Consider the following 48,437-nt stretch of genomic DNA (forward strand, 5'->3'; position numbering starts at 1 on the left):
CCGCGCGCGGCCCCGCCGCGGCGCGCCCCGCCCGCGGCCCGCGGCGGCAAGGGCCCCACGAACCGCGCCAAGCCGCCCCCGCCCCGCGCCCGCCCCGCGCGCTAGCCCCGCCAGACGAAAAAAGGGCGGCCCCCGAAGGAGCCGCCCCGTTTCCTGGCGCGCCCGGTCGCCCGGGCCGCCCGCCGTCAAGCCGCGGTCAGAGCGTCTTGTGCAGCGGGTTCGCGCCGGTCTTGTTGTCGCCGGTCGCCTTGTCCGCAGCCCGCTCGGCCGCCGTGCCCGGGGGGTTCGCCGGCGTGCCGTCGGACTGGGAGGGATAGGCGCCGGAGACGTTGGTGCCCGCCGCCCGGTCGAAGGCGCGGCTCGCCATCGTGCCCGGCGGGTCGGACTCGCCCGTCCCGGTCGTCGCGCCCATGCCCGAGCCCGTGCCCATGCCCGAACCCATGCCCGCGCCCGTGCCGACCCCGAGGCCCGCGCCCAGACCCGCCGCCGCGCCGGCCGTCATGCCGGTGCTCGCGCCCATGTCGGCGCCCGCGGTGGAGCCGAGGCCGGCCCCCGTGCGCGCGTCCGTCCCGGACTTCGGGTAGACCGTCGTGTCGGCGCGGCTCGTCTCGTTCTCCGGGTGCGCGCCGGAGACGTTGGTGCCGGCCACCTGGTCCAGCCCGCGCGACGCCATCGTGCCCGGGGGGTTGTCGCGGGTGCCGTCCGGCGCGTCGCCGATCACGGCGTCGCCCTGGTAGGTCGTCCAGCCGCCGGAGCGGTAGTCGGCCTCGCGGCTCGAGGAGTCGACGGGGTTGTACCGCGCCATGATCGCCTCGGCCTCGTCGGCGCGCGCGTCGTCGGTGCGCACCGTCACCAGGCTGCCGCCGCGGCGCACTCCCTCGGAGTAGACATGCGCGTCGCGCTCCTCGACGCCCGCGCCCGTCAGGCTGCCCAGCAGGCCGCCCGCCGCCGCGCCGGCGCCCGCGCCGGTCAGCGCCGCCACCAGCCAGCCGGCCGCGACCAGCGGGCCGACGCCCGGGATGGCCAGCGCGCCGATGCCCGCCAGCAGCCCCGCGCCGCCGCCGAGCACGGTGCCGATCGTGGCCCCGGTCCCCGCGCCGCTCGCCGCCTCGTCGGTGTCCACCACCGGCTCGACGCTCGTGTCGCGGTCCGCCGCGGTCCCCATGGTCGTGCTGTCCATGGCGCCGGCCGGCGTGCCGGTGGTGGCGCCCATGGTCTGGCCGGTCACGCCGCCGGCGTTGCCCGAGCCGTCGTTGGCGACGATGCTGACGTCGTCGTGGCTGAAGCCCGCCGCCTCGAGGGCGTTCACCGCCGAGGTCGCGTCCGCGTAGCTGTCGTAGAGGCGTGCAATGGTCCGCATGGCCATGGAATTCATCCCTTTGTTGCTGCGCCGGCCGGGGGGACCAGGGGTCCCCGCCGCGGCGCCGGGCCTCGGGCCCGATTGGTTGCCGGGCCTGGGGCCCGCTGGATTGCCGGGCCTGGGGCCCGATGGGTCGCCGGGCCTGGGGCCCGATGGATCGCCGGGCTTCACGCCCAATCAGGAAACCGGGCCTGGGGCCCGCTGCGTGGCCGGGCCCCCGGGGCCCGCTCGTTCACCGCCCGGCCGGGCCTCGCGGCCCGCCGGCCGCTCCGACGGCCGGCCGCCCCGCCCTCCTGGCGAGGCCGCCCACCGCCCCGGCGTCAGCGCGCCGGCGCCGCGCCGGTGACGACGTTGCCCTGGTAGTCGAGGCCCACGTCGGCCGTCTGGCCGCCGCGCATCGCGCGGCCGCGCCACACGCCAGACTCGTCCTTCTTCAGCTCCTGCACGCCCGTGTAGCCCGCCGCCTCGATCCGGCTGCGCGCCTGGCCCTCGGTGAAGGAGTTGGCGCCCTGGGCCGGGGTCGTCGTCGTGGCCGGCGCGCTGCCGGCGTTGTCGCCGCGGGTCGCCGACTGCGTGTTGCTGTCCACGGTTGCCCCGCCCGGCACGCCGCCGGGGTTGCCCTGGGTCGCGGTGCCGGAACGCGTCTGGGACGCCGCCGGGCCGGTGGTGGTGCCCGGCGCGGCCGTGCCGCCGGGGGACTGGGTCGCCGGCGCCATGGTCATGGCGTTCCCGCCGCCGGTCGTGCCCTGCGAGCCCGGGTTGGTGTTGTTGCCCTGCTGGGCCAGCGCCGGCGTCACCAGGGTCGCGGCGAGGGCCAGGGTAGCGAAACTCGTGCGCATCGCGATCTCTCCCAAATTGGTTGGTCCGGGTTCTTCCGACGGACTGAAGGAGCGATCCCGCCGCGACACCCCCGGGAAGCCCGGGCGGCGCGGCCGTCTCGTTCCTTGCCCTGGGTTAACGCCGCGTCCCGTGAAACGACGGCGTCGCTCACGCAGCCGTGAGCGATATCGTTCCGCCCTCCCGCGGCGCCCCTGCCCCGCCCGCGGGCGCGAGGCGGACCTGCGCGCCCGGCGGTGGCCCTGCCCCCCGCCCCCTGTTATAGGGGCCCCTCATTCGCCGCCCCGCGCGGGACGAAAGTCCGGCGCCCGCGCGGCCGCACAGGTTTCGGAACCCCCCATGGCCCGCAGGCGACAGCTCTACGAAGGCAAGGCGAAGGTCCTCTTCGAAGGCCCGGAGCCCGGCACCCTCGTCCAGTACTTCAAGGACGACGCGACCGCCGGGAACGGCGCGAAGAAGGGAATCATCACCGGCAAGGGCGTGCTCAACAACCGCATCAGCGAGCACCTGATGATGAAGCTGGCGGACATCGGCGTCCCCACGCACTTCATCCGCCGCCTGAACATGCGCGAGCAGCTCATCCGCGAGGTCGAGATCATCCCGCTCGAGGTGGTCATCCGCAACATCGCGGCCGGCAGCCTCGCCACCCGCCTCGGCATCCAGGAAGGCACCCGCCTCCCGCGCTCGATCGTCGAGTACTACTACAAGAACGACGCCCTGAACGACCCGATGGTGTCGGAGGAGCACATCACCTGCTTCGGCTGGGCCGCGACGCAGGATCTCGACGACATCGTGGCGCTCGCGCTCCGCGTGAACGACTTCCTCACCGGCCTCTTCCTCGGCGTCGGCATCTCGCTCGTCGACTTCAAGCTCGAGTTCGGCCGCCTCTACGAGAACGACGAGATGCGCATCGTCCTCGCCGACGAGATCAGCCCGGACAACTGCCGCCTCTGGGACGCCAAGACCGGCGAGAAGATGGACAAAGACCGCTTCCGCCGCGACCTCGGCAAGGTGGAAGAAGGCTACCAGGAGGTCGCCCGCCGCCTCGGCATCCTCCCCGAGGCCGGCGTCCGCGACCTCAAGGGCCCGGAGCTCATGCAGTGATCAAGGCGCGAGTCTTCGTCATGCCGAAGAACGGCGTCCTCGACCCACAGGGCAAGGCCATCGGCCACGCGCTGGGCACCCTCGGCTTCGAGGGCGTGGGCGAGGTCCGCACCGGCAAGGTCATCGAGCTCGAGCTCGAGGGCACCGACCCCGCCGCCGCGAAGGAGGCCGCCGAGGCCATGGCGCGCAAGCTCCTCGCCAACACGGTGATCGAGTCCTTCCGCGTCGAGATCGCCTGAAGGGTCCCGCCCGCCGGTGATCAAGGCCAGCCTCCTGATCATGACCGTGCTCACGGTCCTGATCGCCATGCTGCTCTCCTGGCGGGAGCGCCGCCTGGCCGCCGCCCGCCCCGCCCCGCTCCCGCGCAAGAAGGCCCGCCCGCCCGGCCTCCTCGCCCGCGGCAAGGTGAGCCTCGACCGCTGGGTCACCGCCGCCGCCATCGCGGCCATCCTCACGACAGCCGTCCTCGGCGGCCTCCACTGGCTCAGGGTCTTCCAGCGATGAACGCCACGATCCTCCTCTTCCCCGGCACCAACCGCGAGCGCGACATGGCCATCGCCCTCCAGCGCGCGACGGGCCGGAAGCCCTCCCTCACCTTCCACCGCGAGACCGAGTTGCCGGCGGGCACCGACCTCGTCGTCCTCCCCGGCGGCTTCTCCCACGGGGACTACCTCCGCTGCGGGGCCATGGCGGCGCAGTCCCCCATCATGCCGGCGGTCCGCGCCTTCGCGGAGGGCGGCGGCCACGTGCTCGGCGTCTGCAACGGCTTCCAGATCCTCTGCGAGGCCGGCCTCCTCCCCGGCGCCCTGCTGCGCAACGCGAACCTCCGCTTCCTCTCGATGGACTGCGTCCTCCGGGTCGAGCGGGCCGGCACCCCCTTCACCAACCACTGGCAGAAGGGCGCCACCTTCCGCGCCCCCATGGCCCATGGCGACGGCAACTACTTCGCCGACGAGGCGACGCTCGACCGCCTGGAGGGCGAGGGCCTGGTCGCCTTCCGCTACGCCGACGGCAACCGCAACGGCGCCGCCCGCGACATCGCCGGCATCCTTTCCCCCAACCTCCGCGTCCTTGGCCTCATGCCCCACCCCGAGGACCTCGTGGACCCCCTCATGGGCGGCGAGGACGGCCTCCCCCTCTTCACCTCCCTCGCCGAGGCCCTCGTCACGGCCTGACGCCCGCGGCGTCGCGCTCGGCCGCCATCCGCGCGCGCACGCCGCCCTCCACCCCCGTCCCCGCCGCCACCGGCGCGTGCACCGCGCCCGGCCCCACGGGCCCGGGCGGCGCCTCCTCGAGTTGCGCCCGCCGCACCACCGCGCCCGCCAGCCGCTCCGCCCAGCGCGGCGCGATCCGGCTGCCCAGCACCGCCCCCCGCGCCTTCCACCCCACGGCGTATTCCGTCTCCGGGTGGATCGACATCCAGACCACGGCGTCCACCACCGCCTCCGGCCCGTCCATCGTCGTCATGCGCGAGGCCCGCCCCGTGTAGTTCCCGGCATGGTCCCAGAAAGGCGTGTCCACCGCCCAGGGCTCCACCGTCGAGACCCGGATCGCCCCGTCCAGCCCCGCCCCCCGTAGCTCCTCCTCGATCGCCGCCCCCAGCGCGATGAGGCCCGCCTTCGTCGCCGCGTAGCTCGCGTGCAGCGCCACCGGCACCCGCCCCTCCACCGAGGAGACGTTCACCAGCACCCCCGCCCCCTGCGCCCGGAACCGCCGCAACGCCGCGTGGCTCCCGTAGATCGCGCCCTTGAGGTTCACGTCCACCACCCGCGCGTGGTCCGCCAGCGGCACCTCCTCGAAGCGCCCGATCGAGGCCACCGCCGCGTTGTTCACCCAGGCGTCGATGCGCCCGAACCGGCCGACCGCGGCCGCCGCCAGCCGCTCTACCTGGGCGGGGTCGCTCACGTCGGTCGGCACCACCAGCGCCTGCCCGCCGCCCGCCCGCACGGCGGAGGCCACCTCCTCCAGCACCGCCTCCCGGCGCGCCGCCAGCACCACGTTCGCCCCGTAGCCGCCGAGCCGCTCCGCCACCCCGCGCCCGAACCCGCTCGAGGCCCCCGTCACCACGTAGGTCCGCCCCGCGACCAGCGCACGGTCCCCGCCCCCGAGCTCCGACGGCGCCGAGCACCCCGCCACCAGCGCTCCCAGCACGGCCAATGCCGCCCACCGCCAAGCCATGCCCGCGCCCTCCACCCCGCGAAGCCGCCCCGACCGGCGCCTCCACGGGTCAGAACCCGCCACCCCGCCCTTCGTTCCAACTCGCAAAACCTGCCCCGGCGCCCGGGCCGCCCGCATTGCTGGCGCGCCCGCATCCCGCTATCTCCCGCCCGCAACCACGCCCCGCGACGGCGCGCGTCCCGGCCGGCCGCCCCGCCGGCCCAAGGAAGGGTCCGCCTTGCCCGAACCGACCCTCGCCGCGCCCCCCCTCCGGCGGCCCCTTCCCGCGGCAAGCGCCACCCCCGCCCCCCCGCACGACGACGCCTACCGCTGGGACATCGACGGGCTCCGCGCCGTCGCCGTCGCGGCCGTCATCATCAACCACCTCGACCGCCGCCTCCTCCCCGGCGGCTACCTCGGGGTGGACGTCTTCTTCGTCATCTCCGGCTTCGTCATCACCAGATCCCTCCTCCGCCACCGGGCGGGGAGCTTCCGCGGCCTCCTCGCGGCCTTCTACGCCCGCCGCTGCCGCCGCCTCATCCCGGCGCTCGCCACCTGCGCCGCCGCAAGCGGCCTCCTCGCCTGGCTGCTCGACCCCGAGCCGCTGGCCTCCCTCCGCACCGGCCTCGCCGCCCTCCTCGGCCTGTCCAACATCACCCTGCTGGCGGCCTCCCAGGACTACTTCGCGGCCTCGAGCGCGATGAACATGTTCACCCAGACCTGGTCGCTCGGCGTGGAGGAGCAGTTCTACCTTCTCTTCCCCGCCCTCGTCTGGCTCAGCGCCCTCGGCCGCCGCGCGGACGGCGCGACCCGCCTCGCCGCCCTCCTCGTCCCCCTCTCCCTGGCCTCCCTCGCCGCCCTCTTCCTCCTGCCGGGCCAGGCCGGCGGCGCGGCCTACTACCTCGTCCTCGGCCGCTTCTGGGAACTCGGCGCCGGCTGCCTCGCCGCCCTCCTCGCCCTCACCCGCCCGGCCCTCGCCGGCGCCCTCGCCCGCCCCGCCCTCGCCTGGGCCGGCCTCGCCCTGCTGCTGACCGCCTTCGCCGCCCCGGTCCGGCCGACCGCGCTCGCCGGCCTCCTCGCCGTCCCGCCGACGGTGCTGCTCCTCCTCGCCGCCCCCGCGGGCCCCCCGCTCCGCCGCCTCCTCGCCTCCCGCCCCTTCGTCGCGACCGGCGCCGCCTCCTACTCCCTCTACCTCTGGCACTGGCCGGTGGTGAGCGCGAGCGCCCTGGCCCTCAGCCCCGCCCGCTGGCAGCTCCCGCTCAAGCTCGCCCTCATCGCGGCCCTCGCCGCCGCCGCCTACCACCTCGTCGAGCAGCCCGCCCGCCGCGCCCTCGCCGCCCGCCCGCCCGCCTGGTCCTACGCCGCCTCCGCCCTCGCCGTCCTCGCCGCGGGCGGCCTCCTCCTCGCCCTGGCCGCGGTGCCGAACCCGGCCCCCCTCGCCCCGCGCCGCTTCCTCGAGGTGCCCCTCTCCTACATCCGCTTCCCCGTCACCAACGCCGACCAGGTCGCGGACTGCGCGGTCGACCCGCCCGGCCGCCCCCTCCGCCCCACCCTCGTCGAGCGCTGCACCGTCGCCCCCACCCGCCCCGGCGCGCCCACGGTCTGGACCATGGGCGACAGCCACGCCGGCCACCTGCTCGGCCTCCTCGCCGCCCTCCAGCGCGAGGGCCTCGGCATCCACCTCGCGGAAACCCCGGGCAAGGCCTTCCCCCTCCCCCCCGGCACCGCCATGCCCGAGCGCGACGCGCTTTTCGAGGCCGTCCTGCCGCGCATGCGGCCCGGCGACGTCCTCCTCCTCGCCCGCCTCTTCCTCCAGCGGACCGACCCGCCCAGCCCCTGGCCGGGCCTGCCGGAATGGACCGCCGAGGTCGAGGCCCTGGCCGAGCGCCTCCGCCCCCGCGGCGTGCGGGTCGTCGTCATGGGCCCCATGCCCCTCTTCCGCTTCGCCTCCGTCTTCGCCTGCGAGCTCGAGCCGGCCGGCGCCACGAGCTGCGACGTCCCCCGCGCCGACCTCGCCGCCGTCATCACCCCCGTCGAGACCGCCCTCGCCGAGGCCGCCGCCCGCCACCCCAACCTCCGCCTCTTCCGCCCCTTCGCCGCCCTCTGCCCGCCCTCGGCCGAAACCTGCTCGCCCGTCCGGAACCGCATCCCCCAGTTCCGCGACCGCGACCACCTCAACAGCGCCGGCGCCGCCAGCCTCGCCCCCGCCTTCCTCGCCGAGACCCCCACCCCGGACTGACCCCCGCCCCGCGCGCAAAAAAGGCCGGGGGACATGGCCCCCGGCCCCGAACCACTCTCTCCCCCGCGCCGCCCGGCCGGACGGCGCCCGCCCCCTCAGGAACCCGCCGAAACCCCGCCCATGATCCCCGACAGCGCGGCCAGCACGTCCTCGGGCTTGTAGGGCTTGCTGATCACGGGCGCCTTCGCGTGCCGCCCCCGGTCCACCATCGACGCCTCGTAGCCCGTCGCGAAGACGAAGGGCACGCCGAGCGCGGCCAGCCGGTCGGCCACCGGCAGGGCCGACTGCCCGTCGGCGAGGCTGTAGTCGATCACCGCGGCGTCGATCCCGCCCTCGGCCATCGCCACCCCGATCGCCGACAGCGCCTCGGCCACGCGCGCGGCCTGCACGACCGCCCGCGCCCCCGCGATCATCAGCGCGTCCTCCAGCAGGAAGGTGATCAGCGGCTCGTCCTCGACCACGAGGATGCGCCGCCCGGTGAAATCCAGTGTCATCGTGTGCTCCTCGGCTTGGGCGTGGTCTTGGGCGCGGGTCTGGCCGCCGCGGCAGGCCGCCCCGGCGCCGCCGGCGCGGCCGCGGGCGCCAGGTCCTCCTCCAGGATGGTGAGGTGCACCGCGTAGGACACCTCCCCGTCCTCGGCGTCGCGGTGCAGCGTGCCGATCACCTCGTCCCCCACCGCGACCTCGATGCTCATCCCCGCCCGCACGGGCGCCACGACGCGGATGCGCTCGGTCGCCAGCAGCCGGCGCAGATAGGCCTGCACGCGCTCGATCTCGGATTTCGTCAACCTCGGGCCACTCCCCTCGCCACCGGCACCGTCGCGCAGCCCCCGCGCCGGAACCCGGCACCGGAAGGCCTGCCGCGCCTCCCCGTAGCCGCCGCGACGAACCGTGCCGGGCCGGGGCGGCCGCAAGGGCGCATCACCGGGACGACATGGCGCATCCGGGACCCGGCGCGCAAGACCCGCTTCCCTGCCAAGACTTGCTCACCTGTCAGAGGCCATACTTCCCATCATCGCAACCGCGACCAGGTCAGAAGCACTGGTGCGACCAAGCGGAACACCGCCTTCCTGCAAGCCCCCGGCGAAGAGGAACGGCTTGCGGAAACAGCTGGGAGAAGAAATTCTCCCGCATCCTCCTCTCATTGTTGCGAGACGCTGCGGAACGCTCAGCGCCGTTCGGGGAGTTCTCGATGGTTTTGACGAACTCTCCAGCCACGCAAGTCGTGCACGAAGCGGTTTGTGGGCCCCTACACGCCCATAGTTCACGTCGAAGGACACTTCGCTGAGACCTAGGAGCGGACCTTCACGCGACGCAAGGATGTCAGCGATCGATGCACGTCAAAACTCCTTCCAACTCGAGCGAGGGGCTGCCTTAGTCTCTGCTGCATTGGTCGTGTAGTCACGCGCGAGGTGCTGTCATGCAACTCTGGGCCCTCCAGGCAATCGCAAACGGAGCCACTTCGCTCGCTGAGATCGAGCAACGGCATCCGGTGCTTGGCGAAAATCTTAGGGAATTCATTAACACCATAAACCGATGCTGCCGCGAGGCTTACTACCGTTTTTCTACTTCTCTGGACGACGTCTTGACGCTTCCTGATCAACCGAGTGAGCTTGCGAAAGCCGATGTACTTCGTAAATTGCGGAAGGCCTCTGACAGCGAGTGGTTTCGTGATGTTGCCCGAATTTGCGACAACCTCGCGGCCGTAGCGGACACCTACGATACCAGCGTTGCGAAGCATATCAACGACGAAAGCATCCCCTGGTCCGAGCGTCATTCTCTATTAACATTTATGAGAATTCTTCATAAGCATGAGGGCGATCTAAAACAAGATATCCGGAACGCCGTGGATTCTCTTAAGATTAACATCGCAGAATCCCGAATTTCGGAAGCGCGCCAGCAGGCGTGGACTATGAAAGAGGCAATTGACCTAAACCTGACAAAAATCAACGGCTTGAGCTTAAGAATAATAGGGTCGACGGCAAATGGGGCAAACGAAGTCCTGACGAAGGAGCAGATTGCAGAACAAGCTCTCCGTCGGCCCGAGCAGGTCCTATTGCTCAACATGGCGATGATGGTGGCGCTTCTGATCATCGGGGCAACGGTGCTGCAATACGTCTCCTTGCTCGCATTCCCGCTTCTGACCGCCTTCGTTATAACGGCCGTGGTCGTGGTAAACGCCTTTTATCTCCGCAGCATCGACAAGCTCCACGAGGAACCGTTCATTGAGCTAATGAAGCTAGCATTGCTGAAGTTCTTCGCGCCTCTGTCTCGAAGGCCTGCCCACCACAGCGGACGCAAAGCGAACGGCTAAACGTCCGTTCAATGCTCCAGGCCGAAGGTGGGCTGAACGTAGAGATGATAGAAGTCGGAGAGCATCAGCTTTCCAGGGCTCTCGGCGGCTGACAAACCGGCTGCTTACACCCGCGCCCGGCCATCTTTCGTGTGGGAGACGCAATCAACCTTGAGGCTTGGTGATGCGCATCCTGCCCACTGACCCCTGGCAAAGGAATAAATTGACAAAAAGCTCGCGTTCCCTTAGCATGAAGTCATGCCCCTCCCCCACGCCCCCCGCCTCACCACCCCCCTCCCCTGGTCCCCCCTCACCGACTCCCAGTGGCTCGCCCTCCTCCCCTACCTCCTCCCGCGCTCCCCCGCGGGCCGCAAGATCAATGACCTGCGCGCCCGCATGGACGCCATCTTCCACACCACCGCCCACCACGCCCCCTGGCGGGAGGCCCCGCGCGACCACGCCACCCCCGACACCATCGCCCGCCACTACCGCCGCCTCACCCGCGCCGGCCTTTGGGAACGCCTTCTTATCGCCCTGGCCGAGACCGACCCCCGCCACCCGCTCCGCAGCATCGAGCACCTGATCGTCCGCGCCGCCCGCCGCGCCCACCGCCTGCTCGGCCCCGCCTTCCTCCTCCTCGTCCGCCGAATCGGCCTTCGCTCCGCCCTCCCCGCGCCGCCCTGGCTCCTCCCGGACCCCGATTTGTCCGAAACCCTCGCGCGCAGCCTCCCGGCGGCGCCGCCCGCCACCCGCGCCGGCCTCGCCGCCCTCAAGACCCGCCTGCGAAGCCTCCGATACCTCCTCCGCGCCGCCGAGGGCCGCGCCCGCATCCCCCGCAGCGTCCGCCTGGCCTGGCCCTGATCCGCGCCATGCGCCGGGCACCCATCCCCACCCCCGAAAGGACCCTCGACAAGCAGCATCCCCCTGCCCAAAACCCGCCCATGCCGAACGCGCCCGCCGAAACCCCCGCGAACCTGCTCGACGAAGCGAAGGCCCGCGCCCTCGCCAAGGATTTCGGCCTCAAGGGCGACGAGTTCGACCGCGTCCTCGCCATCCTCGGCCGCACCCCCTCCATGACGGAGCTCGGCATCTTCTCCGTCATGTGGTCGGAGCACTGCTCCTACAAATCGAGCCGCGTCTGGCTGAAGGAACTCCCCACCAAGGCCCCCTGGGTCATCCACGGCCCCGGCGAGAACGCGGGCGTCATCGACATCGGCGACGGCCTGGCCGCCATCTTCAAGATGGAGTCCCACAACCACCCGAGCTTCATCGAACCCTACCAGGGCGCCGCCACCGGCGTCGGCGGCATCCTGCGGGACGTCTTCACCATGGGCGCCCGCCCCATCGCCAACCTCAACGCGCTCCGCTTCGGCGCCCTTGACCACCCCCGCACGAAGGCGATCCTCGACGGCGTCGTCCGCGGCATCGGCGGCTACGGCAACTGCGTCGGCGTGCCCACCGTCGGCGGCGAGGTGAACTTCCACCCCGCCTACAACGGCAACCCGCTCGTCAACGCCATGACGGTCGGCATCGCGCGCCAGGACCGCATCTTCCTCTCCGCCGCCGCCGGCATCGGCAACCCCGTCGTCTATGTCGGCTCCAAGACCGGCCGCGACGGCATCCACGGTGCCACCATGGCCAGCGCCGAGTTCTCCGAGGACGCCGAGGAGAAGCGCCCCACCGTCCAGATCGGCGACCCCTTCGCCGAGAAGCTGCTCATCGAGGCCTGCCTCGAACTCATGGAGACCGACGCCATCGTCGCCATCCAGGACATGGGCGCCGCCGGCCTCACGAGCAGCAGCGTCGAGATGGCCGGCAAGGGCGGCGTCGGCATCGAACTTGTCATGGACAACGTCCCTCAGCGCGAAACCGGCATGTCCACCTACGAGATGATGCTCAGCGAGAGCCAGGAGCGCATGCTCATGGTCCTCCGCCCCGGCGAGGAGCACGTCGCCGAGGCCATCTTCCGGAAGTGGGAGCTCGACTTCGCCGTCATCGGCCACATCACCGACACCGGCCGCATCACGCTCCGCCACCACGGCATCCTCGAGGCCGACATCCCCCTCGCCCCCCTCGAGTCCGAGGCCCCCCTCTACCGCCGCCCGACCGCCGAGACCCCGAAGCAGCCCCTGCTGGACCCCGCCTCCGTCCCCGACCCCGTCGGCCTACCGGGGGCGCTCCGCACCCTCCTCGCCTCCCCCGACCTCTGCTCCCGCCGCTGGATCTGGGACCAGTACGACAGCACCGTCGGCGGCCAGACCGTCCGCCGCCCCGGCGCCGCCGACGCCGCCATCGTGCGCCTCGAGAACAGCGCCCGCGCGCTGGCCATGACCACCGACGTCACCCCCCGCTACTGCGCCGCCGACCCCGAGGCGGGCGGCGCGCAGGCCGTCGTCGAGACCTGGCGCAACATCACCGCGACGGGCGCGCGCCCGCTCGCCATCACCGACAACATGAACTTCGGCAACCCCGAGCGCCCGGAGATCATGGGCCAGTTCGCCGCCTGCATCCGCGGCATGAAGGCCGCCTGCGAGGCGCTGGACTACCCCGTCGTCTCCGGCAACGTCTCCCTCTACAACGAGACCCGCGGCGTCGAGCACCCCCAGGCCATCCTCCCCACCCCCGCCATCGGCGGCGTCGGCGTGATCGAGGACGCGCGCCAGGCGGTCGGCCTCGCCCCCGCCTCCGGCCAGGAGATCGTCCTCCTCGGCGAGACCCGAGGCCATCTCGGCCAGTCCCTCTGGCTCCGCGAGATCGCGGGCCGCGAGGAGGGCGCCCCCCCGCCCGTCGACCTCGCCGCCGAGCGCCGCCACGGCGACTTCGTCCGCGAGCGCATCCTGGCCGGCAGCGTCACCGCCTGCCACGACCTCGCCGACGGCGGCCTCCTCGTCGCCCTCGCCGAGATGGCGCTGGCCGCCAACCTCGGCCTCAACCTCGCCAACACGCCCCAGGGCATCCCGGCCCACGCCTTCTGGTTCGGCGAGGACCAGGCCCGCTACCTCTGCGCGACGCCGGACGCCCCCGCCCTCCTCGCCGCGGCCAAGGCGGCGGGCATTCCCGCCATGCCCATTGCCCGCGCCGCCGGCACCACGGGGGCCTTGGCGCTGCCCGGCCATCCCGCCATATCCCTTGACGAGCTGCGCGCCGCCCACGAGGGCACCCTTCCCGCCCTCATGCGCGACGCCTGAGAGGAACCCGCCCATGGCGATGCCCGCCGCCGAGATCGAGGCGCTCATCCGCGCCGCCCTGCCCGACGCCCGCATCACAATCGAGGACCTGGCGGGGGACGGCGACCACTACGCCGCCACCGTCGTCTCCGAGAGCTTCCGCGGCATTCCCCGCGTGCGGCAGCACCAGATCGTCTACGCTGCCCTCCAGGGCCGCATGGGCGGCGCGCTGCACGCCCTCGCCCTCCAGACCTCCGCCCCCGAGCAGTAGGAGCACCTCATGTCCGACAACCCGACCTTCCAGCAGATCAAGTCCGAGATCGACGCGAGCCCGGTCACCCTCTTCATGAAGGGCACCCCGGTCTTCCCGCAGTGCGGCTTCTCCGCCCGCGTGGTGCAGATCCTCTCCCACATGGGCGTGCCCTTCCGGGGCGTGAACGTGCTCGAGAACGCCGAGATCCGCGAGGGCATCAAGGCCTTCTCCAACTGGCCGACCATCCCCCAGCTCTACGTGAAGGGCGAGTTCGTCGGCGGCTGCGACATCGTCACCGAGATGTTCCAGTCGGGCGAGCTGGCCACCCTGATGTCCGAGAACGGCGTCCCCCACTCCCAGGCGGCCTGAGCCGCCCCGGCGTGCCGCCCGACGCCCCGGGCGGCCTCGCCGGCGCCTCCTGGAAGGTCGCCCTCTCCGTCACCCTGCTGATGCAGACGGTGGCGGCCTTCCTCAACCAGGGCGTGCCGGTGCTGGCGCCGCTGCTCACCGGCAGCGCCGGCCTGCCGCCCGAGGCTGCGGGCCACCTCTCCGCCCTCGGCACGCTCGGCGTCCTCATCTTCCTCGTCGCCGGCGGCCCCATCCTGGCGCGCCTCGGGCCCGTGCGGACGCTGCAGCTCGGCGCCGCCCTCGGCGCGGCGGGGATGGCCCTCGCCTCCCTCGGCGGGACGCCGGCCCTGGCCGCGGCGGCGGTGCTCATCGGCCTCGGCTACGGGCCCACGCCGCCCGCCGGCAGCCGCATCCTGGCCGCGACCGCGCCGCCGAGCCACCGCTCCCTGATCTTCTCCGTCAAGCAGGCCGGGGCGCCGCTCGGCGGCATGGTCGCGGGGCTGGTCCTCGCGCCCGTCGCGGTCGCCTGGGGCGGGGGATGGGCGCTCGGCCTCGCGGTCGTCGTCGCGCTCCTCTCGGCCGTCCTCATCCAGCCGAGCCGGGTCTCGCTCGACGTCGAGCGGGAGCCGGAGCGGCGGATCGGGCCGCGCGCCCTGCTCAGCCGCCGCAACCTCGTCGGCCCCTTCGCCGCGCTCCGGCTGCACCCGCTGCTCGCCCCGCTGACGGCCCTCGCCTGCTCGCTGGCGACGGTGCAGGGCTGCTTCTTCGCCTTCGCGGTCACCTGGCTGACGGAGACGCGGGGGATGACGCTCGTGGAGGCCGGGATGGTCTTCGCGGCCATGCAGGCGGGCGGCGTGCTGGCGCGGGTGGTGCTCGGCTGGATGGCGGACCGCACGGGCAACGCCGCCATGAACCTTCTCGGCCAGGGGCTGGGCGGCGCCGCGGTGGTCGCGGTCTTCGTGCTGCTGCCGCCGCTCGGCTTCGGCTGGACCCTGGCGCTCGGCGGCCTCGCGGGGTCGCTGGTCGCGAGCTGGAACGGGATCTACCAGGCGGAGGTCGCGCGCCTCTCGCCGCCCGGGCGGATCGCCGAGGCGACCGCGGGATCGAGCACGCTCTGCTTCCTCGGCTACCTCGTGCCGCCCGCCCTTTTCGCGGGGCTGGTGACGCTGACCGGGAGCTGGCTGCTGCCGCAGCTTCTCGCGGCGGGCCAGCTCCTGGTGGTGGCGCTGCTCGTCCTGCCGCGGCTCCGTCGCGGGGACTAGGCCCCGTCGGCGGGGACCAGGGTCTCGGCGAGGGTGCTCCAGGTCGCCTCGCGGAGGTCGCGGCGCATCGCCTCCTCGTCGGTCCAGCGGGTTCCCTCGGGCAGGCGGATCGTCTCGCAGCGGAGCGTCAGCGTCGCCTCGCGGAAGGGCCAGGGGTCGAGCGACCAGCGCGCGGTCTCCAGCCGGACGAGCTTCATCTTGCGGCTGCCGCCGTTCTCCAGCGGCGCCTCCCCGGCCATGTCCGGCTTGGCGAAGCAGAGGGCGAGGGAGAGGGCGTCGGTGACCGCGACGAGGGCGGAGTTGCGCGCGACCTGGTCCTGCTTCGCGCCCAACTTGGCGATCCAGTCGGCCTGGAGGGCCTCCTCCTTGGTGGCGTTGCGGTCGATCGCGGCCTTGTCCTTCGGCGGCAGGCTCTCGGGGTCCATGTACTGCGTGTAGATCCGCAGGCCGTGGAGCGAGATCAGCAGCGCCGGCCAGAGGCCCCAGGCGGCGCGCGCGCGCTCCACGCCGCGCGCCCACATGGGGGCGTGGACGGCCGCGCCCAGGCCGGTGAAGGGATGGGGAAGGCCGGTCTCGGGGTTGAGGCTCGGCGAGGCCTCCCAGTCCAGCCAGGCGATGTCGTGCTGCCCGGCCGCGAGGATGACCTCGGGCGCCGGGTCCGGCCGGGCGAAGCCGGGGGCGCCCCAGGCGGCCATCATCTGGCCGGAGAGGAGGGCGTGGGAGGGCTGGGGGATGAGGAGGCGGACGCCGTCCTCCGGGTCTCGCAGGATCATGCGGGGTCAACGCGCGAGGCCGGGCTTGGGCACGGCGCCTTTGCCGGCGGCCGCGCCTCAGTTCATCTCCATTGCCGCGCCGGCCCGCCGCAGGGCGGGGTCGAAGGGGTTGAGCCGGGCGGCGATGGCCAGGGCCTCCTTCTTGAGGAGGGCGGCGATGACCTGCCCGCGCTCGGGCGTCAGGTGCTCGGCCGTGCTGCCGACGCTGAGCGCCGCGACCGCCCGCCCCTCGCGGTCGAGGATGGGCACGCCGATGCCGGTCATGCCCGGCAGGACGCCGGAGCTGCGGTCGCAGTGGCCGTCGCGGCGCACGCGCGCGAGCTCGGCGCGGAGCGTCGCCTCGTCCAGGCCGCCGACGTCGCGCAGCCGGGCGGCGTTGTGGCGGATCACGTCGTCCTGCTCGGCCTCGGGCAGGAAGGCGAGGATGGCGAGCCCACCCTGGCCGACCCCGAGCGGCACCCGCCCGCCGATGTCGCCGGTGAGGGAGCGGATCACCAGGGGGCCCGTGCTGCGGTCGAGGCAGACCGCCTCGTAGCCGTCGCGGAGAAGGAGGAAGTGCGTCTCGCCCAGGGTCTCCGTCAGGCGCAGGAGGACGGGCCGGCAGATCTGGCGGAGGCCGAGACGGCCGCCGGCGCGCGCGCCCATCTCGAAGAGGCGGAGGCCAAGGGTGTAGCGCTTCGTGCGCGCGTCGACCTCGACGAGCCGCTCCTGCACGAGGCCGCGGAGGACGCGGTGCGCGCTCGGGCGCGGGAGGGCGGCGGCCTCGGCGAGGTCGGTGAGGCGGAGCCCCTCGGGGCCGCCCTCGGCCAGGGCATTCAGGAGGCGGGCGGCGCGGTGGAGCACGCCCGCGCTGCCGGCGTCGTCGGGGTCCATGGCTAAGGTTCCGGTAAAAGGGGATAGCGGGCGGCGATTGGGGTCATAACTTCCATTATGTGGAAGCTGTTCGGGAAAAAGTCCATCCGGCGAACTTTGCGATTGCCTCGGGGGGCCGGGGCCGCGAAGCATGGGCGCGATCCTGGCGTGGAGGCGTGCCTTGAGGCGTTCGCGGTACCGGGCATGACCGTCCCGGCGGGAGGATTCGCCAGCCCCGGGGAGGGCATCCCCTTTCCCCTGCTGCGGGTGGAGAGCGACGCGGCGCTCCCGGCGGAGGCGGACGTGGTGGTGGTGGGCGGCGGCATCGTCGGCGTCGCGGCCGCCTACTACCTCGCCCGCGAGGGGCAGCGCGTGGCCCTCGTGGAGAAGGGCTGGGTCGGCGCCGAGCAGTCCGGGCGGAACTGGGGCTGGGTGCGCCAGCAGAACCGGGACGAGCGCGAGCTTCCGCTGGCGCGCCACAGCCTCGGCCTCTGGGGCGGGCTGGACCGGGAGATCGGCGCGGATCTCGGCTTCCGCCGCGACGGGCTCCTCTACGTCACCGACGACGCGGCGGAGCTGGCGGGCTGGGAGCGCTGGGTCGGCATGGCCCGCGGGTACCAGGTCCACAGCCGGATGCTGGGCGCCGCCGAGGCCGCGGCCCGGGTTCCGGGCGGCGCGCGGCGTTGGCTCGGCGGCGTGGAATCGCCGAGCGACGGGCGGGCGGAGCCGACGCTCGCGGCGCCGGCGCTGGCCAGGGCGGCGCGGCGGGAGGGCGCCACGCTGCACCAGTCCTGCGCGGTGCGCGGGCTGGAGACGACGGGGGGCGCCGTCTCGGCCGTCGTGACCGAGCGGGGCACCATCCGCGCGGCGCGGGTGCTCGTCGCGGCCGGGGCCTGGTCGTCGCTCTTCCTCCGCTGGCACGGCATCCCCTTCCCGCAGACGGGCGTGCGCGCGACGGCCTTCTGCACGGAGCCGGCGCCCGGGCTGTTCCGGGGCGGGCTGTCCACACCGGGCTTCACGGTCGGGCGGCGGATCGACGGGCGCTACACCGTCTCGATCCGCGGCCGCGGGCGGATCGAGCTGACGCCGCAGGGGCTGCGCTACGCCCGCCAGTTCCTGCCGATGTTCCGGGCGCGCTGGTCGAGCGCGCTCTCCTTCGGGATCGGCCGGTCCTTCTTCGCGGGGCCCGAGGCGCTGGCGCGCTGGACGCTGGACGGCGTCTCGCCCTTCGAGCGGACCCGCGTGCTCGACCCCGCGGCGGACGAGGCGCTGGTCCGCGCGGCCCTGACGGCCATGGCGGCGGAGATGCCGGCGCTCCGCGGCCTGCGGGTCGCGCACCAATGGGGCGGCTGGATCGATTCCACCCCGGACGCCATTCCCGTCATCTCCGCCATCCCCGCCCGGCCGGGCCTGTTCCTTGCCTCGGGCTTCAGCGGGCACGGCTTCGGCATCGGCCCCGGGGCGGGGCGGCTGGCGGCGGACCTGATCACCGGGCGGGCGCCCTCCGTCGACCCGCGCCCCTTCCGGCACGCGCGCTTCGCCGAGGCGGATCTCGGCGCGCCGGCGGCGATGTGACGGCCGGTCCGGTTCACGCAACGAGAGAGGAGTTCTGATGAAGAAGCATGTTCTGGGGTTCGCCGCGGCGCTCGGCCTCGCGGTCACGGCGTTCTGCCCGCCCGCGCTGGCGCAGACCGCGCCGGCGCGGGGCGGGGCGAGCGGGTCGGCGACGCTGGACGCGGTGCGGGCGCGCGGGAGCCTGCGCTGCGGCGTGTCCGGCGAGATCGCGGGCTTCTCGCTCTCGGACAGCCGGGGGGAGATGCAGGGGATGGACGTGGCCTATTGCCGCGCGATCGCGGCCGCCGTCCTCGGCCAGGCGACGAAGGTGGAGCTGATCGCGCTCTCCGCCCAGAACCGCTTCACCGCGCTGCAGTCCGGCGAGGTGGACGTGCTGATCCGCAACACCGGCTGGTCGCTCTCGCGCGAGGCCAATCTCGGGCTTCTCTTCGCGGCCACGAACTTCTGGGACGGGCAGGGCCTCGTGGTCCACACGAGCTCGGGCGTGACCTCCGCGAAGGACCTCGGGGGGGCCGCGGTCTGCATGCGGCCGGGGACGAGCACGGAGCTCGACGTCAGCGACTGGTTCCGCACGAACCGGATCGCCTTCACGCCGGTCATGATCAACGGCGTCTCGGAGATCCAGGAGGCCTTCCTGTCGGGGCGCTGCGACGCCTTCGCGACCGACGCCTCGCAGCTCGCGGGCTTCCGCGCGCGCCAGGGGGCCCGGGCGGCGGAGCTGACGATCCTGCCGGAGCGCATGACGCTCGGCCAGGCGGGCTCGATGGTGCGCAAGGGCGACGACAAGTGGTTCGACATCGTGCGCTGGACGCATTTCGCGATGATCACCGCGGAGAAGCTCGGCGTGACCTCGGCCAACATCGACGGCTTCGCGAGCACCGACAACCCCGACATCCGGCGCCTGATCGGCCTCGACCGCGGGACGGGCGAGGGGCTGGGGCTGGACGACCTGTGGGCGGCGCGGATTGTCCGACAGGTCGGGAACTACGGCGAGAACTACGAGCGCTTCATCATCCCGATCGGGCTCGAGCGCGGGCACAACCGCCTCTGGACCGAGGGCGGGCTGCAGTTCTCGCCCTCGTTCCGGTGACCTCCGTCGGGTGAGGGAGGCGCGCGGCTAGGGCGCCTTGCGCAGGACGAAGGCCTGGCCGTCCCACTGGCGGAAGGGGCGCTCGCCGCAGGAGGTGGCGGCGAGGCCGTGCGCGGCCGCCCAGCGCCGGAGGTCGGCCCGGTCGGCCGCGGGGTCGCCGCGGTAGGAGAGGTTGAGCACGGCGATGGCGCCCGTGGGCGTGAGCATCGCCGCGGCCTTGGCGATCACCCCGTCCGCGACCCCCGCCTGCACCATGTAGGGCATGCTGTCGACCGCGAGGACGAGGTCGACGCTCCCGGGCGCGAGGGAGGGCAGGCCGTCGCCCTCGGTCCTCTCGAGGCGGACGTTCTCCAGCCCGGCGCAGCGGCGCCGCGCCTCGGCGACCATGCCGGCGGAGATGTCGACGCCGAGCACCGAGCGGCAGCGCGGCGCCAGGGCGGTGGCCAGGCGGCCGATGCCGCAGCCGAGGTCCAGCACGTCGCGGCCGGGGCCGATCAGGCCCTCGGCGGCGAGCCAGTCGACGATCTCCGCGGTGGTGACGGCGAGCGTGCGCGCGTCGCCGAGCGAGTGGAGCGCGACGGCGGCCTCGGGGGAGTGCTCCACCGCGCGGTCGAAGAAGGCGGCGATGCCGGCCAGGCCCTCCATCCGCCCGGCCTGGGGGTCGCCCCCGGTGTTCGCGATCTCAGCGGACAGGGTGAGGAGCGCGTCGCGCCGCTCGGCGACGAGGCGCGACAAGGCCTCCCATTCGGGGGTGACCGGCGCGGGGCGGCGCGCCCGGACCTCGGCCTCGATGCGCTCGACCTCCCAGCGCCACAGCAGGAGCCGCGCCGCGGCCACCTCCGCCGAGATCGCGCCCGCGAGGCAGTCGTCGATGGGATCCTTCCCGGCAACCCGGTCCGGTCCGGCCAAGGCGGCATCCTCCATGATCTCTCCCAGCGTCCTGTCTCGATGGTTTCGGGTCAACACGGCCTCCGGGAGGCCGGAGGGTCCGGTCAGGGCGCCGGGGCGCGCGCCCCTCGGCGGGGCCGCGCGGTGAGCACGGCGAGCGGGATGGCGAAGACGAGGCCGGCGAGCGCGGGCAGGGCCGCGAGGGCCGCGAAGCCGCTGGCGAGGCCGAAGCCGGCGAGCAGCGCGAGGCCGGCGGCGGTGTGCCCGCCGAAGCGCCGGGCGGCCGCGGCCCAGGTGACCTCCCGCGCGTTGCGGCGCTGGGCCGTCCAGCCGCCGAAGCGGCCGCGGGCGAGCTGCAGGAGGGTGAGCGACCGCTCCAGCGCCTCCAGCGTGTCGAGCATGAGGCCGAGGGCGAGCTCCTGCGCCATGCCGCGCAGGAGGGCGGCGCGCCGGAAGCGGCCGGGCCGCAGCAGCGCCTCCGCGTAGCCGGCGAGCTTGGGCATGTTGGAGACGGCGAAGGCGAGGAGGAGCAGGAGGAGGAGCGCGCCGCGGGGCGTTCCCTCCCCGCCCCCGCTCGCGGCGTTGAGGGCGGCCAGCGGCAGGAAGGCGAAGCGGAAGGGCGCCAGGGCGTAGTGGAGGATGGCCTCTAGCATCTGGAAGCGGCCGAGCCGCCCGAAGTCGGGGCGGAGCAGCAGGTGACGGTACTGGAGGTTGCCGGCGGCCCAGCGCAGGTCGCGGACGAAGAGCGCGGGCAGGTCGGGGGGGTGGCGCTCCCAGGAGCCGGCGCTGTCGGGCAGCACGCGCACGGCCCATCCGCCCGCGTGCAGGCGCGCGGCCTCGGCGTAGTCGTGGCTGAGGATGCGGACGCCGCCCGGCAGGGTCGGCAGGCGCGCGTCGCGTCGGAAGGCGGCGATGCGGATGAGGGCGTTGTGCCCCCAGTAGAGCTGCGAGGGGCCCTGCCACCAGCCCTGGCCGGTGACCCAGCTGCGCGTGCCGTAGCGGAGGCCGAAGCCGAAGAGCCGCGCGAAGCGCGTGCCCACGCCGCGCCCGTCGATGGAGGCCTGCAGGATGGCGAGGCCCGGGTCGGCCTGCATGGTGCGGACGAGCCGCCCGACGGTCTTGGCCGACATGGCGGAATCCGCGTCCAGCACGAGCGCGTGGTCGAAGCCCGCCGCGTGGTGGTCGAGGAAGTCCATGAGGTTGCCGGCCTTGAAGCCGGTGTTCTCCGCGCGGCGGCGGTAGCGCACCGCGCCGGGCGGGAAGCGGGCGGCGAGGGCCGCGATCGCCTCGGCCTCCGCCTCGGCCGCGGCGCCCGGGGGCGTGTCGGAGAGGACGCCCAGGACGAAGCGGTCGCCGTGGCGCGCCCGGAGCTCGCCCAGCAGGCGGCCCATGGGAGGCAGGACGGTCTCCATGTCCTCCAGACGGACGCAGAGGGCGAGCAGCGTGCGGTCGTGCACCACCGGGTCGGCGCGGCCGAGAGCGGGGACGACGAAGGCGGAGGGGTCGCGGACGAGGAGACGGATGGCGAGGCCGGCGAGGGCCGTGGCGGCGGTGAGGCCGAGCCAGGGGGCGTTCACGGCGAGGCTGCCCATCATCAGGGCCTCCCACAGCGTCCATCCCCCGCCGGCCATCACGTGGCCGCCGAGGGCGACGAGCGCGAGGGCGATGGCGCCGGCCAGGGCGGCGATGGCGGCGCGGCGGCCGCCCAGCCGCTCGGCGGCGCGCGGGGCCGCGACGGTGCGACGCTCGAACCGACTGCTCCCCGCGGCCTGGGCGTCCTTCGCCGTGGTGGCGCCGATGCGTGCGTCCTGGTCTATCAAAACCCCGTCCTGCCACACCCCGCGGTGGCTGCAAGCTTAGGGGCAAGCGCCGGGCCGCAAGTCACGGTTACGTCACGAATGTGTTTGCGGGCCTGAAAGGGAGGACGCCATGGAACCTCCGGCCGCCGGGGCCTTATTGTACCGGGTGAGGCAAGGGAGCAATGGGCATGTCGGCAGAGGCGCACGGGGCGGGCGGGGCGGCGGCGCTCGACCAACCCTATGACGGGGTGAGCCGCACCTTCCACTGGCTGGTCGTCGCGCTGGTGCTGATGCAGATCACGCTGGCCCTCGTGTTGCCCTCCCTCCTGCCGAAGTCGGCGGAGGACAGCATCACCGCCTGGCACCTCGGCACGGGGTCGACCATCCTCCTCGTGATGCTGCTGCGGCTGGGCTGGCGGTTGGCGCACCCGATGCCGCCGGCGCCGTCGGACCTCTCGGCGGGGCTGCGCATCCTCGCGCGGACGACGCACTGGGCCTTCTACCTCGTGCTGATCGTGCTGCCGCTCCTCGGCTGGATGGCGGCGAACGCCTACGGGGCGACGCCCCGGCTGCTCGGGCTGATCCCGCTGCCGCGGCTGGTCGCGCCCGACCAGGCGTTCGGCGAGGCGATCGGCGTCGTGCACAAGACCTTCGCGACGGTGCTGCTGGGTCTGATCGTGATGCACGTCTCGGGCGCGCTCTACCACGCCTTCGTGAAGCGGGACGGCGTGATCCGGCGGATGATCCCGGGTTAGGCCGGGCCCGAGGACTAGCGGGCGGTCCCGAGCGTCGTCGCGCGGCGGCGCTGCCAGGTGACCGCGGCGACCAGGGCCAGCATCGCCGCGGCCGCGAGGGCGGCGGGGATGTTCACCTGGTTCACGCCGAGGTTGGCCACGACGACCGCGACGAAGGCCCAGGCGATGGCGACGGCGAACCAGGTGGCGTCGCGCCGCAGCAGCCAGGACAGGGCGGCGGCGGCGCCCCCGGCGGCTAGGAGGATGACCACGGCGAAGACGGTGGCGCCGATGCCGTGCTCGGGCATCATGCCGGCGGCGCGGGCGGCGCTGGAGAGGTTCACGAAGCTGGCCGCCGTCAGCCAGCCCGCGAGCAGGCCGGTGAGCGGGGTGACGATCCAGCGCTTGCCAATCCCCTCCTCCGGCGTGTTGCGGGCGATGAAGAGGGCGGCGAGGGCGCAGGCGAGGCCGGCCAGGATGATGAGGAAGAGCCCGAAGCCGACGCTCGAGAGAAGCTGGGAGACGACCTGCCACAGCGTGTTCGCGGCGAAGGCGCCGGCGAGCGGCCATCCCGTGCGCTGGGCGAGGAGGCTCGCGCGGTTGGCGGGCAGGAACTGCCAGATGCCGTAGGCGACGGCGAGGATGAAGATCGGCGTCCAGATCGAGAAGGCGTAGCCGGCGGGCACCACCGGGGTGCGGGTGGCCGCCGAGATGGCGGCGATGGAGGTGCCCAGCCCGAGGAAGGGCATGAAGCCCGCGAGGATCTGCGCCCAGGGCAGGAGCAGGCAGAGGAGGCGGCGGAGGTGGTCCTGCTGCACGCGGGCGATTCCCTAAAAACGAGGAGGGCCGGAGGGTATCCCCTCCGGCCCTCCGGGCAACGCGGCGATCCTCGCCGGGTTCAGCGTGACTAGGACGCGGTCTTAGCGCGAGTAGAACTCGACGACGAGGTTCGGTTCCATCTGCACGGGGTAGGGCACGTCCGACAGCTTGGGGGCGCGCACGAAGCTGCCCTTCATCTGGCGGTGGTCCACCTGGATGTACTCGGGCACGTCGCGCTCGCCGGACTGGGCGGCGTCGAGCACGGCGGTGAGGCCCTTGGACTTCTCCTTCACCTCGATCAGGTCGCCGTCCTTGACGAGGTAGGAGGGGATGTTCACGCGCTTGCCGTTCACGGTGATATGGCCGTGGTTGACGAACTGGCGCGAGGCGAAGGGGGTCACCGCGAACTTCATGCGGTAGATGACGCAGTCGAGGCGGCGCTCGAGCAGCTCGATCAGGTTCTCGGAGGTGTCACCCTTACGGCGCACGGCCTCGTCGTAGTACTTGCGGAACTGCTTCTCGCCGATGTTGCCGTAGTAGCCCTTGAGCTTCTGCTTGGCCATCAGCTGGATGCCGAAGTCGGTCGGCTTGTTCTTGCGGCGCTGGCCGTGCTGGCCGGGGCCGTACTCGCGCTTGGCGATCGGGGACTTGGCGCGGCCCCAGAGGTTCACGCCGAGGCGGCGGTTGATCTTGTACTTGCTTTCCGCGCGCTTGGTCATGCGACGGGTCCTTCATCGTCGGTCCGGGCTGCGCCCCCGCGTTCGCGGTGTGGCGGGTGCCCGTGGTGTTGTCCCGGTAGTCCTCCGGCGGAACTGCCGGCGGCGGGCGCGCGCCGACCTCGGGCAAAAGGCCCACTGGGTGCGTCCACGTTCCCGGGAAGAGGGGGGCGCATAGGGCATGGGGGGGCGCTTGTCAAACCCGGACCGCCCGGGCCGCCTTGCCAAAGCGGGCGGCGGTGCCATACCGGGCGGCATGGGAATGCGCGAAGAAATCCTTCTCCTCGGGCTCTCGGCGGGGGTCCTCGGGGCGCTCGTCGGCGGGCTGATGCTGGCGGTGGGGCTGGGGATGGTGACCCAGAACGCCCATGCGGGCTGGGTGCTGGTGCTGCCGGCGGGGCCGATCGCGGGGGCCGTCGGCTACGCGCTGGCGAAGCGGACGGCGAAGCGGCTGGCGGCGGGCGAGTCCCCCCGGGGCCGATAACAGGAGGCGATAGCCGCGGGCGCTAGGCCGCGCGCTCCAGCGCCTGGACGATGTGGTCGCCCAGGCGCCGCGCGGGCGGCGAGACGACGGCGGCGCGCAGCAGCGCCACCTCGGTGTCCGGCAGGGCGGGCGCGCCGTGGGAGGCGTCGAGGGTCGCGAGGCCCGGGGGCACCATGCCGCGCGGCAGCACCGTGACGCCGAGCCCCGCGCGCACCGCCGCCTGGGCGCCCGCGAGCGAGGTCGAGGTGTAGGCGACGCGCCAGGGGCGGCCGGCGGCGTCGAGGGCCGCCATGGCGCGCTTGCGGTAGACGCAGGGATGCGGCGAGACGACGAGCGGCAGCGTCGCGCCCCCCTCGAAGGGCGTGGGGTCGCGCGCGGCCCAGACGAGGGGTTCCCGCCACACGCGCACGCCGCCGCCCGGCCCCTGGGGCTCGCGCTTGACGAGGACGAGGTCGAACTCGCCGCGGCCGAAGCGGTCCAGCAGGTTCAGCGTGAGGTCGGTCGTGACCTCCAGCGCGATGGCGGGGTGGGAGGCGGCGAAGCGGGCGAGGACGCCGGCGAGGTTGGCCGTCGCGAAGTCCTCGGGCGTGCCGAGGCGGACGACGCCGCGGAGCGCGTCCGGCGAGAGGCGCGCCACGGCCTCGTCGGCGAGCGCCAGGATGCGGCGGGCGTAGGAGAGGAGGTCCTCCCCCTCCGCGGTGAGGCGGAGGCTGCGGGGGGTGCGGGCGAGGAGGCGGTGGCCGAGCCCATCCTCCAGCCGGCGGAGCTGCAGGCTGACGGTGGGCTGGGCGAGGCGGAGGCGCTCGGCCGCGCGGCTGATGCCGCCGGCGTCGGCGACGGCGGCGAAGGTGCGGAGGAGGTCGAGGTCCAGCCGGGGGAGCGCGGGGCGGGAGGGCATGGCGGCACCATTGCGTTCGGCAATGATTGCTAGTGCTCATTCGGCGTTTCCGCAATGCTGCGATGCCGCAACAAGGGGACGAAACCCGGAATCGCCGCGATGATCGACCTTGGCGCCAGCCTCCTCTCCCCTGCCGTCCTCTGCTTCGTCCTCGGGGCGGCGGCCCACGGGCTGCGATCGGACCTGCGCCTGCCGGACGCGATGTTCTCGGTGCTGTCGGCCTACCTCATGCTCGCGATCGGGCTGAAGGGGGGCGCGGCGCTGGCGGCGACCCCCTTCGCGGCCTTCGTCGGGCCAGCGGCGGGCGCGCTGGCGCTGGGCTGCGCCATCCCGGTCTGGACCTACGCGCTGCTGCGGCGGCTGGGCGGCTTCTCGGCCGCGGACGCGGCGGCGGTGGCGGCGCATTACGGGTCGGTCTCCGCGGTGACCTTCGCGGCGGTGATCGACGGGCTGGGGCGGGCGGGGGTGGGTTTCGAGGGCTACGCGGCGGCGCTGCTCGCGCTGCTCGAGGCGCCGGCGATCCTGATCGCGCTGGCGCTGGGCGGGCTGGGCGGGGCGCGCGGGGGCGCGGGGCATGGCGGGACGGAGGGGGCGCTCGGGCGCGTGCTGGCGGAGGTCGCGACGGGGAAGAGCGTGGTGCTGCTCGTGGGCGGGCTCGCGATCGGGGCGCTGGTGGGGCCGTCCGGGCTCGGGCCGGTGAAGCCCTTCTTCGTGGACCTCTTCCCCGGCGTGCTCTGCCTCTTCCTGCTCGACCTCGGGCGGGTGGCGGCGGAACGGGCGCGGGACTTCCGGGCGGCGGGGCCTTGGCTCGCCCTCTTCGCGGTGCTGGCGCCGGTGGTGCACGGGGCGCTCGGCGTGCTGGTGGCCTATGGCACGGGCATGTCGCAGGGGGGTGCGGTGGTGCTCGGCACGCTCGCGGCCAGCGCCTCCTACATCGCGGCGCCGGCGGCGGTGCGGCTGGCGCTGCCGGAGGCGAACCCGGGGCTCTACCTGACGGCGTCGCTGGCGATCACCTTTCCCTTCAACATCGTCTTCGGCATCGCCCTCTACGCGGCGATGGCGCGGCTGGTCTACGGCTGATCCGGGGGGGCGGGCTGAGGCGCGAGGCCGCGGACGGCGGCCTCGGCCGCGGCGGAGACGGACTGCCAGCCCGCGCGGTCGTTCCGGGCCTCGGGGAAGCGGAGGGGCGGGCCGATCGAGAGGGCGAGCGGCCGGCCGGGGCGCGGCAGGCGGGCCTCGGCCGGCCAGGCGTCGCGGGCGCCCTCCAGCCAGCAGGGGACGACCGGGATGCCCGTGCCGGCGACGAGCATGCCGAGGCCGGGCTGGAAGGGGGCCATGGCGCCGCTGCGGCTGCGCGTGCCCTCGGGGAAGAGGATGTAGGCCAGCGCGTCCTCGGCGAGGCGGGCGCGCATGGTGTCGAGCTCCCCCCGCCGGCTGCGGCCGCGCCAGACGGGGAGCGCGTTGATGGCGTAGGCTGAGAGGGCCGCGCGCGCGGTGTTGCCGAAGAAGAGCTCGCCCGCGGCCAGCGCGTGGGCGCGGCGGGCGGCAGGGCCGCGCAGCGCCGCGAGAAGCGCGAGGGCGTCGAGGTGGCTCGCGTGGTTCGCGACCATGACGAAGGGGCCCTCGCGAGGGAGGTTCTCCGCGCCCTCGACCCGGAAGCCGTGGGCGGCGCGGAGGTAGCCGCGGACGGCGCGGCGCCAGGCGGCGTTGACGGCAAGGCCCACGAGGCCCGGCTCCCGCCCGAGGCTGCGCAGGCGCTCGGCCGGGGGAAGGCCGAGGTCGCGGGCGGGGCGGAGGTTCCAGTCCATCGGCCGCCTCCTCAGCCGGTGATCGTGCGGATCGGGGCCGTGGTGCCGAAGCCGACGAAGTACTGCACGAGGTGGAAGACCGCGGGGGCGACGAGGAGGAGGGAGTTGAAGCGGTCCAGCACGCCGCCATGGCCGGGGAGGACGGTGCCCATGTCCTTGATGCCGAGGTCGCGCTTGATGGAGGAGAGCAGCAGGTCCCCCGCCTGGCCCGCGACGCTGACCAGCGCGCCCATCGCGACCAGCCACACGGGGTTGGCGAGCGGCGTGCCGCGGAAGATGGCGGCGCCGACAAGGGCGACGAGGGTGGTGGTGACGAGGACCGCGCCGAGGGAGCCCGAGATCGTCTTGTTCGGGCTCGTGGCCGGCAGCAGCTTCGGCCCGCCGATGAGCTTGCCGCAGGTGAAGGCCGCGACGTCGTTCAGCGCGACGGCGGTGAGCAGCAGGAGGACGAGCGGGCGGTAGCCGGGGTCGTTCGCCATGTAGCCGAGATGGGCGAGCCCCGCGCCGAAGAGCATGAAGGCGAGGATGGCGAGGGCCGTGCGCTGGATGTAGCCCGCGGGCCGGTCGAGCGGGATGGTGCAGACGCCGAGCAGGCAGGCGGTGAGCGGCCAGAGGGCGACAAAGAAGCCGTACCAGTGGTCGAGCGCCGCGAAGTTCACCGCGAGGATGCCGAGCACGACGACGGCGCTGAGCAGGCGTTCCCGGAAGAGGCCCGTGGCGCGGGCGTATTCGCGGTAGCAGGCGAGCGAGAGGATCGTGACGGCGGCGATGGTCGCGGCGCGGCCGATCAGCACGGGGCCGAGCATCAGCGGCAGCAGCACGCACCAGGAGGCCCAGCGGAGCCAGAGCTCGCGCCGGAACTCGGGCTTGGCGCGGCCCGAGCGGGACAGCCAGAGGATGGCGAGGCCGGAGACCGCGAGCACCGCGAGGGTGGCGAGGATGATGCCGGTGGTCACGGGATGGGCGAAGGCGCCGCCCTCGGGATGGGGGATCACGCGCGGTCCCCCGCGGCGGAGGCGGAGCGGAGGGCCTGGGCGGTGCCGAGGAGGCGGCGGAGCGCGGTGAGGGTGGCGAGCGCGGTGATGAGGACGAGCGCCCAGGCCGGCAGCGACCAGACGGGCGTGGCGGCCTGCCAGTAGAGGGGCGCGAGGGCGCAAAAGAGGGCGAGGGCGGTGACGAGGGCCATGCGCTGCTGCTTGGCCATGGGGCCGCGAAAGTCGCTCGGCGCGCCGGCCGCGCGGCCGGTGGTGCGGACATAGGCGGTGGCCATGGCGGCGAGCGAGGCCGCGAGGCCCAGTGCCGGGCTGCCGGCGGCGACGCCGAGGCCCAGCAGGACCGCGGTGTCGGAGACGCGGTCCGGCACCTCGTTCCAGAGCTCGCCCACCGGGGAGGCGACGCCGCGGCCGATGGCGACCATGCCGTCCATGAGGTTGGCCAGCAGGCGGAGCTGGATGAGGAGGGCGGCGAGCACCCAGAGCGGGCGGGCGGCGCCGGGCCACCAGGCTGTGCCGGCGAGCGCCAAGCCCGCGAGGAGGCCGGCGGCCATGCCGGCCGCGGAGATGCCGTTGGGCGAGGCCTGGCGGGCGATCAGCCAGGCCGCGAGGGCGTTGGCGGGGCCGGTGTTGCGGGCGGCGATGGGGCGGCGGTCGCCCCCCTCGCCGGCCGCGGGGCGATGGGTCGTTTCCATACCCGCAGCTTGGCACGCGGGCGCGGCGGAAGGCTAACCGTCGATGTTGGGATCGACGGTCCCAGGGTCGGAGACTAGCGGGGCGGCGGGGTCGGGCGCCGCGGGGCCGCCGCGGGCGACGCGGCCGCGGGAGAGCTCGGTGACGACGCCGTGGAGGGTGCGGAGCTCCTGCTCCGTCACCTCGCCGCGCTCGAAGAGGTGGCGGAGGTTGCGGACCATGCCCGGGCGCTTGGGGAGGTTGTCGAGGAAGCCGCAGGCGTCGAGCTCGCGGACGAGGCGGCCGAGGAAGCCCTCCAGCTCGCCCTTGGTGGCGACGCGGGTCTCGTTGGTCATGAAGGCGCGTGGGGGCGTGGGCTCCTCGGCGGTCCACCACTCGTAGGCGAGGATCATCACGGCCTGGGCGAGGTTCAGGCTCATGTGCAGGGGGTTGAGGGGGTAGCGGACGAGGGTGTCGGCGCGGGCGAGGTCCTCGGCGTCGAGGCCGGCGCGCTCGGGGCCGAAGAGGATGGCGGCGCGGAGGTTCCCTCCGTTCACCGCGCGCAGCTCCCCGGCGGCGGCGCGGGCCGTGAGGACGGGGATGATGACGTGGCGCGGGCGCGGGCAGGTGGCGAGCACCCGGTGGCAGTCGGCGACGGCGCTCTCGACCGTGTCGTGGACGGTCGCGGCGTCCAGGATGCGGTCGGCGCCCGAGGAGGCGCGCCAGGCGCTGGTCTGCGGCCAGCCGTCGCGCGGGGCGACGAGGCGGAGGTGGAACAGCCCGCCATTGGCCATGGCGCGGGCGACCGTGCCGATGTTCTGGGCGAGCTGCGGGCGGACGAGGACCACGATGGGGCTCTCGCCCGGCGGGGGTTCCAGGGCGGCGCCGCCCTCTCTGCCGGTCATGCGCTGCGCCATGCCCGGTTGCCGGGGGGCGGGCAAGGGGCGGGTGGCGGGGGCGCGCGAATCCTGTTGCCGCGGCCGGCGCGCGGCAACCATTCTGGGGGCGTGCCGTCCGCGCGCCGAGGGGCCGGCGGCGGCGCTTTCCGGGGCGCCGGATGGCGCGGCGGCCGCGCAGGAAGGGGGGAGTGCCATGCCCGACGCGGAGAGCATCCGCTGGTTCAAGGAGGCCTTCCACGAGGAGGTGGCGGCGGCGGTGGCCGGCACGCCCTTCGACCTCGACATGGTCGCGGCGATCGCCTGCCAGGAGACGGGGCCGGTCTGGTCGGCCCTGCGGCGCAAGGGGATGGGGCGGGCGGAGATCCTCGCGCTCTGCGTCGGCGACACGCTCGACGCGGATCGCGGGCGGCGCGCCTTCCCGCGGACGAAGGCGGAGCTGCTGGCGGCGCCGCGCGGGGCGGAGATGTTCGCGCTCGCGCGGGAGGCGCTGGTGCGGATGGCGGCGCACGTGCCCTCCTACGCGGCAGCGGCGAAGCGGCCCGACAAGTTCTGCCACGGCTTCGGCCTGTTCCAGTGCGACCTGCAGCTCTTCCAGAAGGATCCCGACCACTTCCTCGGGCGCCGCTACGAGGATTTCGGGCACTGCCTCGCGCATTGCGTGGGGGAGCTCCGGCGCGGGCTGGTCAAGGCGGGGCTGGAGGGGCGGGCGCGGATCTCGGACGAGGAGTTCGCCTGCGTCGCGATCGCCTACAACACGGGCGGCTTCCGGCCGGCGAAGGGGCTGAAGCAGGGCTTCTTCAACGGGCAGCGCTTCTACGGCGAGGAGGTCTTCGGCTTCGTCCGGCTGAGCCGGACGGTTGCGCTGCCGGGCGCCCTTCCCGCGATCGCGCCGCCCGCGCCGAACGAGGCGATCCTGCCGCCCCCGACCGCGCCCGCGGGGGAGACGGCGGACTTCGTCGTGCGCACGCTGGAGGCGCCGCTGCGGGTGCGGAGCGAGCCGCGGGTGAGCGACCCGCCCGGGCGGAACGTGGTGGCGCACCTGCCCGACGGGCACCCGGTGCGGCGCACGGGCGGGCGGAAGGCGGACCGGTTCTGGGCGATCGAGACGAGCCTCTTCGGCGCGCATGTGGCGGGCTTCGCCTCGTCCCGCTTCCTCGAGCCCGCGGCGGCGCCGGTGCCGATCCCGGTGCTCGCGCCCGCCGCGGCGCCGGCGCCCGCCGCTCCCGCCGTGGTCGCCCCGGCGGCGGCCGATCCGCCGGCAGCCCCGGTGCCCGCGCGCTCCGTGGCGGGGATCCCCGCGGTGCTCATGCCGCGGCGGGCGGGGATGGTGACGACGCGGCGGGCGCCGGCCGGGGCGCACTCGCTGAACGAGCCGGGGCAGCCCGCGCGGGAGGGGGCCACACCGGCGGAGCTGGTGCGCTCGATGGGCGCGGTGGTGGACTGGCTGGCGGTGGAGAAGGAGGCGCATCTCCGCTACCGGCCGCGCGACGGGCTGACCTTCTGCAACATCTACGCGCACGACGCCTGCCACTTGGCCGGCGCCTACCTGCCGCGGGTGTGGTGGACGCCGCGCGCGCTGCTCGACCTCGCGGCGGGGCGGGCGGTGGAGCCGCGGATCGGGGACACGATCGGCGAGGTGCGGGCGAACAGCCTCTTCCTCTGGCTGCGCGACTTCGGGCTCGACTTCGGCTGGCGGCAGACGGGCACGCTCGACAAGCTGCAGCTCGCGGCGAACGAGGGGGCGCTCGGCGTCATCGTCGCGCGGCGGAAGGAGGACGGGCGGTCCGGGCACATCGCGCTGGTGGTGGCGGAGACGGAGGCGGAGCGGGCGCGGCGGAACGCGGCCGGCGCGGTCGTCGCGCCGCTGCAGAGCCAGGCGGGGGCGACGAACTTCCGGCGCGGCACGGGGCGGGTGGACTGGTGGCGCGGCGAGGAGTTCGCCGAGAGCGCCTTCTGGATCCACGCGTGACGGGGGTCTTCAGGACGGCGCCTGGGCGTCCCACTCGGCGCGCAGGAGGGACATCAGCACCAGCGCGGTGCGCGTGCCGTCCGCGTTGAGCCGCGCCTCGCGCAGCGTGCCCTCCTCGGCGAAGCCCTGCGCGCGGTAGACGTGGCGCGCGCGCTCGTTGGTGGCGACGACGTAGAGCCAGAGGCGGTGGGCCGGGCTGTGGCGGAAGGCCCAGGCGGTGACCGCGCGCAGGAAGGGCGCGCCGAGGCCGCGGCCGGGCGCGGCCATGGCGATGCGCTTGAGGCAGAGGTTGCCGTGGGGGTCGCGGCGGTCGGAGAGGATGGCGAAGCCGGCGGGCTCGCCGCCCGCGTCCTCCGCGATCAGGTAGGCGTGGTCCGGGCCGGCAAGGGCGGCGGCGTGCTGCTCCGCCGTCCAGAGGTTGATGTAGGCGTCGTGGCCGGGGACGCGCTCCACGGCCATGATCGAGGGGATGTCGGCGGGATTCGCTAGGCGCGGCGCCACGTCGTCGTGCCCTTGCCGTCCTCCAGCACGATGCCGCGGGCCGCGAGGTCGGCGCGGATGCGGTCGGCCTCGGCCCAGTCGCGGTTGGCGCGGGCGGCGAGGCGGGCGTTGATGGCGGCCTCGATCCCGGCGTCGTTCCCCTCCCCGGCCCCGCCTTTCCGCCAGGCCTGGGGGTCGGAGGGGAGGAGGCCGAGGGCGGCGGCAGCCTCGCGGAGCGCGGCGCCGGCCTGGCCGGGGCGGGGCTTCCAGTCGCGGCCGGCGCGGGAGAGGACGGCGGTCATGGAGCCGCCGACCTGCATGACGTTCTCCAGCGCGCGGAGGTCGCGGAGGCGGGCGACGGCGAGGGGCGTGTTGAGGTCGTCGGCGAGCGGCTCCAGCGCCCAGGCGACCATGTCGGCGACGGTCGCGTCGTCCGGCTCCGGCGCCGGGAGCTTGCGGACGAGAAGGGCGTAGTGGTCGTCGAGCTCGGCGCGGGCCTCGTCGAGGCGCTCGGCGGTGTAGTCCAGCGCGGCGCGGTAGTGGGTCTTCATGAGAAGGAGGCGGAAGGCCTCGCCGGCCCAGGCCCCGCGCGCGAGGATGTCGCGCACGGTGAGGAAGTTGCCGAGCGACTTCGACATCTTCTCGCCGTCCACCAGCAGCATGCCGTTGTGCATCCACAGATGCGCGAAGCGGGTGCCGGGGAAGGCGCAGCAGGATTGCGCGACCTCGTTCTCGTGGTGCGGGAAGAGGAGGTCGGCGCCGCCGCCGTGGATGTCGAACTCCTCGCCGAGGTTCTTCCAGGCCATGGCGGAGCACTCGATGTGCCAGCCGGGGCGGCCGCGGCCCCAGGGGCTGTCCCAGCCGGGCGTGTCGGCGTCGCTCGGCTTCCAAAGCACGAAGTCGCCGGGGTCGCGCTTGTAGGGGGCGACCTCGACGCGGGCGCCGGCGAGCATCTCGTCGGTGGAGCGGCCGGAGAGGCGGCCGTAGTCGGGGTAGGAGGCGACGGCGAAGAGGACGTGACCCTCGGCGGCGTAGGCGTGGCCGTTCGCGATGAGGCGCTCGATGAGGGCAACCATCTCGGGGATGCTGCCGGTCGCGCGCGGCTCGATGTCGGGGGGCGCGCAGGCCAGCGCGTCCATGTCGGCGTGGAAGTCGGCGGCGGTGCGGGCGGTGATCTCCGCGATGGGCACGCCGCTCTCGCGGGCGCGCGCGTTGATCTTGTCGTCCACGTCCGTGATGTTGCGGACGTAGGTCACGCGCGGAAACTGGCGCCGCAGCAGGCGGGCGAGGACGTCGAAGACGACGACGGGGCGCGCGTTGCCGAGATGGGCGAGGTCGTAGACCGTGGGACCGCAGACGTAGAGGCGGACGTGGTCCGGGTCGATCGGGCGGAACTCGACCTTCTCGCGCCGGGCGCTGTCGTGAAACTGGAGCATCATGGTCAGCCGATCGCGCGTTGCAGCCGGGACGCGGCGCGGGCGCGGCCGATCAGCGGCAGGAAGGTCTTGAGGTCGGGGCCGTGGTCCTCGCCGGTGAGCGCCCGGCGGAGGGGGAGGAAGAGCGCCTTGCCCTTGCGCTGCGCGGCCTGGCCGACCGCCGCAGTCCAGGTGGGCCAGCTCGTCTCGTCCCAGGGCTCGGGGGGCAGCGACTGGAGGGCGGCCTGGAGCAGCGCGGCCTCCTCGGGCTGGGGGGCCACGGTGATCTCGCCGCGGGCGATCTCGTGCCAGTCGCGGACCTCAGCCAGCAGGTCGAGGTTGCCGCGGACGGCGAGCCAGAAGGGCTCGTCGGCGCCGTCGGGCAGGCGCTCGCGCACGGCCTCGAAGGGCAGCGCGTGCAGGTGGCGGCGGTTCAGCGCCAGGAGCTGCTTCGTGTCGAAGCGGGCGGGCGAGTGCGAGACGCGGGTGATGTCCCAGCCCTGCGCGAGGTCGCGCGGGCTGGCGGCCACGGGGTCGTTGGAGGTGCCGAGCGCGGCGAGGTAGCCGGTGAGGGCCGCGGGCTCGATGCCGTCGCGCCGGAACTGGCGGAGCGAGACGCTGCCGAGGCGCTTGGAGAGCGCGCCGCCCTCGCTGTCGGTCAGCAACGGCATGTGGGCGAAGTGGATGCGGTTGGGGCGGCCGGAGAGGCCTTCCAGGATGTCGATCTGGATGCCCGTGTTGGTGACGTGGTCCTCGCCGCGGATGACGTGGGTGATGCCCGTTTCCAGGTCATCGACGACGGAGGTGAAGGTGTAGAGGAAGCTGCCGTCGGCGCGGATCAGCACGGGGTCCGACAGGCTGGGCAGCTTCACGTTGCGCGCGCCGAGCACGCCGTCCTGCCAGGTGACGGTGCGGGTGTTGAGCTTGAAGCGCCAGTGCGGGGACTTACCGTTCTCGATGGCGCGCGCGAGCTGCTCCGCGGTCATCTTGAGGGCGCCGCGGTCGTAGATGGGGGCGCGGCCCTGCTTGCGGCGCATCTCGCGCTTGTAGTTCAGCTCCTCCTCGGTCTCGAGGCAGGGGTAGAGGAGGCCCTTCTTCTTGAGGACCTCGGCGGCGGCGACGTAGCGCTCGATCCGGTCGGACTGGCGGAAGCTCTCGTCCCAGTCGAGGCCGAGCCAGCGCAGGTCCTCCTCGATGCCCTGGGCGAACTCGGGCTTGGAGCGCTCGGTGTCGGTGTCGTCGAGGCGGAGGATGAAGGTGCCGCCGCGCTTCCGCGCCTCCAGCCAGTTGGCGAGCGCGATGCGGGCGTTGCCGACGTGGAGCCAGCCGGTGGGGGATGGGGCGAAGCGGACCTTCACGCGTCGTCCCCCTCGGCGTCGTCGGCCGCTTCGTCGCTCTCCTCGTCCTCCGCCATGCTGCGGCGGGGATCGAGGGCGCGCCAGTCGCGCTCGGACTTCTTGCGGGAGGGCTTCTCGGCGAAGGCGCGGATGTCGGCGGCCGAGGTCCAGTGGTCGCCGCTGGGGTCGAGCGCCTCGGCGTCCTCCCCGAAGGCGAACCAGGCGGCGAGCACGGCGTCGGCGTCCATGCCGGGGGCGCGGCAGCGCTCGATGCTGTCGCGGACGTAGCGGCGGGCGAAGGTGGCGGCGTCGGCGACCGTCGAGAAGCCGCGGATCTCCTCCACGGGGTCGTCGCCGTTGGCGCCGGAGAGGTCCTTGATGCGGACGAAGGGGCCGAGGGCGGCCGGCTGGGGGGACGTGTTCATGGCGCCTCGGCTCCCTGGGGGTTTGGGCGTGGGGGGATCTGGGCGGGGCGGGGCCCGGCGGCGCTTGTAGTCCCCGCGGGTGCGGCTTTGCCAGAGGCGCCGGGGCGGCCCTCCCCGCCGGCGGGCGCGGGGCCGGTGCCGAGCCGTGGCGGAAAGGCGCTGGCGGCCGGGCGCGGGCGGCGGCAGAAAGCGGGGATGAGCGACCGTTCCGTCTTCCTCGCCGGCGACCACCTGCCGCCGATCGTGCTCCCCGACGCGAGGGGGGAGCCCTTCGACCTGATGGGGCAGGCCATCGCGGGCCGGCCCCGGGTGCTGGTGCTGGGGGCGCCGGCGGAGGGGCTGGGCGGGGCGGAGGCGGCCGCGCAGGGGGCCGGGGCGCTGCTGTTCGTCGTGGAGCGGCGGGCGCCCGGCGGCGCGGCGGCGGAGGGACCGGCCCGGCTGTTCGATCCGGCGGGCGGCGTGTTCCGGGCGCTGGGCCTTGCGGAGGGCGGGGTGGCGGTGGTCTCGCCGCGCGGGCGCCTGGCCTTCGCCGGGCGGGGCGAGAGCGCGGAGGCGGGGGTGCGGGCGGCGCTGGCCTCCCTCCCCTTCCCCGCGCCCGCGCCGCCGGTGCGGCGGACAGGGGCGCCGGTGCTGCTCGTGCCGGAGGTGCTGGAGCCGGCGATGGTGGCCGCGCTGCTGGCGCACTGGGAGCGGGGCGAGAAGCAGCGGGACCGGGTGGCGGGCGGCGCCGAGGCGGCCGGCGCGCACCGGATCAAGCGGCGGGCGGACGTGTTCCTCGACGACCGCGGCCTCTACGAGACCTTCCAGCGGCGGCTGGCCCGGCGGGTTCTGCCGGAGATGGCGCGCGCCTTCCGCTTCGTGCCCGTCTCCTACGAGGTGCCGCGGATCGGCTGCTACGACGCGGCGGACGCGGGGGCCTTCGAGGCGCACCGGGACAACCGGACGCCCTTCACCGCGCACCGGCGCTTCGCAATGAGCCTCAACCTGAACACCGGCGACTACGAGGGCGGCGCGCTGCGCTTCCCGGAGTTTGGGCCGGACCTGCACGAGCCGCCGGCGGGGGGCGCCGCGATCTTCGGCTGCGACATGCTGCACGAGGCGCTGCCGGTGACGCGCGGGCGGCGCTTCGCGATCTTCACCTTCTTCACGGACGCGGAGGGGGCGAAGCAGGAGGCGGCGATGATCCGGCAGCGGCAGGCGGCGGGGCAGCAGGGTCTCGCGATGCGCTAGGCGCGCGGGGCTTGCCGCCCCGGGCAGGGTTCGGGAGTTGCTCCCCCGTGACGACCGACGATCGGGGAGGAGCCGGGGCCATGGCGAAGGGAATGCGGCGGCGCGGGCTGCTCGGCGCGGCGGGGGCGCTGGCCGCGGGGCCGGCCGGGGCGCAGGCGCCGGCCGCGGTGCTCGAGGAGCTGCAGGGGGCGCTGTCGTCGGGCAACGCCGGGGATTTCGGTCGCTTCGTGGCGCAGCGCGCGGGGCGCGTGATGTCGCTTCGCCTGACGGCGTTGGCGGTAGAGGAGCGGGAGTTCGGGGTGGGCGCGCGGCGGGGGATGCTGATGGTGCGGCTCGCGCGGCCCGAGGCGATGGAGATCGTGCTGCACGGCGGCTTCCGGGTGGGGGAGGCCGGCGGCCCGCCGGGCGAGGGCAACGCCCCGCCGGGCGAGGGCAGTGCCCCGCTGGAGGGGTCGGGGTTCGTGCTCGACGGGGTCTTCGGCGTGCGGGCGGAGGGGATGCAGGGGGGCATCCTCGTCTTCGGGCTGGAGCCCTTGGCGGAGGCGCCGGCGGGGGAGCTGCGCGCGGGGCCGGTGCGGCGGATCGCCCTCAGCTAGGCGGCCGCGCCGGGTCAGCCCCGGCCGCGGAGGAGGAACTCGCGGCCGACCTTCACGCGGGGCACGCCGTCATAGGCGACGATGTCGGCGGTGGCGTAGGTCTCGCTCCAGGAGTTGGGGATGAAGCTGCCGGTGCCGATGACGTCCAGCGGCGCGCGGGCCTCGGCCATGACGCGGCACTTGGAGACGCCGAAGCCGGAGGAGGCGACGATGCGGACCTTCGGGAAGCCGCCCTCGTCGAGGGCGTCGCGCATGCGCCAGATGGCGGCCGCCGAGACGCCGGTGCCGACGAGGTCGCGCAGCTCGCTCTCGCTGCGGTAGCGGCGGATGGCGCCGGGCGTGTGGCGCTCGATCACGGCGTAGGAGGAGGCGGGGTCGAGGCCTTCGAGGAAGCGGCCGCCATGGGTGTCGAGGCGGACGGCCAGGCGTCCGGCCGCGGCGAGCTCGGGGAAGCGGCGGCAGACGGCGAGGCCGTCCGTCACCTCCTGGCCGAAGTAGTCGGTGAGGACGGTGAGGTTCTCGTCCGGGAAGGTCTCGTGGAACATCTCGGCGGCGCGGAGCGTGCTGCCGGCGTAGCCGATGAGGGCATGGGGCATGGTGCCGCCGCCCTTGTTGGCGCCGTAGTAGTGGGAGGTGGCGTCGTTGGCGTTGCCGGTGAAGCCGCGCGCGCCCTCGCGCTTGGCGGCCTCGCTGCCGACGCTGGCGGCGTAGGCCATCAGCTCCTGCATCTCGGCGCCGGCGCAGTGGCGGGCCTCCATCGCGAGGAAGGTGACCGCGGGGAGCTCGAGGCACATCTGGTAGGCGTTGTGCGCGGCCACGCAGGCGGCGCCGAGCTTCTGCAGGAGCAGGGTCTCGAGGTCGGCGAGGTGCGCGAAGGAGCCGGTGACGTAGAGGATGGGATCGCCCGCGCCGACCCAGGTGCCCTCCTTGTGCATCAGCTCCACGTCGATCGCCGTGCCGCGCTCCGCGGCAACGGTGTTCAGCCAGTCGAGCATGAGGCGCGGCGCCGAGACGACGGGGCGGCGGAGGAAGATGGCGTAGGTGACGCGGGCGTCGCCGAAGCGCTGCACGATGGCCTTGGTGCGCTTGAAGTAGACGTCCGTGCGGGCGGCGATGTCGGCCTCGAGCGGGGCGGCGGGGGGAAGGTTGTCCATCGTGCCGGCCCCTATTGCGCGGCCTGGAGGCGGAGGTCGGTGGCGCGGCGGGACTTCAGCTCCTCGGCGACGAGGAAGGCGAGCTCGAGGGACTGCTCGGCGTTCAGGCGGGGGTCGCAGAAGGTGGCGTAGTTGGCGGAGAGGTCGGCCTCCGTCAGCCGGTGCGCGCCGCCGAGGCATTCGGTGACGTCGCGGCCGGTCATCTCGACGTGCACGCCGCCGGGGTTGGTGCGCTCGGCGTGGTGGATGTCGAAGAAGGCGCGGACCTCCTGCAGGATCGCGTCGAAGGAGCGGGTCTTGTAGGCGCCGGCCGCGTGGGTGTTGCCGTGCATGGGGTCGGTCAGCCAGGTGACCTTGGCGCCCTCCTTCTGCACGGCGCGGATGAGGGCGGGGAGCTTCGCCTCGATCTTGGCCGCGCCCATGCGGGCGATGAGGGTGAGGCGGCCGGGCGCGTTGTCCGGGTTCAGGCGTGCGCAGAGGCGCAGCAGGTCGTCCACCTCGGTCGTGGGGCCGACCTTCAGGCCGATGGGGTTCGCGACGCCGGAAAGGAACTCGACATGCGCGCCGTCGGGCTGGCGGGTGCGGTCGCCGATCCAGAGGAAGTGGGCGGAGCAGGCGTAGTGGCGGCCGGCATGGGTGGAGGGCTCGCGCGTCATCGCCTCCTCGAAGGGAAGCAGCAGCGCCTCGTGCGAGGTGTAGAACTCGGTCTCGCGGATCTGGGGCGCGGTGATGCTGTTCATGCCGCAGGCGGCCATGAAGCGGAGCGTCTCGTCGATGCGCTGGGCGATGTCGGCGTAGCGGTCCGCGAGCGGGGAGCGGGCGACGAAGCCGAGGTTCCAGCGGTGGACCTCGTGCAGGTCCGCGAAGCCGCCCGTCGCGAAGGCGCGCAGCAGGTTCAGGGTGGCGGCGGACTGGAGGTAGGCGAACTCCATCCGGGTGGGGTCGGGCGTGCGGGCGTCGGCGGTGAACTCGGGGCCGTTGATGATGTCGCCGCGGTAGGAGGGCAGCGTCGCCTCCCCCTGGGTCTCGGTGTCGCTCGAGCGGGGCTTGGCGAACTGGCCGGCCATGCGGCCGAGCTTCACCACGGGCAGGCCCCCGCCGAAGGTGAGGACGACGGCCATCTGCAGCAGCACGCGGAAGGTGTCGCGGATGATGTTCGCGTGGAAGTCGCCGAAGGATTCCGCGCAATCGCCGCCCTGGAGGACGAAGGCGCGGCCCTCCCCGGCCTCGGCGAGGAGCTTCGTCAGCCGGTCGGCCTCGCCGGCGAAGACGAGAGGGGGAAATCGGGCGAGCTTCTCCTCCATGGCGCGCAGGCGCGCGGCGTCCGGGTAGTCCGGGACCTGGCGGATCGGCATGTCGCGCCAGGAGGCAGGGTGCCAGGAGGAGGTGGGCATGGTGGTTGCGTCCGGTGTGTTGGCCGCGTCCGGAGTGGTGGGGCGGGCCGGGCAGCATAGTGGGGGAGGACCGGGGGGCAAGTGTTAGCGCGCCCCGGGCCCCGCGCGGCGCGGGTTCCAGGGGCGCGGGGGCCGGGGCACAGGGGCTGGGGCACCGGGGCTGGGGCACCGGGGCTGGGGCACCGGGGCTGGGGCACCGGGGCTGGGGCACCGGGGCTGGGGCACCGGGGCTGGGGGCGCGGTCAGGCGTCGGCGGGGGCCCGCCTCCCCTGCCCCGGCGCCGGCACCTCCCGGGGCGCCACGCGCAGCACCGCCCAGCCCGCCAGCCCTGCGACGACGGAGCCGCCGAGGATGCCGATCTTCACCTCGTCCTGCAGGATCGGGTCGTTGGCGAAGGCGAGCATCCCGATGAAGAGGCTCATGGTGAAGCCGATGCCGCAGAGGAGGGAGACGCCCAGCAGCTGGGTCATGGTGGCGCCCATCGGCACGTCGGCCAGCCGCAGGCGGATGACGAGGGCGGCGCTGCCGAAGACGCCGATCAGCTTGCCCAGCAGCAGGCCGAGGGCCACGCCGAGGGTGAGGTGGTCCAGCAGGGCCTCGGCGGTGATGCCCGCGAAGGAGACGCCGGCGTTGGCGAGGCCGAAGACCGGGATGATGAGGAAGGCCACGGGGGTGTGGAGCGCGTGCTCCAGCCGGTGCAGGGGGGAGGCCGCGCGGTCGTCCGGCGCGGCGGGGCGGGCGCGGAGCGGGATGGTGAAGGCAAGGACGACGCCCGCGATCGTCGCGTGGACGCCCGAGCGGAGCACGAAGAACCAGAGCACCGCGCCGAGCAGCAGGTAGGGCAGCAGGCGGAGCACGCCGAGGCGGTTGAGGGCGACGAGCGCGAGGGTGGTCGCGCCCGCGAGGCCGAGGTCCGTCGTCGAGAGGTCGCCCGTGTAGAAGACGGCGATGATGAGGACCGCGCCGAGGTCGTCGATGATGGCGAGGGCGGTGAGGAAGACCTTCAGCGAGGTCGGCACGCGCGGGCCGAGCAGGGCGAGGACGCCGAGGGCGAAGGCGATGTCGGTGGCCGCCGGGATGGCCCAGCCGCGGAGGGTGTTCGGGTCGGACAGGTTGAAGGCCACGAAGATGAGGGCCGGGGCCGCCATGCCGCCGGCGGCGGCGACGCCGGGCAGGATGCGGCGGGACCAGGTGGAGAGCTGGCCGTCCAGGACCTCCCGCTTGATCTCGAGGCCCACGAGCAGGAAGAACACGGCCATCAGGCCGTCGTTGATCCAGTGCTGGGTGTTCAGCGGGCCGATGTAGGCCTTCAGCGCCGCGAAGTAGGCGGGGGCGAGCGGGGAGTTCGCGACGACGAGGGCGAGCACCGCCGAGGCCATGAGCACCAGCCCGCCCGAGGCCGAGTTGTCGAGGAAGTCCCGCAGCACGGAGCGGAGGCGGCCGGTCGGGGTGGCGGGAGGGGTCATCCCGGGGGCTCCTGGTCTGGGTTCCGGCGGGCGCCCGGCGGACGCGGGTGGCGGCGGGCGGTCGATCCTCCGCCCTCGTCCCGCGACAATCGCCGGGCGGGGGTGGAGTTGCGGTAAGTTAATGCCGCAGCGCGGAACGGCGGCGCGCGGGGGCGCCAACCGCGCCGGGCGGGGTGGCGTTCTGTGCCCTCCGTTCAGGACCTCCCGAATGCCCCAGACTTCCGCGGCCGACGGCCCGGCGCCGGCCAGCCCCCGCGTGCGGCGCGGGCTGGACGCGCTGAACTTCACGCTGGCCGACGTGCGCGACGGTCTCGGGCCCTATCTCGCGATCTACCTCCTGGCCGTGCGCGGGCCGGACCAGGGGTGGAACGAGGCGACGATCGGGCTGGTGATGACGATCGCGGGCGTCGCGGGGCTGCTGGCGCAGACGCCCGCCGGCGCCTTGATCGACCGGACGCGGCACAAGCGGGCGGTGGTGATCGGGGCGGCGCTGATGGTGACGGCGAGCTGCCTGCTGCTGCCCTTCCTCTCGAGCTTCCTCGCCGTCGCGGCCACGCAGTCCCTGGCGGGGATCGCGGGGGCGGTGTTCCCGCCGGCGCTGGCCGCGATCACGCTCGGCGTGGTGGGGCCCCGGGCCTTCTCGCGCCGGGTGGGGCGGAACGAGGCCTTCAACCACGGGGGGAACGCGGTCTCGGCGGCGCTGGCGGCGGGGACCGCGGTGTTCTTCGGGCCGGTGGTGGTGTTCTGGATCATGGCGGGGCTGGCGGTGCTGAGCATCGGGGCGATGCTGATGGTGCCGGCCTCGGCCATCGACGACGAGGTGGCGCGCGGGATGGCGCCGGGCGAGGGCGAGGCGGAGGGGCCGGCCGGCTGGCGCGCGCTGCTCGGGAACCGGCCGCTGCTGGTCTTCGCGGTGCTGATGGCGCTCTTCCACCTGGCGAACGCGGCGATGCTGCCCTCGGTGGGGCAGCTGCTGACGAAGGTGGTGGGCAAGGACTACGCGACCTCGCTCGTGGCCGGCTGCATCGTGGGCGCGCAGTGCGTGATGGTGCCCGTCGCGATGCTGGTGGGCGCGAAGGCCGATGCCTGGGGGCGCAAGCCGCTGTTCCTCGCGGCCTTCGGCGTGCTGGCGCTGCGCGGGCTGCTCTACACCTTCTCGGAGAACCCCTGGTGGCTGCTGGGGGTGCAGCTGCTGGACGGGGTGGGCGCGGGGGTCTTCGGCGCTCTGTTCCCGGTGGTGGTCGCGGACCTCACGCGGGGGACGGGGCGGTTCAACCTCGCCCAGGGCGCGATCGCGACGGCGCAGGGCGCGGGGGCGGCGGTGAGCGCGAGCCTAGCGGGGGCGGTGATCGTGGGCGCCGGCTACTCGGCGGCCTTCCTCGTGCTGGGCGGGCTCGCGGCCGCGGGGTTCCTCGGCTACCTCTTCCTCATGCCCGAGACGCGCGACCACCGGCCCGAGACCGCGCCCCCGGCCGCCGGCGGCATGGCCGCGGCGCCCGCGGAGTAGCGGGGTGACGGAGCCGGCGGCGGTCTGGCTGGTCGCGGGGCTGGCCACGGCCGGGGTGATCCTGCGGCCCTTCCGCTGGCCGGAGGCGGTCTGGGCGGTGGCCGGGGCGCTGGCGCTGGGGCTGCTCGGGCTGCTGCCCTGGGGGCGGGTGCTGGCGGGCGTGATGCGGGGGGCGGATGTCTACCTCTTCCTCGTCGGCATGATGCTGCTGGCGGACGTGGCCCGGCGGGAGGGGCTGTTCGACTGGCTGGCGGGCTTCGCGGTGCGGGCGGCGCGGGGCTCGGGCGGGCGGCTGCTGGCGCTGGTTTATGGCGTGGGCGTGCTGGTGACGGCCTTCCTCAGCAACGACGCGACGGCGGTGGTGCTGACGCCGGCGGTCTTCGCCGCGGCGCGGGCGGCGCGGGCGGCGCCGATGCCGCACCTGCTGGCCTGCGCCTTCGTGGCCAACGCCGCCTCCTTCGTCCTGCCGATCTCCAACCCCGCGAATCTCGTGGTGTTCGGGGCCGGGCTGCCGGCGCTCGGCGAGTGGATGGGGCGCTTCGCGCTGCCCTCCGTGCTGGCGGTGGGGGCGACCTACGGCGCCCTGTGGCTGACGCAGCGGCGCGTGCTGGCCGAGCCGATCGCGACGGAGGTGGCGGCGGTGCCCCTGCCGCGGGGCGGGCTGGTGGCGGGGATCGGGATCGTCGTGACCGCGGCGGTGCTGCTCCTGGCCTCGGCGGGCGGGCGCGACCTCGGGCTGCCGACCTTCCTCGCGGGGGTGGCGACGGCGGCGCTGGTGCTGGTGGTGACGCGGCAGGCGCCCTGGGGGGTGCTGGCGGGGGTCTCCTGGGGGGTGCTGCCGCTGGTCGCGGGGCTCTTCGTGCTGGTGGAGGGGCTGGCGAGCACAGGGGCGGTGGAGGCGCTGGCGGGGCTGTTGCGCGCGGGCGCCGGCGAGCCGCGCGAGACGGCGTTGGCGGCCGGGGCGGCGGTGGCGGTCGCGACCAACCTCGTGAACAACCTGCCGGCGGGGCTGCTGGCGGGGGCGGTGGTGGGGGCCGCGGGGGCGGACCCGGTGGTGGCGGGGGCGATCCTCATCGGGGTGGACCTCGGGCCGAACCTCTCGGTCACGGGGTCGCTGGCCACGATCCTCTGGCTCGTCGCGATCCGGCGGGAGGGGCTGGACTTCGGCACCTGGGCCTTCCTGCGGCTCGGGCTGGTGGTCATGCCGCCGGCGCTGCTGCTGGCGCTGGCGGGGCTGGTGCTCGGGCCGGGGTGGCGCTGAGGGCGTCTCGACGGGCGGCGCGCGGCGCTCCACCCTCCGTCGGCCCGCGCGGCGCCGATCGCGGACGCCGCGGGGCAGGAGGAACGGAAGAATGGACGGAATGTCCCGGCGCGCGGCCCTGGCGGGCGGCGCGGGAGCGTTGATGGCGGGCGGGCTGGCGCCGGCCCTGGCCCAGGGGGGCGGCCAGACGGCAGGGGCGATGGTGCGGGGGCAGGCGGGGACGGTGAAGTTCTCGGCCGGCACCGAGGCGCCGCGCACGCCGGCGCCGCCGCTCGCGGCCGACTGCCACCACCACATCTACGACGCGCGCTTCCCGGCGGACCCGCGGACGCAGCTCCGGCCGCCCGATGCCTCGCCGGAGGACTACCGGGCGCTGGCGCGGCGGCTGGGGACGCAGCGCTCGGTGCTGGTGACGCCCTCGACCTACGGCACGGACAACCGGCTGCACCTGCAGGCGATGCGGGAGCTCGGCCCGGAGCGGACGCGGATGGTGGCGGTGGTGGACACTTCCGTTGCGGACGCGGACCTCAAGGCCATGCAGGAGGCGGGGGTGCGGGGCATCCGCTTCAACCTCGTGCAGGCCGGGGTGACGACGATCGAGATGCTGGAGCCGCTGGCGGTGCGGGTGGCGCCGCTCGGCTGGCACGTCCAGGTCCACATGCTGGCCGACCAGATTGCGGAGAACGAGGCGCTCTTCGCGCGGCTGCCGGCGCCGGTGGTGTTCGACCACCTGGGGCGGGTGCCGATGGAGAAGGGCGTGGAGCACCCGGGCTACATCGCCGTGCGGCGGCTGCTGGACCGGGGGCGCGCCTGGGTGAAGCTGTCGGGCGCCTACATGGACACGAAGGTGGGGCCGGCCGGGCGCTGGTCGGACACGGTGCCGGTCGCGCGCGGCTACGCCACGGGGGCGCCCGAGCGCTGCGTCTGGGCGAGCGACTGGCCGCACGTGACCGAGCCCGCGGAGAAGCCTGACGACGCCGCGCTGTTCGACCTGCTGGCGGAATGGGTGCCGGACGAGGCGGCGCGCAAGCGGGTGCTGGTGGACAACCCCGCCGCCCTCTACGGCTTCGGCCCGGGCTGATGCGGCGGGAGGGGGCTCCGGCCCCCTCCCCCATCAGGCGTTGCTAATCAGGCGGCCTTCGCGGCCTTGCCAACGTGGCGGGTGGCCACGCGCATCGTGACGAACTCCTCGGCGGCGGTCGGGTGGATGCCGATGGTGCTGTCGAGCTGCGCCTTGGTGAGGCCGTTCGCCACGGCCACCGCCATGCCCTGCATGATCTCGGGGCTGTCCTCGCCGATCATGTGCGCGCCGAGGATGACGTTCGTCTCGGCGTCCACCACGAGCTTCATCAGGGCGCGACGGCCCTCGCGGCGGGTGATGCTGTGGCGCATGGGGGTGAAGCGGGTGGTGAAGATCTCGACGGGGCCGCGGGCGGCGGCCTGCTCCTCGGAGAGGCCGACGCTGCCGATGGGGGGCGCGATGAAGACGGCCTTAGGCACGTTCTCGTAGGAGGCGCGGCGGGGGCGGTTGCCGAAGAGGGTGTCGGCGAGGGCGTGGCCGACGGCGGTGGCCATGGGCGTGAGGTTCACGCGGTCGTCCACGTCGCCGATGGCGTAGATGTGGGGGACGTTGGTCGCGTGGTTCTCGTCCGTGCGGATCACCGGGCCGTCGAGGCTGGTGACGCCGGCGGCCTCCAGGCCGAGGTTGCCGGTGTTCGGCACGCGGCCGAGGGCCATGAAGACGGCGTCGGCCTCGACGACCTTGCCGCTGGCCATGCGGACGCGGCGGGTCTCGCCGTCGAGCGTGATCTCGGCCGGGGATTCGCCGGGCAGGATGGTGAGGCCGTCCGCGGCCAGGGCCTCGGCGGCGGCCTCGCGGATCTCGTGGTCGAAGCCGCGGAGCGGGAGGGACTGGCGGTAGGCGAGGGTCACCTCCGAGCCGAGGCCGTGGAGCAGGGAGGCGAACTCGAGGCCGATGTAGCCGCCGCCGACCATGAGGACGCGCTTCGGGCGCTCGGCCAAGGTGAAGAGGTCGTCGGAGATGAAGGCGTGCTCGGCGCCGGGGATTTCCGGGCGGACGGGGTGGCCGCCGGTGGCGATGACGATGCGCTCCGCCGTGACCTTGCGGGCGCCCACCTCGATCTCGTGCGGGCCGGTGAGGCGGGCGTGGCACTCGAAGACCTCGGCGCCGACGCCCTCCAGCAGGCGGCGGTAGATGCCCGACAGGCGGGCCACCTCCATGTCGCGCGCGCGGACGAGGGTGGGCCAGTCGTGGCGCGCCTCGCCGAAGGACCAGCCGAAGGCGGCGCCGTCCTCGGCCCAGGCGCCGTATTCCGCGGCCTGGACCATCAGCTTCTTGGGCACGCAGCCGACGTTGACGCAGGTGCCGCCCCAGAAGCGGGCCTCGGCGATGCCGACCTTCGCGCCGTGGTTGGCGGCGATGCGGGCGGTGCGGACCCCCGCGCTGCCGCCGCCGATGACGAAGAGGTCGAAGTCGTGTCCGTGGGAGGGGGTGTGGCTGGCGCTCATGGGGGGAAGGTCGGTCCGGGGGGCGGGCCGCGCAAGGGTATCGTCACCCGACCCCGTCGCATGGCTCCCCCGGCGCGCGGTCCGGGCCGGGGCGGTGGCGCCCGGCCCGGGCGGGGTTCAGGCGCCGAGGCCGCCGAGCAGGAGGTACTTGATCTCGAGGTAGTCCTCGATGCCGTACTTGCTGCCCTCGCGCCCGAGGCCGCTCTCCTTCACGCCGCCGAAGGGGGCGACCTCGGAGGAGATGATGCCCTCGTTGATGCCGATGATGCCGCTCTCGATCGCCTCGGCCACGCGGAAGATGCGGCCGACGTCGCGGGCGTAGAAGTAGGCGGCCAGGCCGAACTCGGTGTCGTTGGCCAGGCGCACGCCCTCGGCCTCGTCCTTGAAGCGGATGAGGGGGGCCATGGGGCCGAAGGTCTCCTCCTTCAGCACCTTGGCCGACATCGGCACGTCGGTCAGGATCGTCGGCTCGAAGAAGTTGCCGCCGAGGCTGTGGCGGTGGCCGCCGGTGAGGACCTTGGCGCCCTTGGAGGTCGCGTCCTGGATGTGCTCCTCCACCTTGGCGACGGCGTCGGCGTTGATGAGCGGGCCCTGGGTCATGCCGGGCTCCATGCCGTTGCCGACCTTGAGCCCTTCTACGGCCGCCTTCAGCTTCGCCGCGAAGGCATCGTAGACGCCCTCCTGCACGAAGATGCGGTTCGCGCAGACGCAGGTCTGGCCGGTGTTGCGGAACTTGGACGCCATGGCGCCGGCGACGGCCGCGTCGAGGTCCGCGTCGTCGAAGACGAGGAAGGCGGCGTTGCCGCCGAGCTCCATGGAGGTCTTCTTGATGGTGCCCGCGCATTGCGCGAGCAGCGTGCGGCCGACCTCGGTGCTGCCGGTGAAGGAGAGCTTGGCCACGTCGGGGTTGGTGGAGAGCTCCTCGCCCTGCTCGCGCGCGGAGCCGGTGACGACGTTGCAGACGCCGGGGGGCATACCCGCGCGCTCGGCGAGCACCGCGATGGCCAGCGCCGAGAAGGGCGTCTGCGAGGCCGGGCGGATCACGCCGGTGCAGCCCGCGGCCCAGCCGGGGCCGGCCTTGCGGGTGATCATGGCGGCGGGGAAGTTCCAGGGGGTGATCGCCGCGAAGACGCCGATCGGCTCCTTCATCACGAGGATGCGGCTGCCCTGCTTGAAGGTGGGGATGGTGTCGCCGTAGACGCGCTTTCCTTCCTCGGCGAACCACTCGATGAAGGAGGCGGCGTAGGCGATCTCGCCCTTGCTCTCGGCCAGCGGCTTGCCCTGCTCGGCCGTCATGATGGCGGCCAAGTCGTCCACGTTCTCCAGCATGAGCGTGAAGAGGCGGCGGAGGATGGCCGCGCGCTCCTTGGCGAGCAGCGCGCGCCAGGCGGGCTGGGCGGCCTTGGCGGCGGCGATGGCGCCGCGGACCTCCTCCCGCGAGAGGGAGGGGACGGTGCCGATGGCCTCGCCGGTCGCGGGGTTCTTCACCGTGATGGTCTTGCCGGAGGCGGCGCCCACCCAGGCGTCGCCGACGCGGTTGGCCTGGCGGAAGAGGTCGGGATCCTTCAGGACGAGCTTGGCGGCGTTGTCGAGCATCGGGGGGCTCCTCTTCGTGGGACCGCGTGGCCGGGGGGCGCCGAAGATGGGGCGGCGCGC

General features: G+C 74.1%; 47 protein-coding genes. 22 read left to right on the forward strand and 25 right to left on the reverse strand.

Annotation, left to right across the window (positions count from 1 at the left end; genetic code table 11):
• Window positions 1–196: 196 nt before the first annotated feature.
• Both EAH89_RS32010 and EAH89_RS32015 read right to left on the reverse strand, forming a co-directional pair.
• Complete coding sequence (locus EAH89_RS32010) at window positions 197–1,366, reverse strand: general stress protein (protein ID WP_194152365.1); 1,170 nt, start codon at window positions 1,364–1,366, stop codon at window positions 197–199.
• 314 nt (window positions 1,367–1,680) lie between these two features.
• Window positions 1,681–2,199 (reverse strand): hypothetical protein, encoded by a 519-nt coding sequence (locus EAH89_RS32015; RefSeq protein ID WP_194152366.1) that lies wholly within the window; start codon window positions 2,197–2,199, stop codon window positions 1,681–1,683.
• 337 nt (window positions 2,200–2,536) lie between these two features.
• Here EAH89_RS32015 and purC point away from each other — a divergent pair, with 337 nt between their 5' ends.
• From purC to purQ, 4 genes are read left to right on the forward strand one after another with little or no spacing between them, the layout of a single operon-like run.
• Window positions 2,537–3,301, forward strand: coding sequence for a phosphoribosylaminoimidazolesuccinocarboxamide synthase (gene purC / locus EAH89_RS25015; protein ID WP_140886431.1), 765 nt, complete (start codon window positions 2,537–2,539; stop codon window positions 3,299–3,301).
• Window positions 3,301–3,540, forward strand: a complete 240-nt coding sequence (purS, locus tag EAH89_RS25020) for a phosphoribosylformylglycinamidine synthase subunit PurS (protein ID WP_140886471.1) — start codon at window positions 3,301–3,303, stop codon at window positions 3,538–3,540. Before purC ends, purS begins: the two co-directional genes overlap by 1 nt.
• A gap of 16 nt (window positions 3,541–3,556) precedes the next feature.
• On the forward strand, window positions 3,557–3,805 hold the full coding sequence (locus EAH89_RS25025; RefSeq protein WP_140886432.1) for a hypothetical protein: 249 nt from the start codon (window positions 3,557–3,559) through the stop codon (window positions 3,803–3,805).
• Window positions 3,802–4,476, forward strand: coding sequence for a phosphoribosylformylglycinamidine synthase subunit PurQ (purQ, locus tag EAH89_RS25030; RefSeq protein WP_140886433.1), 675 nt, complete (start codon window positions 3,802–3,804; stop codon window positions 4,474–4,476). The genes EAH89_RS25025 and purQ overlap by 4 nt, the downstream gene beginning before the upstream one ends.
• Here purQ and EAH89_RS25035 read toward each other — a convergent pair.
• On the reverse strand, window positions 4,466–5,479 hold the full coding sequence (locus EAH89_RS25035) for an SDR family NAD(P)-dependent oxidoreductase (protein WP_140886434.1): 1,014 nt from the start codon (window positions 5,477–5,479) through the stop codon (window positions 4,466–4,468). The genes purQ and EAH89_RS25035 overlap by 11 nt on opposite strands.
• Window positions 5,480–5,696: 217 nt before the next feature.
• Between EAH89_RS25035 and EAH89_RS25040 the strand changes: the two genes are divergently transcribed.
• Window positions 5,697–7,697: an acyltransferase family protein gene (locus EAH89_RS25040; protein WP_161993746.1), complete on the forward strand. Its 2,001-nt coding sequence runs from the start codon at window positions 5,697–5,699 to the stop codon at window positions 7,695–7,697.
• Between the two features lie 95 nt (window positions 7,698–7,792).
• Here the strand turns inward: EAH89_RS25040 and EAH89_RS25045 are convergent, their stop codons facing one another.
• Window positions 7,793–8,191: a response regulator gene (locus EAH89_RS25045; protein ID WP_140886436.1), complete on the reverse strand. Its 399-nt coding sequence runs from the start codon at window positions 8,189–8,191 to the stop codon at window positions 7,793–7,795.
• On the reverse strand, window positions 8,188–8,484 hold the full coding sequence (locus EAH89_RS25050) for a DUF3126 family protein (RefSeq protein WP_140886437.1): 297 nt from the start codon (window positions 8,482–8,484) through the stop codon (window positions 8,188–8,190). The genes EAH89_RS25045 and EAH89_RS25050 overlap by 4 nt, the downstream gene beginning before the upstream one ends.
• Before the next feature lie 632 nt (window positions 8,485–9,116).
• On the opposite strand from EAH89_RS25050, the gene EAH89_RS25055 reads away from it, so the two are divergent.
• From EAH89_RS25055 to EAH89_RS25080, 6 genes are all read left to right on the forward strand, one after another.
• Window positions 9,117–10,010 carry a hypothetical protein gene (locus tag EAH89_RS25055; protein ID WP_140886438.1) on the forward strand — a complete coding sequence of 298 codons (894 nt, stop codon included), beginning with the start codon at window positions 9,117–9,119 and terminating at the stop codon, window positions 10,008–10,010.
• Window positions 10,011–10,247: 237 nt separating this feature from the next.
• On the forward strand, window positions 10,248–10,850 hold the full coding sequence (locus EAH89_RS25060; protein WP_140886439.1) for a transposase: 603 nt from the start codon (window positions 10,248–10,250) through the stop codon (window positions 10,848–10,850).
• An 80-nt stretch (window positions 10,851–10,930) separates the two neighbouring features.
• On the forward strand, window positions 10,931–13,177 hold the full coding sequence (gene purL / locus EAH89_RS25065) for a phosphoribosylformylglycinamidine synthase subunit PurL (protein WP_140886440.1): 2,247 nt from the start codon (window positions 10,931–10,933) through the stop codon (window positions 13,175–13,177).
• Between the two features lie 13 nt (window positions 13,178–13,190).
• Window positions 13,191–13,427, forward strand: a complete 237-nt coding sequence (locus EAH89_RS25070; protein ID WP_140886441.1) for a BolA family protein — start codon at window positions 13,191–13,193, stop codon at window positions 13,425–13,427.
• A 9-nt stretch (window positions 13,428–13,436) separates the two neighbouring features.
• Window positions 13,437–13,778, forward strand: a complete 342-nt coding sequence (gene grxD, locus EAH89_RS25075; protein ID WP_140886442.1) for a Grx4 family monothiol glutaredoxin — start codon at window positions 13,437–13,439, stop codon at window positions 13,776–13,778.
• Window positions 13,779–13,789: 11 nt separating this feature from the next.
• Entirely contained in the window at window positions 13,790–15,019 is a 1,230-nt protein-coding gene (locus EAH89_RS25080) for an MFS transporter (RefSeq protein WP_140886443.1), read from the forward strand.
• Here the strand turns inward: EAH89_RS25080 and EAH89_RS25085 are convergent.
• Together EAH89_RS25085 and EAH89_RS25090 are read right to left on the reverse strand one after the other, a co-directional pair.
• Window positions 15,016–15,792, reverse strand: coding sequence for a DUF3891 family protein (locus EAH89_RS25085; RefSeq protein ID WP_140886444.1), 777 nt, complete (start codon window positions 15,790–15,792; stop codon window positions 15,016–15,018). The two genes, EAH89_RS25080 and EAH89_RS25085, sit on opposite strands and share 4 nt — an antisense overlap.
• A 57-nt stretch (window positions 15,793–15,849) precedes the next feature.
• A complete protein-coding gene (locus tag EAH89_RS25090; protein ID WP_140886445.1) occupies window positions 15,850–16,665 on the reverse strand; it encodes an IclR family transcriptional regulator in 816 nt (271 codons plus the stop codon).
• Window positions 16,666–16,848: 183 nt separating this feature from the next.
• Between EAH89_RS25090 and EAH89_RS25095 the strand changes: the two genes are divergently transcribed.
• Window positions 16,849–18,219 (forward strand): NAD(P)/FAD-dependent oxidoreductase, encoded by a 1,371-nt coding sequence (locus EAH89_RS25095; RefSeq protein WP_241667202.1) that lies wholly within the window; start codon window positions 16,849–16,851, stop codon window positions 18,217–18,219.
• A gap of 37 nt (window positions 18,220–18,256) precedes the next feature.
• Window positions 18,257–19,309 carry an amino acid ABC transporter substrate-binding protein gene (locus EAH89_RS25100; RefSeq protein ID WP_140886446.1) on the forward strand — a complete coding sequence of 351 codons (1,053 nt, stop codon included), beginning with the start codon at window positions 18,257–18,259 and terminating at the stop codon, window positions 19,307–19,309.
• A gap of 27 nt (window positions 19,310–19,336) precedes the next feature.
• Here EAH89_RS25100 and EAH89_RS25105 read toward each other — a convergent pair whose 3' ends face one another.
• Together EAH89_RS25105 and mdoH are read right to left on the reverse strand one after the other, a co-directional pair.
• The gene (locus EAH89_RS25105; RefSeq protein WP_161993747.1) at window positions 19,337–20,218 is read right to left on the reverse strand and encodes a methyltransferase domain-containing protein; all 882 of its coding nucleotides are present in this window, start codon (window positions 20,216–20,218) and stop codon (window positions 19,337–19,339) included.
• Between the two features lie 83 nt (window positions 20,219–20,301).
• Entirely contained in the window at window positions 20,302–22,017 is a 1,716-nt protein-coding gene (gene mdoH / locus EAH89_RS25110; protein WP_161993748.1) for a glucans biosynthesis glucosyltransferase MdoH, read from the reverse strand.
• Window positions 22,018–22,184: 167 nt separating this feature from the next.
• Between mdoH and EAH89_RS25115 the strand changes: the two genes are divergently transcribed.
• A complete protein-coding gene (locus tag EAH89_RS25115) occupies window positions 22,185–22,751 on the forward strand; it encodes a cytochrome b (protein ID WP_161993749.1) in 567 nt (188 codons plus the stop codon).
• A 14-nt stretch (window positions 22,752–22,765) separates the two neighbouring features.
• Here EAH89_RS25115 and EAH89_RS25120 read toward each other — a convergent pair whose 3' ends face one another.
• Window positions 22,766–23,548 (reverse strand): hypothetical protein, encoded by a 783-nt coding sequence (locus tag EAH89_RS25120; RefSeq protein WP_140886450.1) that lies wholly within the window; start codon window positions 23,546–23,548, stop codon window positions 22,766–22,768.
• A 102-nt stretch (window positions 23,549–23,650) separates the two neighbouring features.
• Entirely contained in the window at window positions 23,651–24,268 is a 618-nt protein-coding gene (gene rpsD / locus EAH89_RS25125; RefSeq protein WP_140886451.1) for a 30S ribosomal protein S4, read from the reverse strand.
• A 259-nt stretch (window positions 24,269–24,527) separates the two neighbouring features.
• Here rpsD and EAH89_RS25130 point away from each other — a divergent pair, with 259 nt between their 5' ends.
• Window positions 24,528–24,749, forward strand: a complete 222-nt coding sequence (locus EAH89_RS25130; protein ID WP_241667203.1) for a hypothetical protein — start codon at window positions 24,528–24,530, stop codon at window positions 24,747–24,749.
• Window positions 24,750–24,771: 22 nt separating this feature from the next.
• Here EAH89_RS25130 and EAH89_RS25135 read toward each other — a convergent pair whose 3' ends face one another.
• The gene (locus EAH89_RS25135; protein ID WP_140886453.1) at window positions 24,772–25,647 is read right to left on the reverse strand and encodes a LysR substrate-binding domain-containing protein; all 876 of its coding nucleotides are present in this window, start codon (window positions 25,645–25,647) and stop codon (window positions 24,772–24,774) included.
• A 99-nt stretch (window positions 25,648–25,746) separates the two neighbouring features.
• Here EAH89_RS25135 and EAH89_RS25140 point away from each other — a divergent pair, with 99 nt between their 5' ends.
• The gene (locus EAH89_RS25140; RefSeq protein WP_140886454.1) at window positions 25,747–26,727 is read left to right on the forward strand and encodes a sodium-dependent bicarbonate transport family permease; all 981 of its coding nucleotides are present in this window, start codon (window positions 25,747–25,749) and stop codon (window positions 26,725–26,727) included.
• Here EAH89_RS25140 and EAH89_RS25145 read toward each other — a convergent pair.
• Genes EAH89_RS25145 through EAH89_RS25160 form a run of 4 tightly spaced genes read right to left on the reverse strand, consistent with a single transcriptional unit; the run spans window position 26,718 to window position 30,024 of the window.
• On the reverse strand, window positions 26,718–27,455 hold the full coding sequence (locus EAH89_RS25145) for a lysophospholipid acyltransferase family protein (RefSeq protein ID WP_140886455.1): 738 nt from the start codon (window positions 27,453–27,455) through the stop codon (window positions 26,718–26,720). The two genes, EAH89_RS25140 and EAH89_RS25145, sit on opposite strands and share 10 nt — an antisense overlap.
• Before the next feature lie 11 nt (window positions 27,456–27,466).
• Window positions 27,467–28,450: a phosphatidate cytidylyltransferase gene (locus EAH89_RS25150; RefSeq protein WP_241667204.1), complete on the reverse strand. Its 984-nt coding sequence runs from the start codon at window positions 28,448–28,450 to the stop codon at window positions 27,467–27,469.
• Window positions 28,447–29,142, reverse strand: coding sequence for a CDP-alcohol phosphatidyltransferase family protein (locus EAH89_RS25155; protein ID WP_140886456.1), 696 nt, complete (start codon window positions 29,140–29,142; stop codon window positions 28,447–28,449). The genes EAH89_RS25150 and EAH89_RS25155 overlap by 4 nt, the downstream gene beginning before the upstream one ends.
• A gap of 33 nt (window positions 29,143–29,175) precedes the next feature.
• On the reverse strand, window positions 29,176–30,024 hold the full coding sequence (locus tag EAH89_RS25160) for an RNA methyltransferase (protein WP_140886457.1): 849 nt from the start codon (window positions 30,022–30,024) through the stop codon (window positions 29,176–29,178).
• Between the two features lie 187 nt (window positions 30,025–30,211).
• Between EAH89_RS25160 and EAH89_RS25165 the strand changes: the two genes are divergently transcribed.
• On the forward strand, window positions 30,212–31,987 hold the full coding sequence (locus tag EAH89_RS25165) for a hypothetical protein (protein WP_140886458.1): 1,776 nt from the start codon (window positions 30,212–30,214) through the stop codon (window positions 31,985–31,987).
• Between the two features lie 9 nt (window positions 31,988–31,996).
• On the opposite strand, the gene EAH89_RS25170 is transcribed toward EAH89_RS25165, so the two are convergent.
• From EAH89_RS25170 to EAH89_RS25185, 4 genes are read right to left on the reverse strand one after another with little or no spacing between them, the layout of a single operon-like run.
• Complete coding sequence (locus EAH89_RS25170; protein ID WP_140886459.1) at window positions 31,997–32,488, reverse strand: GNAT family N-acetyltransferase; 492 nt, start codon at window positions 32,486–32,488, stop codon at window positions 31,997–31,999.
• Window positions 32,473–33,906, reverse strand: a complete 1,434-nt coding sequence (cysS, locus tag EAH89_RS25175; protein WP_140886460.1) for a cysteine--tRNA ligase — start codon at window positions 33,904–33,906, stop codon at window positions 32,473–32,475. The genes EAH89_RS25170 and cysS overlap by 16 nt, the downstream gene beginning before the upstream one ends.
• Window positions 33,907–33,908: 2 nt before the next feature.
• Complete coding sequence (gene gltX / locus EAH89_RS25180; RefSeq protein WP_140886461.1) at window positions 33,909–35,240, reverse strand: glutamate--tRNA ligase; 1,332 nt, start codon at window positions 35,238–35,240, stop codon at window positions 33,909–33,911.
• A complete protein-coding gene (locus EAH89_RS25185) occupies window positions 35,237–35,644 on the reverse strand; it encodes a hypothetical protein (RefSeq protein ID WP_140886462.1) in 408 nt (135 codons plus the stop codon). The genes gltX and EAH89_RS25185 overlap by 4 nt, the downstream gene beginning before the upstream one ends.
• A gap of 195 nt (window positions 35,645–35,839) precedes the next feature.
• Here EAH89_RS25185 and EAH89_RS31525 point away from each other — a divergent pair, with 195 nt between their 5' ends.
• Together EAH89_RS31525 and EAH89_RS25195 are read left to right on the forward strand one after the other, a co-directional pair.
• Window positions 35,840–36,874: a 2OG-Fe(II) oxygenase family protein gene (locus EAH89_RS31525; protein ID WP_161993750.1), complete on the forward strand. Its 1,035-nt coding sequence runs from the start codon at window positions 35,840–35,842 to the stop codon at window positions 36,872–36,874.
• Window positions 36,875–36,954: 80 nt separating this feature from the next.
• Window positions 36,955–37,470, forward strand: coding sequence for a hypothetical protein (locus EAH89_RS25195; protein WP_140886463.1), 516 nt, complete (start codon window positions 36,955–36,957; stop codon window positions 37,468–37,470).
• 14 nt (window positions 37,471–37,484) lie between these two features.
• Here EAH89_RS25195 and EAH89_RS25200 read toward each other — a convergent pair whose 3' ends face one another.
• From EAH89_RS25200 to nhaA, 3 genes are all read right to left on the reverse strand, one after another.
• The gene (locus tag EAH89_RS25200) at window positions 37,485–38,624 is read right to left on the reverse strand and encodes a beta/alpha barrel domain-containing protein (protein ID WP_140886464.1); all 1,140 of its coding nucleotides are present in this window, start codon (window positions 38,622–38,624) and stop codon (window positions 37,485–37,487) included.
• 11 nt (window positions 38,625–38,635) lie between these two features.
• Window positions 38,636–40,018 (reverse strand): class II 3-deoxy-7-phosphoheptulonate synthase, encoded by a 1,383-nt coding sequence (locus EAH89_RS25205; RefSeq protein WP_140886465.1) that lies wholly within the window; start codon window positions 40,016–40,018, stop codon window positions 38,636–38,638.
• 242 nt (window positions 40,019–40,260) lie between these two features.
• On the reverse strand, window positions 40,261–41,484 hold the full coding sequence (nhaA, locus tag EAH89_RS25210; RefSeq protein ID WP_140886466.1) for a Na+/H+ antiporter NhaA: 1,224 nt from the start codon (window positions 41,482–41,484) through the stop codon (window positions 40,261–40,263).
• Between the two features lie 208 nt (window positions 41,485–41,692).
• Here nhaA and EAH89_RS25215 point away from each other — a divergent pair, with 208 nt between their 5' ends.
• The 3 genes from EAH89_RS25215 to EAH89_RS25225 all read left to right on the forward strand — a co-directional run bounded on the left by EAH89_RS25215 (window position 41,693) and on the right by EAH89_RS25225 (window position 45,333).
• Complete coding sequence (locus EAH89_RS25215) at window positions 41,693–42,991, forward strand: MFS transporter (protein WP_140886467.1); 1,299 nt, start codon at window positions 41,693–41,695, stop codon at window positions 42,989–42,991.
• A gap of 4 nt (window positions 42,992–42,995) precedes the next feature.
• Window positions 42,996–44,252, forward strand: coding sequence for an arsenic transporter (locus EAH89_RS25220; protein ID WP_140886468.1), 1,257 nt, complete (start codon window positions 42,996–42,998; stop codon window positions 44,250–44,252).
• A gap of 91 nt (window positions 44,253–44,343) precedes the next feature.
• Window positions 44,344–45,333 carry an amidohydrolase family protein gene (locus tag EAH89_RS25225; protein WP_241667205.1) on the forward strand — a complete coding sequence of 330 codons (990 nt, stop codon included), beginning with the start codon at window positions 44,344–44,346 and terminating at the stop codon, window positions 45,331–45,333.
• Window positions 45,334–45,380: 47 nt separating this feature from the next.
• On the opposite strand, the gene gorA is transcribed toward EAH89_RS25225, so the two are convergent.
• On the reverse strand, window positions 45,381–46,781 hold the full coding sequence (gene gorA, locus EAH89_RS25230) for a glutathione-disulfide reductase (protein WP_140886469.1): 1,401 nt from the start codon (window positions 46,779–46,781) through the stop codon (window positions 45,381–45,383).
• 117 nt (window positions 46,782–46,898) lie between these two features.
• A complete protein-coding gene (locus tag EAH89_RS25235) occupies window positions 46,899–48,377 on the reverse strand; it encodes an NAD-dependent succinate-semialdehyde dehydrogenase (protein WP_140886470.1) in 1,479 nt (492 codons plus the stop codon).
• Window positions 48,378–48,437: the final 60 nt, after the last annotated feature.

This window comes from Muricoccus nepalensis (genome assembly GCF_006438825.1).
In the GTDB taxonomy this organism is placed as follows: Bacteria; Pseudomonadota; Alphaproteobacteria; order Acetobacterales; family Acetobacteraceae; genus Roseomonas; species Roseomonas nepalensis.

Excerpts from the sequence above, each read along its gene's own strand:
- EAH89_RS32010 (WP_194152365.1), bottom strand. The coding sequence starts at position 1,366 with ATGGCCATGCGGACCATTGCACGCCTCTACGACAGCTACGCGGACGCG.
- EAH89_RS32015 (WP_194152366.1), bottom strand. The coding sequence starts at position 2,199 with ATGCGCACGAGTTTCGCTACCCTGGCCCTCGCCGCGACCCTGGTGACG.
- purC (WP_140886431.1), top strand. The coding sequence starts at position 2,537 with ATGGCCCGCAGGCGACAGCTCTACGAAGGCAAGGCGAAGGTCCTCTTC.
- purQ (WP_140886433.1), top strand. The coding sequence starts at position 3,802 with ATGAACGCCACGATCCTCCTCTTCCCCGGCACCAACCGCGAGCGCGAC.
- EAH89_RS25035 (WP_140886434.1), bottom strand. The coding sequence starts at position 5,479 with ATGGCTTGGCGGTGGGCGGCATTGGCCGTGCTGGGAGCGCTGGTGGCG.
- EAH89_RS25045 (WP_140886436.1), bottom strand. The coding sequence starts at position 8,191 with ATGACACTGGATTTCACCGGGCGGCGCATCCTCGTGGTCGAGGACGAG.
- EAH89_RS25055 (WP_140886438.1), top strand. The coding sequence starts at position 9,117 with ATGCAACTCTGGGCCCTCCAGGCAATCGCAAACGGAGCCACTTCGCTC.
- EAH89_RS25060 (WP_140886439.1), top strand. The coding sequence starts at position 10,248 with ATGCCCCTCCCCCACGCCCCCCGCCTCACCACCCCCCTCCCCTGGTCC.
- purL (WP_140886440.1), top strand. The coding sequence starts at position 10,931 with ATGCCGAACGCGCCCGCCGAAACCCCCGCGAACCTGCTCGACGAAGCG.
- EAH89_RS25070 (WP_140886441.1), top strand. The coding sequence starts at position 13,191 with ATGGCGATGCCCGCCGCCGAGATCGAGGCGCTCATCCGCGCCGCCCTG.
- grxD (WP_140886442.1), top strand. The coding sequence starts at position 13,437 with ATGTCCGACAACCCGACCTTCCAGCAGATCAAGTCCGAGATCGACGCG.
- EAH89_RS25085 (WP_140886444.1), bottom strand. The coding sequence starts at position 15,792 with ATGATCCTGCGAGACCCGGAGGACGGCGTCCGCCTCCTCATCCCCCAG.
- EAH89_RS25090 (WP_140886445.1), bottom strand. The coding sequence starts at position 16,665 with ATGGACCCCGACGACGCCGGCAGCGCGGGCGTGCTCCACCGCGCCGCC.
- EAH89_RS25095 (WP_241667202.1), top strand. The coding sequence starts at position 16,849 with ATGACCGTCCCGGCGGGAGGATTCGCCAGCCCCGGGGAGGGCATCCCC.
- EAH89_RS25100 (WP_140886446.1), top strand. The coding sequence starts at position 18,257 with ATGAAGAAGCATGTTCTGGGGTTCGCCGCGGCGCTCGGCCTCGCGGTC.
- EAH89_RS25115 (WP_161993749.1), top strand. The coding sequence starts at position 22,185 with ATGTCGGCAGAGGCGCACGGGGCGGGCGGGGCGGCGGCGCTCGACCAA.
- rpsD (WP_140886451.1), bottom strand. The coding sequence starts at position 24,268 with ATGACCAAGCGCGCGGAAAGCAAGTACAAGATCAACCGCCGCCTCGGC.
- EAH89_RS25130 (WP_241667203.1), top strand. The coding sequence starts at position 24,528 with ATGCGCGAAGAAATCCTTCTCCTCGGGCTCTCGGCGGGGGTCCTCGGG.
- EAH89_RS25135 (WP_140886453.1), bottom strand. The coding sequence starts at position 25,647 with ATGCCCTCCCGCCCCGCGCTCCCCCGGCTGGACCTCGACCTCCTCCGC.
- EAH89_RS25140 (WP_140886454.1), top strand. The coding sequence starts at position 25,747 with ATGATCGACCTTGGCGCCAGCCTCCTCTCCCCTGCCGTCCTCTGCTTC.
- EAH89_RS25145 (WP_140886455.1), bottom strand. The coding sequence starts at position 27,455 with ATGGACTGGAACCTCCGCCCCGCCCGCGACCTCGGCCTTCCCCCGGCC.
- EAH89_RS25155 (WP_140886456.1), bottom strand. The coding sequence starts at position 29,142 with ATGGAAACGACCCATCGCCCCGCGGCCGGCGAGGGGGGCGACCGCCGC.
- EAH89_RS25160 (WP_140886457.1), bottom strand. The coding sequence starts at position 30,024 with ATGACCGGCAGAGAGGGCGGCGCCGCCCTGGAACCCCCGCCGGGCGAG.
- EAH89_RS25165 (WP_140886458.1), top strand. The coding sequence starts at position 30,212 with ATGCCCGACGCGGAGAGCATCCGCTGGTTCAAGGAGGCCTTCCACGAG.
- cysS (WP_140886460.1), bottom strand. The coding sequence starts at position 33,906 with ATGATGCTCCAGTTTCACGACAGCGCCCGGCGCGAGAAGGTCGAGTTC.
- EAH89_RS25185 (WP_140886462.1), bottom strand. The coding sequence starts at position 35,644 with ATGAACACGTCCCCCCAGCCGGCCGCCCTCGGCCCCTTCGTCCGCATC.
- EAH89_RS31525 (WP_161993750.1), top strand. The coding sequence starts at position 35,840 with ATGAGCGACCGTTCCGTCTTCCTCGCCGGCGACCACCTGCCGCCGATC.
- EAH89_RS25195 (WP_140886463.1), top strand. The coding sequence starts at position 36,955 with ATGGCGAAGGGAATGCGGCGGCGCGGGCTGCTCGGCGCGGCGGGGGCG.
- EAH89_RS25200 (WP_140886464.1), bottom strand. The coding sequence starts at position 38,624 with ATGGACAACCTTCCCCCCGCCGCCCCGCTCGAGGCCGACATCGCCGCC.
- EAH89_RS25205 (WP_140886465.1), bottom strand. The coding sequence starts at position 40,018 with ATGCCCACCTCCTCCTGGCACCCTGCCTCCTGGCGCGACATGCCGATC.
- nhaA (WP_140886466.1), bottom strand. The coding sequence starts at position 41,484 with ATGACCCCTCCCGCCACCCCGACCGGCCGCCTCCGCTCCGTGCTGCGG.
- EAH89_RS25215 (WP_140886467.1), top strand. The coding sequence starts at position 41,693 with ATGCCCCAGACTTCCGCGGCCGACGGCCCGGCGCCGGCCAGCCCCCGC.
- EAH89_RS25225 (WP_241667205.1), top strand. The coding sequence starts at position 44,344 with ATGGACGGAATGTCCCGGCGCGCGGCCCTGGCGGGCGGCGCGGGAGCG.
- gorA (WP_140886469.1), bottom strand. The coding sequence starts at position 46,781 with ATGAGCGCCAGCCACACCCCCTCCCACGGACACGACTTCGACCTCTTC.
- EAH89_RS25235 (WP_140886470.1), bottom strand. The coding sequence starts at position 48,377 with ATGCTCGACAACGCCGCCAAGCTCGTCCTGAAGGATCCCGACCTCTTC.